At 46.4% G+C, this 55,873-nt stretch carries 56 protein-coding genes and 4 tRNA genes (2 of these 60 cut by a window edge); 37 read left to right on the forward strand and 23 right to left on the reverse strand.

Annotation, left to right across the window (positions count from 1 at the left end):
* On the forward strand, positions 1-563 hold the 3' portion of the coding sequence (gene pnuC, locus AC5SLM_RS09410) for a nicotinamide riboside transporter PnuC (RefSeq protein WP_495250700.1). 40 nt of this gene lie to the left of the window's left edge; 563 of the gene's 603 nt are visible here — the last part of the coding sequence; its start codon lies off the left edge, out of view; its stop codon occupies positions 561-563.
* Entirely contained in the window at positions 560-1,300 is a 741-nt protein-coding gene (locus tag AC5SLM_RS09415; protein WP_495250701.1) for a choline kinase family protein, read from the forward strand. Before pnuC ends, AC5SLM_RS09415 begins: the two co-directional genes overlap by 4 nt.
* 19 nt (positions 1,301-1,319) lie before the next feature.
* On the opposite strand, the gene AC5SLM_RS09420 is transcribed toward AC5SLM_RS09415, so the two are convergent.
* From AC5SLM_RS09420 to AC5SLM_RS09435, 4 genes are all read right to left on the reverse strand, one after another.
* Positions 1,320-1,826, reverse strand: coding sequence for a GlcG/HbpS family heme-binding protein (locus AC5SLM_RS09420; protein WP_495250702.1), 507 nt, complete (start codon positions 1,824-1,826; stop codon positions 1,320-1,322).
* 280 nt (positions 1,827-2,106) lie between these two features.
* Positions 2,107-4,458: a TonB-dependent receptor gene (locus AC5SLM_RS09425; RefSeq protein WP_495250703.1), complete on the reverse strand. Its 2,352-nt coding sequence runs from the start codon at positions 4,456-4,458 to the stop codon at positions 2,107-2,109.
* A 98-nt stretch (positions 4,459-4,556) separates the two neighbouring features.
* Entirely contained in the window at positions 4,557-5,531 is a 975-nt protein-coding gene (locus tag AC5SLM_RS09430) for a FecR family protein (protein WP_495250704.1), read from the reverse strand.
* The gene (locus tag AC5SLM_RS09435; protein WP_495250705.1) at positions 5,528-6,001 is read right to left on the reverse strand and encodes an RNA polymerase sigma factor; all 474 of its coding nucleotides are present in this window, start codon (positions 5,999-6,001) and stop codon (positions 5,528-5,530) included. Before AC5SLM_RS09435 ends, AC5SLM_RS09430 begins: the two co-directional genes overlap by 4 nt.
* Positions 6,002-6,020: 19 nt before the next feature.
* Between AC5SLM_RS09435 and AC5SLM_RS09440 the strand changes: the two genes are divergently transcribed.
* The gene (locus tag AC5SLM_RS09440) at positions 6,021-6,155 is read left to right on the forward strand and encodes a hypothetical protein (RefSeq protein ID WP_495250706.1); all 135 of its coding nucleotides are present in this window, start codon (positions 6,021-6,023) and stop codon (positions 6,153-6,155) included.
* On the opposite strand, the gene AC5SLM_RS09445 is transcribed toward AC5SLM_RS09440, so the two are convergent.
* Positions 6,133-6,708, reverse strand: coding sequence for an SCO family protein (locus tag AC5SLM_RS09445; RefSeq protein ID WP_495250707.1), 576 nt, complete (start codon positions 6,706-6,708; stop codon positions 6,133-6,135). The genes AC5SLM_RS09440 and AC5SLM_RS09445 overlap by 23 nt on opposite strands.
* A 28-nt stretch (positions 6,709-6,736) precedes the next feature.
* On the reverse strand, positions 6,737-7,183 hold the full coding sequence (locus AC5SLM_RS09450) for a copper chaperone PCu(A)C (protein ID WP_495250708.1): 447 nt from the start codon (positions 7,181-7,183) through the stop codon (positions 6,737-6,739).
* A gap of 121 nt (positions 7,184-7,304) precedes the next feature.
* Here AC5SLM_RS09450 and AC5SLM_RS09455 point away from each other — a divergent pair, with 121 nt between their 5' ends.
* The 7 genes from AC5SLM_RS09455 to AC5SLM_RS09485 all read left to right on the forward strand — a co-directional run bounded on the left by AC5SLM_RS09455 (position 7,305) and on the right by AC5SLM_RS09485 (position 14,146).
* Positions 7,305-8,093, forward strand: coding sequence for an SCO family protein (locus AC5SLM_RS09455; RefSeq protein ID WP_495250709.1), 789 nt, complete (start codon positions 7,305-7,307; stop codon positions 8,091-8,093).
* Positions 8,083-9,753 (forward strand): cytochrome c oxidase subunit I, encoded by a 1,671-nt coding sequence (locus tag AC5SLM_RS09460; protein WP_495250710.1) that lies wholly within the window; start codon positions 8,083-8,085, stop codon positions 9,751-9,753. Before AC5SLM_RS09455 ends, AC5SLM_RS09460 begins: the two co-directional genes overlap by 11 nt.
* Positions 9,746-10,396 carry a cytochrome c oxidase subunit 3 gene (locus AC5SLM_RS09465; protein ID WP_495250711.1) on the forward strand — a complete coding sequence of 217 codons (651 nt, stop codon included), beginning with the start codon at positions 9,746-9,748 and terminating at the stop codon, positions 10,394-10,396. The genes AC5SLM_RS09460 and AC5SLM_RS09465 overlap by 8 nt, the downstream gene beginning before the upstream one ends.
* A 9-nt stretch (positions 10,397-10,405) precedes the next feature.
* Positions 10,406-10,756, forward strand: coding sequence for a cytochrome C oxidase subunit IV family protein (locus AC5SLM_RS09470; RefSeq protein WP_495250712.1), 351 nt, complete (start codon positions 10,406-10,408; stop codon positions 10,754-10,756).
* Positions 10,750-12,021, forward strand: a complete 1,272-nt coding sequence (gene coxB / locus AC5SLM_RS09475) for a cytochrome c oxidase subunit II (protein ID WP_495250713.1) — start codon at positions 10,750-10,752, stop codon at positions 12,019-12,021. Before AC5SLM_RS09470 ends, coxB begins: the two co-directional genes overlap by 7 nt.
* A gap of 1 nt (position 12,022) precedes the next feature.
* A complete protein-coding gene (locus AC5SLM_RS09480) occupies positions 12,023-12,919 on the forward strand; it encodes a protoheme IX farnesyltransferase (protein ID WP_495250714.1) in 897 nt (298 codons plus the stop codon).
* Positions 12,920-13,018: 99 nt separating this feature from the next.
* The gene (locus AC5SLM_RS09485) at positions 13,019-14,146 is read left to right on the forward strand and encodes a N(5)-(carboxyethyl)ornithine synthase (RefSeq protein ID WP_495250862.1); all 1,128 of its coding nucleotides are present in this window, start codon (positions 13,019-13,021) and stop codon (positions 14,144-14,146) included.
* Positions 14,147-14,395: 249 nt separating this feature from the next.
* Here the strand turns inward: AC5SLM_RS09485 and AC5SLM_RS09490 are convergent, their stop codons facing one another.
* Complete coding sequence (locus AC5SLM_RS09490) at positions 14,396-15,346, reverse strand: ketopantoate reductase family protein (protein WP_495250715.1); 951 nt, start codon at positions 15,344-15,346, stop codon at positions 14,396-14,398.
* Positions 15,347-15,463: 117 nt separating this feature from the next.
* Here AC5SLM_RS09490 and AC5SLM_RS09495 point away from each other — a divergent pair, with 117 nt between their 5' ends.
* The 5 genes from AC5SLM_RS09495 (at position 15,464) to AC5SLM_RS09515 (ending at position 20,656) form a co-directional block, all read left to right on the forward strand.
* Complete coding sequence (locus tag AC5SLM_RS09495; protein WP_495250716.1) at positions 15,464-15,748, forward strand: putative quinol monooxygenase; 285 nt, start codon at positions 15,464-15,466, stop codon at positions 15,746-15,748.
* Positions 15,745-16,917 (forward strand): class II aldolase/adducin family protein, encoded by a 1,173-nt coding sequence (locus AC5SLM_RS09500; RefSeq protein ID WP_495250717.1) that lies wholly within the window; start codon positions 15,745-15,747, stop codon positions 16,915-16,917. Before AC5SLM_RS09495 ends, AC5SLM_RS09500 begins: the two co-directional genes overlap by 4 nt.
* Complete coding sequence (lsrK, locus tag AC5SLM_RS09505) at positions 16,914-18,464, forward strand: autoinducer-2 kinase (RefSeq protein WP_495250718.1); 1,551 nt, start codon at positions 16,914-16,916, stop codon at positions 18,462-18,464. Before AC5SLM_RS09500 ends, lsrK begins: the two co-directional genes overlap by 4 nt.
* A complete protein-coding gene (locus AC5SLM_RS09510) occupies positions 18,465-18,836 on the forward strand; it encodes a cupin domain-containing protein (RefSeq protein ID WP_495250719.1) in 372 nt (123 codons plus the stop codon).
* Positions 18,837-18,940: 104 nt separating this feature from the next.
* On the forward strand, positions 18,941-20,656 hold the full coding sequence (locus AC5SLM_RS09515; RefSeq protein WP_495250720.1) for a GGDEF domain-containing protein: 1,716 nt from the start codon (positions 18,941-18,943) through the stop codon (positions 20,654-20,656).
* 3 nt (positions 20,657-20,659) lie between these two features.
* Here AC5SLM_RS09515 and AC5SLM_RS09520 read toward each other — a convergent pair.
* The 4 genes from AC5SLM_RS09520 to AC5SLM_RS09535 all read right to left on the reverse strand — a co-directional run bounded on the left by AC5SLM_RS09520 (position 20,660) and on the right by AC5SLM_RS09535 (position 21,020).
* A tRNA-Met gene (locus tag AC5SLM_RS09520) sits at positions 20,660-20,736 on the reverse strand.
* A 13-nt stretch (positions 20,737-20,749) separates the two neighbouring features.
* A tRNA-Gln gene (locus tag AC5SLM_RS09525) sits at positions 20,750-20,824 on the reverse strand.
* Positions 20,825-20,848: 24 nt separating this feature from the next.
* A tRNA-Met gene (locus AC5SLM_RS09530) sits at positions 20,849-20,925 on the reverse strand.
* A 20-nt stretch (positions 20,926-20,945) separates the two neighbouring features.
* Positions 20,946-21,020 (reverse strand) — tRNA-Gln (locus tag AC5SLM_RS09535).
* A gap of 96 nt (positions 21,021-21,116) precedes the next feature.
* Here AC5SLM_RS09535 and AC5SLM_RS09540 point away from each other — a divergent pair.
* Positions 21,117-22,154 (forward strand): bifunctional 3,4-dihydroxy-2-butanone 4-phosphate synthase/GTP cyclohydrolase II, encoded by a 1,038-nt coding sequence (locus AC5SLM_RS09540; protein WP_495250721.1) that lies wholly within the window; start codon positions 21,117-21,119, stop codon positions 22,152-22,154.
* On the opposite strand, the gene AC5SLM_RS09545 is transcribed toward AC5SLM_RS09540, so the two are convergent.
* The gene (locus AC5SLM_RS09545) at positions 22,127-22,606 is read right to left on the reverse strand and encodes a methylated-DNA--[protein]-cysteine S-methyltransferase (protein WP_495250722.1); all 480 of its coding nucleotides are present in this window, start codon (positions 22,604-22,606) and stop codon (positions 22,127-22,129) included. The genes AC5SLM_RS09540 and AC5SLM_RS09545 overlap by 28 nt on opposite strands.
* A gap of 52 nt (positions 22,607-22,658) precedes the next feature.
* Between AC5SLM_RS09545 and AC5SLM_RS09550 the strand changes: the two genes are divergently transcribed.
* From AC5SLM_RS09550 to AC5SLM_RS09610, 13 genes are all read left to right on the forward strand, one after another.
* A complete protein-coding gene (locus tag AC5SLM_RS09550) occupies positions 22,659-23,543 on the forward strand; it encodes a hypothetical protein (RefSeq protein WP_495250723.1) in 885 nt (294 codons plus the stop codon).
* A 9-nt stretch (positions 23,544-23,552) separates the two neighbouring features.
* On the forward strand, positions 23,553-24,026 hold the full coding sequence (gene ybaK, locus AC5SLM_RS09555) for a Cys-tRNA(Pro) deacylase (protein WP_495250724.1): 474 nt from the start codon (positions 23,553-23,555) through the stop codon (positions 24,024-24,026).
* A gap of 220 nt (positions 24,027-24,246) precedes the next feature.
* Entirely contained in the window at positions 24,247-25,065 is an 819-nt protein-coding gene (locus tag AC5SLM_RS09560) for a GGDEF domain-containing protein (RefSeq protein ID WP_495250863.1), read from the forward strand.
* On the forward strand, positions 25,065-26,183 hold the full coding sequence (locus AC5SLM_RS09565) for a metallophosphoesterase family protein (RefSeq protein WP_495250725.1): 1,119 nt from the start codon (positions 25,065-25,067) through the stop codon (positions 26,181-26,183). The genes AC5SLM_RS09560 and AC5SLM_RS09565 overlap by 1 nt, the downstream gene beginning before the upstream one ends.
* The gene (locus AC5SLM_RS09570; protein WP_495250726.1) at positions 26,170-28,539 is read left to right on the forward strand and encodes an AAA family ATPase; all 2,370 of its coding nucleotides are present in this window, start codon (positions 26,170-26,172) and stop codon (positions 28,537-28,539) included. Before AC5SLM_RS09565 ends, AC5SLM_RS09570 begins: the two co-directional genes overlap by 14 nt.
* A 26-nt stretch (positions 28,540-28,565) precedes the next feature.
* A complete protein-coding gene (locus AC5SLM_RS09575) occupies positions 28,566-30,482 on the forward strand; it encodes a TIR domain-containing protein (RefSeq protein WP_495250727.1) in 1,917 nt (638 codons plus the stop codon).
* Positions 30,475-31,032, forward strand: coding sequence for a toll/interleukin-1 receptor domain-containing protein (locus tag AC5SLM_RS09580; protein WP_495250728.1), 558 nt, complete (start codon positions 30,475-30,477; stop codon positions 31,030-31,032). Before AC5SLM_RS09575 ends, AC5SLM_RS09580 begins: the two co-directional genes overlap by 8 nt.
* 9 nt (positions 31,033-31,041) lie before the next feature.
* Complete coding sequence (locus AC5SLM_RS09585) at positions 31,042-31,590, forward strand: TIR domain-containing protein (RefSeq protein WP_495250729.1); 549 nt, start codon at positions 31,042-31,044, stop codon at positions 31,588-31,590.
* Between the two features lie 105 nt (positions 31,591-31,695).
* On the forward strand, positions 31,696-32,283 hold the full coding sequence (locus AC5SLM_RS09590) for a toll/interleukin-1 receptor domain-containing protein (protein ID WP_495250730.1): 588 nt from the start codon (positions 31,696-31,698) through the stop codon (positions 32,281-32,283).
* Complete coding sequence (locus tag AC5SLM_RS09595; protein WP_495250731.1) at positions 32,280-33,071, forward strand: toll/interleukin-1 receptor domain-containing protein; 792 nt, start codon at positions 32,280-32,282, stop codon at positions 33,069-33,071. The genes AC5SLM_RS09590 and AC5SLM_RS09595 overlap by 4 nt, the downstream gene beginning before the upstream one ends.
* A 214-nt stretch (positions 33,072-33,285) precedes the next feature.
* Positions 33,286-34,284 (forward strand): virulence RhuM family protein, encoded by a 999-nt coding sequence (locus tag AC5SLM_RS09600; protein WP_495250732.1) that lies wholly within the window; start codon positions 33,286-33,288, stop codon positions 34,282-34,284.
* 194 nt (positions 34,285-34,478) lie between these two features.
* A complete protein-coding gene (locus AC5SLM_RS09605) occupies positions 34,479-35,279 on the forward strand; it encodes a KilA-N domain-containing protein (protein WP_495250733.1) in 801 nt (266 codons plus the stop codon).
* A 56-nt stretch (positions 35,280-35,335) separates the two neighbouring features.
* A complete protein-coding gene (locus tag AC5SLM_RS09610) occupies positions 35,336-35,461 on the forward strand; it encodes a hypothetical protein (RefSeq protein ID WP_495250734.1) in 126 nt (41 codons plus the stop codon).
* 102 nt (positions 35,462-35,563) lie between these two features.
* Here AC5SLM_RS09610 and AC5SLM_RS09615 read toward each other — a convergent pair whose 3' ends face one another.
* Complete coding sequence (locus AC5SLM_RS09615) at positions 35,564-35,836, reverse strand: hypothetical protein (protein ID WP_495250735.1); 273 nt, start codon at positions 35,834-35,836, stop codon at positions 35,564-35,566.
* A gap of 264 nt (positions 35,837-36,100) precedes the next feature.
* Between AC5SLM_RS09615 and ppdK the strand changes: the two genes are divergently transcribed.
* Entirely contained in the window at positions 36,101-38,701 is a 2,601-nt protein-coding gene (gene ppdK / locus AC5SLM_RS09620; RefSeq protein ID WP_495250736.1) for a pyruvate, phosphate dikinase, read from the forward strand.
* A gap of 29 nt (positions 38,702-38,730) precedes the next feature.
* Here ppdK and AC5SLM_RS09625 read toward each other — a convergent pair whose 3' ends face one another.
* Both AC5SLM_RS09625 and AC5SLM_RS09630 read right to left on the reverse strand, forming a co-directional pair.
* Positions 38,731-40,980, reverse strand: coding sequence for a glutamine--tRNA ligase/YqeY domain fusion protein (locus tag AC5SLM_RS09625; protein WP_495250737.1), 2,250 nt, complete (start codon positions 40,978-40,980; stop codon positions 38,731-38,733).
* Between the two features lie 94 nt (positions 40,981-41,074).
* The gene (locus AC5SLM_RS09630; RefSeq protein WP_495250738.1) at positions 41,075-41,368 is read right to left on the reverse strand and encodes a hypothetical protein; all 294 of its coding nucleotides are present in this window, start codon (positions 41,366-41,368) and stop codon (positions 41,075-41,077) included.
* A gap of 200 nt (positions 41,369-41,568) precedes the next feature.
* Here AC5SLM_RS09630 and AC5SLM_RS09635 point away from each other — a divergent pair, with 200 nt between their 5' ends.
* Together AC5SLM_RS09635 and AC5SLM_RS09640 are read left to right on the forward strand one after the other, a co-directional pair.
* Positions 41,569-42,519: a transglycosylase SLT domain-containing protein gene (locus AC5SLM_RS09635; RefSeq protein ID WP_495250739.1), complete on the forward strand. Its 951-nt coding sequence runs from the start codon at positions 41,569-41,571 to the stop codon at positions 42,517-42,519.
* A gap of 3 nt (positions 42,520-42,522) precedes the next feature.
* Positions 42,523-44,004, forward strand: a complete 1,482-nt coding sequence (locus tag AC5SLM_RS09640; protein ID WP_495250740.1) for a diguanylate cyclase — start codon at positions 42,523-42,525, stop codon at positions 44,002-44,004.
* Here the strand turns inward: AC5SLM_RS09640 and AC5SLM_RS09645 are convergent.
* Positions 44,001-45,335 carry an L-serine ammonia-lyase gene (locus AC5SLM_RS09645; RefSeq protein WP_495250741.1) on the reverse strand — a complete coding sequence of 445 codons (1,335 nt, stop codon included), beginning with the start codon at positions 45,333-45,335 and terminating at the stop codon, positions 44,001-44,003. The genes AC5SLM_RS09640 and AC5SLM_RS09645 overlap by 4 nt on opposite strands.
* Before the next feature lie 83 nt (positions 45,336-45,418).
* Between AC5SLM_RS09645 and AC5SLM_RS09650 the strand changes: the two genes are divergently transcribed.
* The gene (locus AC5SLM_RS09650) at positions 45,419-46,429 is read left to right on the forward strand and encodes an HD-GYP domain-containing protein (RefSeq protein ID WP_495250742.1); all 1,011 of its coding nucleotides are present in this window, start codon (positions 45,419-45,421) and stop codon (positions 46,427-46,429) included.
* On the opposite strand, the gene AC5SLM_RS09655 is transcribed toward AC5SLM_RS09650, so the two are convergent.
* The 4 genes from AC5SLM_RS09655 to AC5SLM_RS09670 all read right to left on the reverse strand — a co-directional run bounded on the left by AC5SLM_RS09655 (position 46,410) and on the right by AC5SLM_RS09670 (position 49,555).
* Positions 46,410-48,311: a M48 family metallopeptidase gene (locus tag AC5SLM_RS09655; protein ID WP_495250743.1), complete on the reverse strand. Its 1,902-nt coding sequence runs from the start codon at positions 48,309-48,311 to the stop codon at positions 46,410-46,412. The two genes, AC5SLM_RS09650 and AC5SLM_RS09655, sit on opposite strands and share 20 nt — an antisense overlap.
* 3 nt (positions 48,312-48,314) lie before the next feature.
* Positions 48,315-48,905, reverse strand: a complete 591-nt coding sequence (locus AC5SLM_RS09660) for a LemA family protein (RefSeq protein WP_495250744.1) — start codon at positions 48,903-48,905, stop codon at positions 48,315-48,317.
* Between the two features lie 80 nt (positions 48,906-48,985).
* The gene (locus AC5SLM_RS09665; RefSeq protein WP_495250745.1) at positions 48,986-49,285 is read right to left on the reverse strand and encodes a PAAR domain-containing protein; all 300 of its coding nucleotides are present in this window, start codon (positions 49,283-49,285) and stop codon (positions 48,986-48,988) included.
* Positions 49,286-49,294: 9 nt separating this feature from the next.
* Complete coding sequence (locus AC5SLM_RS09670) at positions 49,295-49,555, reverse strand: hypothetical protein (protein ID WP_495250746.1); 261 nt, start codon at positions 49,553-49,555, stop codon at positions 49,295-49,297.
* Between the two features lie 136 nt (positions 49,556-49,691).
* Here AC5SLM_RS09670 and AC5SLM_RS09675 point away from each other — a divergent pair, with 136 nt between their 5' ends.
* On the forward strand, positions 49,692-50,072 hold the full coding sequence (locus AC5SLM_RS09675; protein ID WP_495250747.1) for a YbgC/FadM family acyl-CoA thioesterase: 381 nt from the start codon (positions 49,692-49,694) through the stop codon (positions 50,070-50,072).
* Here AC5SLM_RS09675 and AC5SLM_RS09680 read toward each other — a convergent pair.
* The 3 genes from AC5SLM_RS09680 to AC5SLM_RS09690 all read right to left on the reverse strand — a co-directional run bounded on the left by AC5SLM_RS09680 (position 50,061) and on the right by AC5SLM_RS09690 (position 53,144).
* The gene (locus AC5SLM_RS09680; protein WP_495250748.1) at positions 50,061-51,257 is read right to left on the reverse strand and encodes a hypothetical protein; all 1,197 of its coding nucleotides are present in this window, start codon (positions 51,255-51,257) and stop codon (positions 50,061-50,063) included. The genes AC5SLM_RS09675 and AC5SLM_RS09680 overlap by 12 nt on opposite strands.
* A complete protein-coding gene (locus AC5SLM_RS09685; protein WP_495250749.1) occupies positions 51,254-51,913 on the reverse strand; it encodes a uracil-DNA glycosylase in 660 nt (219 codons plus the stop codon). Before AC5SLM_RS09685 ends, AC5SLM_RS09680 begins: the two co-directional genes overlap by 4 nt.
* A gap of 64 nt (positions 51,914-51,977) precedes the next feature.
* Positions 51,978-53,144, reverse strand: a complete 1,167-nt coding sequence (locus tag AC5SLM_RS09690) for a DUF5644 domain-containing protein (protein ID WP_495250750.1) — start codon at positions 53,142-53,144, stop codon at positions 51,978-51,980.
* Positions 53,145-53,294: 150 nt separating this feature from the next.
* Between AC5SLM_RS09690 and AC5SLM_RS09695 the strand changes: the two genes are divergently transcribed.
* The 3 genes from AC5SLM_RS09695 to AC5SLM_RS09705 all read left to right on the forward strand — a co-directional run.
* Positions 53,295-54,113: a thiamine-phosphate kinase gene (locus AC5SLM_RS09695; RefSeq protein WP_495250751.1), complete on the forward strand. Its 819-nt coding sequence runs from the start codon at positions 53,295-53,297 to the stop codon at positions 54,111-54,113.
* A 9-nt stretch (positions 54,114-54,122) separates the two neighbouring features.
* Entirely contained in the window at positions 54,123-55,211 is a 1,089-nt protein-coding gene (gene truD / locus AC5SLM_RS09700; protein WP_495250752.1) for a tRNA pseudouridine(13) synthase TruD, read from the forward strand.
* A gap of 211 nt (positions 55,212-55,422) precedes the next feature.
* Positions 55,423-55,873: the 5' portion of a hypothetical protein gene (locus AC5SLM_RS09705; protein WP_495250753.1), read on the forward strand. 149 nt of this gene lie beyond the right edge of the window; only the first 451 of its 600 coding nucleotides appear in the window; the start codon lies at positions 55,423-55,425; its stop codon lies off the right edge, out of view.

The raw sequence follows: 55,873 nt of genomic DNA on the forward strand, positions 1-55,873 counted from the left end.
CCACATCCCCGTGGGAGGCGGTGGCGGTGGTGTTGTCTGTGACGTATTTACTTTTGGCGATGCGTCAGAGTTTGTGGTGCTGGCCTGCGGCGTTTGTGAGTACGCTTATTTTTGCCATCCTCTTCTTTGACGCGGCGTTGTTGATGGACTCGGTGCTCAATGGGTATTACCTCGTCATGGCGGTGTATGGTTGGTATGCATGGAAGCATGGAAAGATGGGTAACGAAGCCTTACATGTAAGCGCATGGGGCGTGGCAAAAAACCTCACTATTATCCTTGTGCTTGGCGGTGTGTCGCTGGGGTTTGGCTACGTGATGGACACCTACACGCACGCGGATTTTGCCTATTTAGACTCTGCCACGACGGTGTTTGCGGTGTTTACGACCTACATGCTGGCCCAAAAGATTTTGGAAAATTGGCTTTACTGGGTGGTCATCGACGCGGTTTCTATTTACATTTACATCGAAAAAGCCTTTTATTTGACGGCGGTGTTGTTTATGCTTTATACAGTGTTGGCGTTTTGGGGCTTTTTTCAGTGGAAAAATGATGCCAAGCGCCTATGAATATCTCGTTTTTGCGCACCTATGCGCTCTTTGCCAACGAGACGCTCATCAGCCTTACGCGCCTAGAAAACCAAGGCTACAACAACACAAATTACCTTCTTGTGAGCACAAAACACCGCTATCTCGTGCGGGTTTTTGGCAAAAGCTCCCTTAACCGAAAGCGCGAATTTGAGATAGGCAAAAAAGCTTTTATCAAAGGAATCGGTCAAAAACCGCTACTCTTAGAGCATGCCTTCATGGTTGTCAACTTTACCCAAGGCTACCACCGCGCCAACCCCACCTTGCGCCAGCTCCAAGGGCTTGCGCGAACACTGCGCACACTGCATGGCATCCCTTGCTACCAAAGACCCTACGACGCGGATAAAGAGCACACGGCTTCGTCTAGGGAGCCTTTTAAAACCAAAGCGTTTTTGCTTTTTAAATCACTCAAAACTTTTAGCCATGAGCCCGTGCTGTGTCACCACGACTTAAACCCCAAAAACATCCTTTTTCACGGGGATTTAGTGCGGCTTATCGACTGGGAATACGCGCGGGTCAATGACCGCTATTTTGACTTAGCTTCCCTCATCGTGGAGTTTGGCCTTGGCAAAAAAGAGGCCCATTTTTTCCTCCACACTTACTTTACATGTAAAGAAAAAATCGACTATAAAAAACTAGAATCCTACAAAAAAGTCTACAAAACCTTGTGTGACATGTGGTTGCGTGCGTATTTTGAAAAGAAGGGGAGGCAAGGTTAGGCGTTCCCCTTTGAAGCGGTTATTTTAACAACGCCGCGGCACCTGCTAGGGCGACTTCGTGGTCGTTTTCTACACTGCTGCCACTCACGCCAATGGCGCCGATGATAGTGCCTTTGGCATCTTTAAGCGGGATACCGCCGGGAAAGGTAATGAGTCCACCGTTGGAAAACTCGATGTTGTACAGCGATTTGCCTGGTTGCGCCAAAGCTCCAAGTTCTCCTGTGGTCATGTTGAAAAACCGTGCGGTTTTTGCTTTTTTAGTGGCAATATCGATGCTACCCAAAAACGCATCGTCCATGCGGATGAAGGCTTTGAGGTTAGCGCCCGCATCCACCACGGCGATGTTCATCAGCGTGCCTTGTTTTTCGGCTTTTGCCCGCGCGGCCGTGACAACGGCGAGGGCTTGGTCGAGGGTGATGTCAGCACTTCCTGCCGCGCTAGCGGAAGGGGCAAAGGCAAAAAGAGCCAAAAAGACCATAGCAGGGGCGAGAAGGGTGGTTTTGATGCGGGTTGTACAGTGTTTCATGGGAATATTCTCCTTGTGGTTATGTGGATAAGAACAGGGTTCAACTGGGTTTCTCTTGACCTTTTGCTTCATGCAAACAAGTTCTAGCGCGCCACCTGTGTTTTTGTTTTGCACCCCCTTGCTTTTCTTAACTTAATGTAAAAACTTTACATTAAGTGTATAGCGCGAAAATAGCGGGGATGCTAAAAAGGGTGTGTGGGCGATGTTGAGCAGGGAGATTTAAGCGGGTTTTTGACAAATCACCAAGGGGGCTTTGCCCCCCCCTCCCTTTTTTTGGTGATTAAAATTTCATGGACACAGACGCGTGAATGGTTCTGCCATCTCCTAGATAAGCGGAATTTATCCAATAAGCTTTATCGGTGACGTTGTTGACGTTGAGCCTAAAAGTAAGTGGGTAAGTGTTGAACTTGGTCGTGTACCTTACGCCAGTATTGAGCAAGGTGTAGCTGGGTATTTTGTCGGTATTCATACTGTCTCCGTAAAAACTGCCTGTGTAGTTAACCCCAGCATTTAGCACGATATTTGGGTTGGCAAATGGCGCATATTCCACATAAAGCTTGGCAAATTTATCGGCAACATCAGTAGGGCGCTTGCCTTCAAGTTCTGGGTTTTGTTTGTTTTCTTTCACTTTTGTATCAAGGTAGGTAAATCCACCCAAAAGAGTTAGTCTTTCGTTTAGTTTTCCCGCAAAGGTTGTTTCCACCCCTTTGTGTACTTGCCTGCCATCTTGCACATACTTGGGCAAAGTTGGATTGGATAAATCATAATACTCTAACCCTTTATCGATTTGAAACAACGCCGTAGTAAGAAGTACATTTCCTAGCGTCCATTTGGCACCGATTTCGATTTGCTCGCTTTTGAGGGGATCCATCACTTCATTGGCGTTAACAACTGTATATCCGCCGTATTCATCCCCCGCCATGCCCCCTTGCTCAAAACCCTCCATGTAACTTACATAGAGAGATAGATTGTCTAAGGGTTTATAGACTAAAGAAACCGATGGGGTAATCGCACTCTCTTTGTATCCGCTGTCTTTATTCTCAACCGTTACATGACTTGCTCCTACGAGCATGAACCACTGAGGACTAAGCTCTATGCTGTCGCCGATTGAATAATTCGTACTTCGGGTATGGTTAACATTTTTATCAGTGGCAAGGGAGGCTCCGCTAGCGGGCTTTGAAACATAGGTTGGAGAATCGAGTGTAAGACCACTAAGTGTCACAGCAGTAGAGCTATGATTGTAAATATCATAATAACTGTCACTTATTTGCATGCCTGTGGTTAATTCATGCTTTATATCAAAAGTCTTGAAATTAAAATCAAAAAAAGCATAACCACCGTAGCCATTTATCATACGATAGTCGGTGCCCCAATCGGTCGTCGTCTGAGTGTATGTACCGTCAGCTTGAACCGTGTTTATAGATTGCACTCGCTTTTGCTTGGTAGTCTCTTTAAGTGCAGCAGTTCTGAAGTTGACACTCTCTGAGATATCCCACTGTGCATTAGCGCTGTATTTTGTTGTTTCATGCTCAGTAGACGCCCATTTTTGTCCCCAAAGCTTTGTGTTATCTATCGACGATGCAGACAGTCTATTGGCCCCGCTAGCAAAATTCCAAAAAGGTTGTCTTCCCTCAAGTTTATTCTCGCTATGAGAGGCAAGAAGTTGAATTAGCAATGCATCACTCGCATGCCAATCCAAAGCAAGGCTTGCCAGACTTCGCTCATGATTTTGGTTATCTACAAAAGTGTCACCATCTTGTGTTAGCACATTTAGTCGATAGCCAAATTTTCCTTCTTCGTCTATTGGGCCACCAAAATCAGCATGAGCATAATAGCCGCTTCCTCCCGCATTTCCTACGGAAACCGTCCCTTCTTGTGTTGGGGTAGGTCTTTTGGCGATATAATTAATAACTCCACCGATATTACCTCCTCCGTACAAAAATCCCGAGAGTCCTGTTATTGTCTCCACGCGTTCATATTCTTCGGGATTTGAAGCAAGGTCAAATTGATACTCTTCCCTCTTGATGCCATTAAATACTGTTGCATAGCTAGTAAAACCTCTTAGTGTGGGAGTTGTGGCTCCCCATGTGGATTGAGGTTGCAATAGCTGTATCGTGGGATTCATCGCATAAATTTGGTCGATTGAGGTAGCTTGTAAGTTTTCAATCAACTCTTCAGACATCACATTCACAGCATAGGGCGTATCTTGTAAACTTTTACCTTTCCACGGCCCGATATTGGTTGTTTCTTTGACAAGATACCCCTCTTGCACCGTGCCTTCTCCTTGCCGTGCGCTGATGGAGATGGCCTCTAATTCGGTGGGTTTATCCTCTTTTTGCTCTTCAATCATAATCGTGCCATTTTTGATTGTTGCTTTAAGGCCGCTCTCTTTTAGGACGGCGTCAAGTGCGCGTTGCGTGCCTTCGACGTTGAGAATGGCAGGGGTGTCCCCCTTGTTTTCCAGTAACGCAGCATCGACCAGATAAGGCAGTCCTGACTGGTCGGAGATTTTTTCTATAGCCTCTTTGAGTGGCATAGAAGCAATCGAAAATAAGGTGCTACCACTCGCACATAACATAGCGCTCAGTGAAGTCGCCAAAACAAATGCCCGCAAGGATGTTTGGTATCCCATGATGATTCCTTTTTGTCTATTTTGAGAATGATTCTCTAAAGCATAAGACGGAGAAAAAAAGAAAAAGGGGACATTTTTAAAAAAGAAAATACAAAGTGCTATTTCAAAGCTTTATTTTTGGGCGAAATCACAATCTGATTTTCATGTTTTTCAACCTTGAGCGCGTAGATGGTTTGCAATGCAAATAAAAACTTATCTACATCTTTGGCGTGAAACGAACCCGTCACAAACAAAGAAGACGTATCAAAAGAGGAGAGGGTAAAAGAGAGGTCATTGTACCTTTCAAAGCTCTTCAACGCTTGTTTTATGGGCGTTTTATCAAAGGAGATAATCCTCTTCGTCCACAATGCAAACTTGCCCGTGTCAAAGGGTTTTACAAAAAGCACGCGAGTTTTCTTGCCATCAAACACAAGGCTTTCCCCTTTTTTTAGTGTCGCCAAAAGGGTGTTTTTAGTGTTTTCGTTGACACGCACGCTACCGTTTAAAACATAAACAGAAGTCAACTCTTCAAAAGAACTTACGGAAAAATAGGTTCCCAAAACCGTTACATCAAGGTGGGGGCTTTTGACGATAAAGGGGCGTTTTTCATCTTTGGTAACCTCAAACGTCGCTTGCCCTTGCGTTAAGGTAACCTCTCTTTTATCGCTATGGTAAGTGATGGAAAGCCTCGTGCTAGCATCCACGTGTATCTTGGAGGCATCAGGGAGCACAATCTCGCGGCCCTCATAGGCTGTTTTAACCTCTCTTGCGCGTTTGAAGTGCGTGTATGTGTATGCTTCAAACGCCCCAATACATGCAAAAATCACCGTTGCGGCCACGGCAAGAGGCTTCCAAAAGGAAAGCCGCTCTCTTTTTTTGGGCGCTACTTTTTCCACAAGTGCATTTTTTGTCTCGAGGGGAAGTGTTTTAAACAAAGATTCGATTTGCAACAGTGCTTCATACGCTTGCGCGTGCTTTTCGTTTTGTAGCCATTGTTTAAAGTCTTCGCGCGCCTCGTGGCTTGGCGAATCTTTCATGGCCATGTGCCAATACGCAGCTTGTTCGTCTAGGGTTTGTTCGGGATTTACGTTCATAATGGCTCAACTTTAAGTGCTTCTTTGAGTTTGACCAGCCCTCGTGCGATTAGCTTTTCGGTGGTCTCTTTGGTGGCGTTCATCATCGTGGCAATCTGGGTTTTGGAATGCCCTTCAACAAGGTACAACACTAGCGCGCGTTGCGTTTTTTTGGGAAGGGTGCCTAGGATGTTGAGAAGGTGCTGCTGTTGTGCTTCGTGAAAGAGGATGTTGTGCGGTTCTTGTTCTTTAGGGATGCAAAACGCTTCCTCTTCAAAGGAGGTGTTTTGAAAATCTTTTGCCTTGCGAAAATCATCGATAATGATGTTTCGCGCCGTTTTGTACAAGTAGGCTTTTTTGTTTTTAATGTCCACTGTTTTTTCGGCTTGAATCATGCGCAGATACGCTTCTTGCGTGACATCTAGCGCACACTCTTTGTTGCTGAGAAGTTTTTTTGAAAAGATGAGAATTTCTTTGTAATACTTTAGCATTTCCCGCCACTGGAAGATAATGAGAAATATTATCATATTTTTACAAGGAGCGCAATGGCACTGTGTAGGCCTTACATGTAAGAAGGCGTTGGTCTTAAAAAAGGCACGCATCCTTACATGTAAAGGGAAAATCAGTGTGCTAGCATCGCGTTGAGTACTTGGGCGATTTCATCGGGCGATTGGGCGTGTTTTAGTGTGTGGGCAAGCCTTCCTTTTGTGTCAAAAAAATAAAGAAAAGTCGTATGGGCCACGGTGTAGTCTAGGCTAGAGTTTTCGTTAAACTCTTTTGCGTAGTACGTGCCGTAATTTTGGGTGATTTTTTTAAGGGCAGATTCTTCGCCACTTAAGCCCAGTGCATCAGGGTAAAAATACTGCGCGTACTCTTTAAGGTCCTCCATCCCGTCCCTTTCGGGGTCGACACTGATGAAGAGGAGTTGAAACTTATCGGCCTCTTCTTTGGGGAGTTTTTGCAAGGCGTTAGCGGTTTGGGCAAGGGTAGTGGGGCAGATGTCAGGGCAGTACATGTAGCCAAAATAGACGATGGGCATTTTGCCTTTAAAATCACTCAAACGTACGGGCCCATCGGCACTTTGGAGCTCAAACGCGTAGGGTTTTATCTCTCTTTGGTCTTGCACGTACGTAGCACCCGCCCAAAACGCTCCAAAGAGCAACCCCACGCCCACGAGAAAAATGACCCCTTTTTTCATAATACCTCCAATGCGTTGTACAGATGTTTTACATCTTGTGTTTGTGCATCCCCATCATAACACTTTTGATGGGCACCGCGTCAAGTGTCTGTTTTTGGCCGTTTGAAAAGTGCAATTCAAGAACGATGGTTTCGCCCTCACGCAGGGGTGTGTTGAGTCCGATGAGCATTACATGTAAGCCGCTTGGCTCGAGGGTGGTGTGTGCGTGGGGAGCGATGGCGATTTTTTCAACGGGCCGCATCTTCATCATGCCCCCTTCCATCACGTGTTCGTGAAGTTCAACGCGCGCGGCAGCGGGTGAAGCGGCACTAAGGAGAAAGAGTTCTTCTGCGGTGGTGTTTGCAATCTTCATGAAAGCAGCAGAATTTTTAAGGTTTGGGGGAACCGCCCTTACATAGGCGTCTGAAACCTCGATGGGCGCGGCAAAGACAGAAGTGGCGCACGCAAGTAGTGCTATGAAAAACCTTTTAAGCATCAGTGTCTCCTTAAAATTATTTGATGCATTATAGTCAACATTGTTAAAATAATATTAAATTTATCTCCGCTGGGATACCATTTCTTGTGACGAAAAAAAAACACTTTAAGATTGGCCTCCTATGAAACTCTTTTTGATGGCATGTTTGGTCGCAGCGTGTGTTGCTTTTGGCGATAGCCCAAAAATAGGCACCTATGAACGGTTGGGCTCTTACCTTCCCCTTGAGCTTACTTTCGTGGATGAAAATGCCCAAGAAAAAACCCTAGGCGAATTTTTGCAAGGCAAACCTACGATTATCTCGCTCAATTATTTCTCCTGTCCTGGCATTTGCGGCCCGCAGATAGATGGCATTGTCAAATCACTAGATAAGATACAACTTCGCGAGGGCAAAGAGTACAGGGTGCTTACCATCAGTTTTGCTCCTGATGATTCCCCTGATGATGCCTTTGAGAGCAAGCGAAACCACCTCAATGCGTTGCGCAAAGATTACGACCAAAGTGCGTGGAATTTTTTAGTCGCGCAAGACAAAGCGACCATCGACGCGCTCACCGAAGCCCTTGGGTTTGAGTATGAAAAAATCATCAACAAGCAAGGCTTTGTGGATTACATTCACCCCGCGGGGCTTGCCATCGTTTCGCCCAAGGGGAAGATTACGCGCTACCTTAATGGCATCAAATACCTCCATTTTGATGTGAAGATGGCACTGCTTGAAGCCAGCGAGGGCAAAGTGCGCCCTACCATTGCAAAAGCCCTTTCGTTTTGTTTTTCCTTTGACCCAGAAAACAGCAAATATGTCCTTTCCATCAACAAGATTTTTGCCACGGTTATGCTTGTGCTAATCAGTGGATTTTTTATCTATCTCATCACCCCAAAGCGAAGAAAAAAAGGAGATCCCGACCATGAGTCCTAGTATCCCAGGAAGTTTTTATGAACACACCCACACGGTGTTTGGGCACCATAAAAGCAAGATTTTTCAATGGATTTTTAGCATAGACCACAAGCGCGTGAGTATCTTGTACCTCTTTTCAATGCTTGCGTTTTTCTTGGTGGCCGTGGGGCTTGCCCTTTCCATGCGCTTGGAGCTTTTTAGCCCTGGGCAAGACATCATGTCGCCCCAACGCTACAACCAAGTCTTTACCATGCACGGCGTGATTATGATTTTTCTCTTCATCGTGCCTGGCATCCCCGCGGCCCTTGGCAACTTCCTCTTGCCCTTGCAAATAGGCGCGCGGGATGTTTCGTTTCCAAAGCTCAATCTGCTTTCGTGGTGGTTGTATATGTTTGGCGCGATTTTAGCGGTGGCTTCGCTGTTCGTGGGCGATGGCTTTGCCGATACAGGCTGGACATTTTACGCCCCTTATAGCATCAAAACAGGCACCAATGTCATCTGGGCACTAACCGCCGCGTTTATCCTCGGTCTCGCTTCCATCCTCACGGGCATCAACTTTGTAACGACCATTCACCGCCTTCGCGCACCGGGGATGACCTTTTTTAAGATGCCACTGTTTGTGTGGGGGCTTTACTCAACCGCGTGGATACAAATCCTCGCGACACCCATTGTGGGGGTTTCGTTGGTGATGGTCATCTTTGAGCGGGTGTTTGGGGTAGGGTTTTTTGACCCGACCAAAGGGGGTGACCCAGTGCTCTTTGAACACATGTTTTGGATTTACTCGCACCCTGCGGTGTATTTGATGATTCTTCCTGCTTTTGGTATCGCTTCAGAAATCGTGCCGACCTTTTGCCGCAAGCCCATCTTTGGGTACCGCTCCATCGCTATTTCTTCGGCGATGATTGCGGGGATTGGCTACCTTGTGTGGGGGCACCACATGTTTACTTCGGGCATCTCCGACACGGTAAAGTTGATTTTTTCAGTGCTTACCTTTTTTGTAGCGGTGCCAACGGGGGTGAAATTTTTTGATTGGATTGCGACCATGTATAAGGCGTCCATCGACTTTAAAGCGCCCATGGTTTGGGCGGTTGGCACCTTTGTAACCTTTATCATCGGAGGGCTTACGGGGCTGATTTTGGGAACTATTGGCGTGAATGTCTACTTTCACGATACCTATTTTGTAGTCGCCCACTTTCACTACACGATGCTTGGTGGCGTTGCCTTTTTGATGTTCGCAGGGTTTCACTACTGGTTCCCCAAATTTACAGGCCGCATGTACAGCGAAAAGCACGCAATAAGAGCTTTTTATACGGTGTTTGTAGGGTTTAACCTCTTGTGGTTCCCTATGTTTTTAGCAGGCGCCTTTGGTATGCCACGGCGGTATTTTGATTATTTGCCTGAATTTGAGATTTACCACAAACTCTCAGGGGTTGGCTCTTGGATTTTTGCCATCGGCATACTCTACATGCTCACTACGCTCTACCGTGGATGGCGCTATGGCGAGCCTGCTGGCCCCAACCCGTGGAACGCCACAACCCTAGAGTGGCAAATCCCTTCGCCGCCACAGCTGGAAAATTTTGGGGAGATTCCTTATGTGGATTTTGGCCCATACGAGTACAAAAACGGCGAACCTGTGCACAGGATGGATCTTTCGGTAAAGGAGGGCCACGGTCATGGATAAGAAAGTAGAAGTTGCGTATGACAAAGAGGGAAACGCCCATGAAATCGTAGATTTTAACGATGATTACATCGGCGCAAAGATTGGGTTTTGGCTCTTTTTGTTTACCGAAGTGATGATTTTTGGCTCCATGTTTTTGATTTACGCCTTTTACCTGTTTCAATTTGACGAGGCCTTTGTCACCTCTTCGGGAGGCTTGAACCTCCTTTTGGGCGGGACAAATACGGTCATCCTTTTGGTTTCGGCTTTGTGTATGGGGCTTTCTTTGGTGAAATTGCGCAACGGCGATGTGCTTACATGTAAGCGTTACCTTTGGCTCACCATTGCCCTAGCGGTGGTGTTTTTGGGCATCAAGTACGTGGAGTGGAGTACAGAGATAAGCCACGGCATTTACCCCGGTTCTGCGCACCTTGCGAGCATGGGCGATGGTGCGGTGATGTTTTTTGGCCTTTACTTTAGCATCACAGGTTTGCACGGGTTGCACATCATCTTAGGCATTGGCGCCATGCTTTGGGTGCTTGGGTTGATACGCTCCCAAAAAATCACCCCCAAGAATTTTGTCATCTTGGAAAATACAGCACTGTATTGGGATCTGGTGCATCTTGTGTGGGTGTTTGTTTTTCCATTTTTTTATCTGATTTATTAGGAGGCAAAGATGCACATACACCATGAGGAAACATTGCGGCCTGTAAAAGCAAAGACGTATATCACCGTTTTTTTCTTACTGATAGCCTTAACCGCACTAACACTTTTGCAACCGATGATGATTAACCTTGCGTTGGCGCCAACGCTGATAATACAAATAGGCCTAGCCACACTCAAAGCCTTTTTGATTGTGGCCTACTACATGCACATCAAATCAGAATCAAAACTCCTTAAAACCCTCATCTACTCTTCCTTGGTTGTTTTGGTCATCATTTATGTGATTATGGCGATTGACACGTACTACCGCTACACGCCACATGATGTCTTTGCGCGGGTTGCACAGGGAGGTTTGCTATGTTAGAAGGCATGGAGGGCGTTTCAAGTTTTGCCAGTGAGGTGGATTTGGCCATATGGGTTGTGATGGGGTTGTCTATTGGCATCTTTGTTCTTGTGGTGGGGGTGATGTTTTATTTTCTCTACAAGTACAGTGCGAAACGCCACAGTAGAGACCAAGTCAAAAACATCGAGCACCATACGGTTTTAGAAATCCTGTGGACAGTTGTGCCCACACTCTTGCTTGGGGTGATGTTTTACTACGGTTACACGAGCCTTAAGGTGATGCGTGAAATTCCAGCAGACAGCTTGCAAGTAAAGGTGGTGGGGCAGATGTGGTTTTGGACCCATGAGTACCCCAATGGTAAAAAAACCAGAGACCTTTACGTGCCCATCGACACCAACATCAAGCTTGACATCACTGCCAAACTTAACGATGTGTTGCATTCGTACTACGTGCCCGCCTTTCGGATTAAGCAAGATGCGGTGCCAGGCAAGGTTTACAGCGCGTGGTTTAGGGCTGAGAAGGTAGGCAGTTACGATGTGTTGTGCGCAGAATACTGTGGCACGCGCCATTCCTACATGCTTTCAAAAATTCACGTCGTAGACAAAGAACGCTTTGATGCGTGGTATGAAAGCGACCGCGAAACCCCTTTTACAGAAGAAGGGGAAGTTGTTGCTGTACAACACCCTGGCCTAGCGCATCTTGAAGCCAACGGGTGCACGGGGTGCCACTCCCTTGATGGTTCTGTAGTTGTGGGGCCAAGCTTCCAAGGTATCTTTGGACGTACGCTCAAAGTGGAAGAGGGCGGCACACTCAAAGAGGTCTTGGCCGATGAAGCTTACCTCAAACGCGCCATCCTTGACCCTGATGGCCAACTGGTGGAGGGTTTTAGCGGCGGCATGATGCAGTCTTATGAGGGTGTGTTAAATGAGGCGCAGATTGATGAGATTATTGATTATTTCAAACATGGCGACGCGTCACCAAAAGAAGACCCAAGCCAAAAGGCGATGGGTATATTAGACACCAACGGGTGCACGGGATGCCACTCCCTTGATGGTTCTGTGGTTGTGGGGCCAAGTTTCCAAGGTATTTTTGGACGTACGCTCAAAGTCGAAGAGGGCGGCACACTCAAGGAGGTGCTAGCCGATGAAGCTTACCTTAAACGCGCTATCCTTGACCCCGATGGCCAACTGGTGGAGGGTTTTAGCGGTGGCATGATGCAGTCTTATGAGGGTGTGTTAAGCGACGAAGAAATCAATGTGTTGATTGAATATTTTAAAGGACTCTAGCATGAAAGCAACAACAGCGACAGCCTCAAGAGCGGGCTTGAGAGAGTATGGTGTTTTTACCAAAGCGGGGTTGTCTTCCGCGGTTGGCTTGCCGGGCTTGTTGGTCTATTTGCTCATCGCCCAAGAGATTACGGCCGCGCTTTGGTTCTCCCTTTTGGGTATTTTTCTCTTAGCTCTTGGTGTAAGTGCGCTAAACCAATACCAAGAAAAAGAGCTAGACGCCAAGATGCCACGGTGCCAAAACCGCCCCCTTGTAACAGGGAAAATCTCGCCCTTTGCGGCCATCACGACCATTTCCTTACTCATCGCCAGTGCCACGGTTTCCTTGTACGTGGCCTTGGGGGCCGTGGGCATTCTCTTTTCACTGGTGGTGGTGTTTTTGTACAACGGCGTTTACACGCCCATGAAACAAGCAAGCCCTTATGCGGTATTTCCAGGGGCCATCTTGGGGGTGATGCCTCCGATGATTTGTTGGTTAGCCGCAGGTGGCGGGCTTTTTGAAACACGCTTTTTACCCCTTGCGTGGCTCTATTTTATCTGGCAAGTTCCCCATTTTTGGCTCTTGGTGCTTGTGTACCACAAAGACTACGCCAGTGCCAATTTTCCGACGATGGTGGATGTGATGGGCGTAAATTCACTGGCACGCGTGACGTACGTGTGGATACTTCTTACCATCTTGTCGGCCTTGATGGTGGTGGGCTTTTTTATGCCTCAAAGTGACATCACTTTGGGACTCATCGTAGCGCACGCCCTCTTTTTGGTCTACGCCTCCTTGCCGCTTTTGCGCTTAGAACCGAGCACGCAACGGCTTACATGTAAGAAAATTTTCATGCACCTCAACCTCTACATGCTTTTGGTGGTCGCGTTTTTAGTGATAGATCGGTGGTATTTTGCTTAAGGGGTGATTAGGCACATTGGAATTAAACGGTTATACTGAAGGGCCAAGCGCATTTTCGCTTGCAAAGGAGACACCATCAGCTTATTAACCTTAGGAGTCATCTGGACTTCACGAAAAGAAGATGAAAGGCGCATTCCCATCCATCCTGATCACTTATTGCGCATACCAGAGCATATCCGCCACAGAATGCTCTTTGAAGAGGGGTATGGGAAGGCTTTTGGTCTTGATGATGCGGTCGTAGCCAACCTCACAGGAGGCATCACTTCGCGCAGTGAAATACTGGCAAATGCTAGCATTACTATTATCGCAAAGCCTGTTCCGCAAGACCTTCAAGAGCTTCGAGAAGGGGGTATTTTGTGGGGATATCCCCATTGCGTGCAACAACGCGCCATGACGCAGATGGCGATTGACAAAAAGCAGACGCTCATCGCCTTTGAAGACATGTTTGTGTGGGGTCCAAAAGGAGAAGTAGGGCGACACACCTTTTACAAAAACAATGAAATAGCAGGCTATTGCGCGGTACTGCATGCACTGCAACTCAAAGGGATAGACGGCCACTACGGCAATCAGCGCAAAGTCATCATTTTTAGTTTCGGTGCGGTGAGCCGCGGGGCAATCTACGCGCTCAAAGCCCATGGTTTTAGAGATATTACGATTTGCATCCAGCGCCCTGACCATGAGGTGCGAGAGGAGATTCTTGATTGTGATTATGTGCGTATTGTGCCAGGCGGCGAAGGGGAAGCGCGTATGCTTGTGGTGGAGCATGATGGGACAAAGCGTCCGCTGTATGATCTCATTAAGGAATCAGACATTATCATCAACGGCACTTTCCAAGAACCCGACAATCCAATCGACTATGTGATTGAGGAAGAAAAATTGTGTTTGAAATCTGGCTGCCTTATCATCGATGTGAGTTGTGATGAGGGCATGGGATTTTATTTTGCAAAACCTACCTCCTTTAAAGAACCAATGCTCAAGGTTGAAAATGCGGATTATTATGCGGTAGACCACACCCCTAATTATCTTTGGGAGAGTGCTTCTCGGTCAATCTCGGCCGCGCTCATTGTCTACCTCGAAGCAGTGATGGCAGGGCGTGAGAGTTGGCAAAACAACGAAACCATAAGGCAGGCTATCAATATTGATGAGGGCGTGATTCAAAAGCCCAATATCTTGCTTTTTCAGCATCGTCAAGCGGCCTATCCCCATCTTGAGAAGATGCCAGCATAGTCTTTTTGCCTTTTAGAGAAGTGTTATGTTCGGCAAAAAAACAGTTTCAAAACAACGCGTTTTTACATTCCTTGCATCTGTTGCGCCCCTAAGGGCGCACGCAACGGTTTACACATTGGGATTAGTGGTGCTTAAGGATTGAGTGCTAAAGGGCGGTGTACGTAGCACTCAATGCCCTCGTAAACCCCTCCTGCTTTGTCCACTTCCCCTTTGACGATGGCGTGCCATTGTAGTATTTTGGAATTTAAATTACAAAAATGTGACGCCCTGTTCCAGCTTATAGGCCAACAAATGGGCGATGCTTTTGGTATAAGGCGCGTCCTTTCCTGCTGCTTCAAGGGTGCGGATGACCACACCACAAATCTCTTCTAGCTCCACACTGCGTCCTTGTTCCACATCTACAAGCATGGAAGGTTTGATGGATTCAAAGGTTTTGATGAGGTGAAACATGGCCTCTAGGTCTTCGCCCGTAAGGTTTACATGTAAACTCCGCGCCGCTTGGGCGGTTTCTTGCATGAGACCAAGGACGAGTTGGCTGAGTTTGGGGTGGTGGGTAATGGTGCCCGTTTTGACTTCCAAAAGGGCGCACAAGGCGTTGACACCGTTGTTGATGATGAGTTTTTTCCACAGCTCTTTTTGGATCTCTTCTGTTTTCTCCACGCGCACACCCGCTTGCGTAAAAGCGGCCCCTAGGGCTTGTGTGAAAGCGTCTGCCTTGGCTGTTTTTTCCATAGGGCCGATGACAATCTGTGCATCCCCTAGCGCCTCCACGTGGCCTGGGGAGACGATGTGCGCGCTTAGTTTCACCGTGAGTCCGCCGATGACGTTTTGGCTTCCTAGGGCTTGGCACAGCAGGGTTTCATTTTCGACACCATTTTGCAACGAAACCACAAAGGGCGTGCGCGAAGCGGTGCTAAACCACGCGCTAAGGGCGTGGGCGATGCTTTGGGTTTCCATGGATTTGGCCAAAAGAATGAGCGCCTCGTAAGTACTAACGTCCTCTTTGCACAAGCCTTCCAAAGAGGTCGCGTGGACGGCTTGGGTAAAAGTGAGGCTGGGATGGCTTACATGTAAGCCGTGTTGTTGCATGGCTTCAAGGTGCGTACCTCTAGCAACAAAGGTTACTACATGCCCCGCGTTTGCCAATGCCGCACCAAAATACCCGCCAATACCTCCCGCGCCGATGATGGCTACTTTCATCCTCTCTCCTTACATGTAAACAGTATGGTATTTTACGCAAAAACCCTTGAAAAAGCCCAAATCCCCTAGGTTCTTTATGTTACAATACACCTCAAAAACACCTCCAAAGGAGTAAAAATGTCCATCACAAAAACCGTAACTTTCATTGCAAAAGAAGGCCATGAAGCCCAGCTTCGCGTCCTTTTGACCATGATGGTTGCGCCTTCAAAAGCCGAAAAAGGGTGTACGCTTTATGATATTTTTGAATACAAAAGCGCGCCGGGAAAATTCCTCGTCATTGAGTCGTGGGAAGACGAAGCGGCATTGGATGGGCACAAAGCCTCGGCCCATTACGCGGAGTATAAAGCCAATTTTGAACCCCATTGCGCGTTTAAATCCTCGGATGATTTGGAATTTCTATGAAAAGCCTTTGGGATGAGTGCGTAGCACCAAGCGGCCAAGACGCTCTTGCTTTGCGCGTGTACACCTCCAATCTTTTAGGACAAAGCGACGCTTTGGTGTTGCACGGCGGAGGCAATACCTCGGTCAAAATCACGCACAATGGCATCCCGACGCTCTATGTCAAAGGAAGCGGATGGGACTTGGTAAGCATCCAAAAAGAGGGTTTTGCTCCTGTCAAGCTCGCTCCCTTAGTTGCCCTGGCCCAGCGTGAAACCCTTAGCGACACGGAGATGGTCGCCGCCCAGCGCGCCGCCATGCGCGACCCAAGTGCGCCCAATCCTTCCGTAGAAGCCATCTTGCACGCACTCATCCCCTTTGCCTATGTGGACCACACCCACGCCGATGCGGTCGTGACTATTTCCAACTCCAAAAAAGGCAAGACACACATCAAAACGCTCTATCCTGATTTTTTGATTTTGCCTTATGTGATGCCCGGTTTTGAACTGGCGCGCGAGATTTACCTGCGCACGCGAACCCTTGATTGGTCTACATGTAAAGGAATTATCCTGCACCACCACGGGATTTTCACCTTTGCTGATGATGCTAAGGAAGCGTACGAAAAGATGATTGATGCGGTGAGTATTGCGGAGGATTTTTTGGCTACGCAAGCCCCCCTTGCCACGCCTACGCAAACGCCCGCGCGCACTTTTGATGTTGCTTTGTTGCGCCAAGAAGTTCAAACACGCAAGGGTCACCCCGTGGAAATGGTGCTAAACCAGTCGCCTCTTGCTCTTACGTATGCCAGCAATCCTGCTCTTACATGTAAGGGTGTTTTAACGCCCGAACACATCATTCGCACCAAGCGTACGCCTTTGGTATTGCGCCAAGGCGAAGAGGTGAAACCTGCTTTAAAAGAGTACGAGGAAGCCTATCTGGCTTATTTTGCGCGCTATGCAAAAGGGGAAATCTGCCTTAACCCTGCGCCAAATTACGCGGTAATCGAAGGCTTTGGGGTGGTGAGTTTTGGCAAAAACGCCAAGGAAGCGCACATCATCGACGACATCATCACGCACACCATGGAAGCGGTGTTGCGTGGGGAAGCCCTAGGCGGCTACGTGAGCATCGACGAAGCCCAAAGCTTTGCCATGGAGTATTGGGAACTCGAACAAGCCAAGGTGAAAAAAGCATGAACCATCTTTTAGCTATCGACGCGGGGACGGGCAGTGTGCGCGCGGTACTCTTTGACACGGGCGGAAACCAATGCGCCTTTGCCAGTCGCGAATGGACCCACGCCCAAGAAGCAAACGTACCTTTTAGCATGGGCTTTGACTGCGCGGCCAACTGGGAGCTTGTCAAAGTGTGTATCCAAGAAGTCCTTGCTATCACTAAGGTCGCGCCCGAATCCATCCTTGGCGTGAGTGCTACGAGTATGCGGGAGGGAATCGTCCTTTATGATGCCAACGGCAAAGAGCTGTGGGCGGTGGCCAACGTGGACGCGCGCGCGGGCGAAGAGGTGCGCCTCTTGCATGCACAAGGGCTTGAGGAGGGGTTTTACGCCCAGTCGGGCCAAACCTTTGCCCTAGGTGCTATGCCGCGCCTCTTGTGGCTTAAAACCCATCAGCCTGACACCTACGCCAAGGTCGCACGCGTGTCGATGTTGAGCGATTGGGTGTTGTACAAGCTGTGTGGTGTGCTAGCCAGTGAGCCAAGCAACGCGGGCACAAGTGGGATTTTTTCCCTTAAAGAGCGCACATGGGAACCCGCCATGATGGCTAAGGTGGGGCTAAAAGAGGACATCTTCCCCCCTTGCTATGAAACAGGTACGGTTTTGGGAAATGTCAGCCCTGAAGCCCAAACAGGCTTACATGTAAAGACCAAGGTTGTCTTAGGTGGTGGGGATGTGCAGCTAGGATGCGCGGGGCTTGGGGTAGTAAACAAAGGCGACGCGGCCGTGCTTGGGGGCTCTTTTTGGCAACAAGTGGTGAACATCGACAGTGCCACGCCACCGCCAAAAAGCATGGAAATTCGCGTCAACCCCCACGTCATCAGCGGCCAGTCCCAAGCGGAGGGCATTACCTTTTTTAGCGGCCTTGTGATGCGCTGGTTTCGAGACGTGTTTTGCCAAGAAGAAGTGGCCAAAGCTGCCCAAACAGGCGAAGACGTGTATGCCCTGCTAGAACGCCAAGCCATGGAGGTGCCGGTGGGGTCTCATGGGATTTTGCCTATCTTTTCGGATACTATGAAATACGGGCGGTGGTACCACGCGAGTCCCAGTTTCCTAAACCTCTCCCTAGACCCTTTGGTGTGCAACAAACCTGCCATGTTTCGCGCCCTTCAAGAAAACGCGTGCATCGTTTCCAAGCTCAACCTTGCCAAAATCGAAGCTTTTACAGGCCTTACATGTAAGGCTATTGTCTTTGCGGGCGGGGCGAGTAAAGGCATCCTTTGGCCTCAGATGCTCGCCGATGTCACGGGCTTAACCGTGCGCATCCCCAAAGTCACCGAAGCCACAGCCCTAGGAGCTGCGATGGCAGCGGCGGTAGGGTGTGGACTTTTCCCAACTCTTCAAGACGTGGCAGCTGCGTGGGTGGCGTGGGCGCGCGAATACACACCCAACAGGGAAAACCACCGCGCCTACCAAACCGTCCAAAAACGGTGGGAAAGTGCCTACGCTAAACAAGTAGAGCTTGTGGATGAACATATTACCACCTCTATGTGGAAAGCCCCAGGAGTATAAATGTATTTGACCAACGAAAACAACCACGATTACCGTTACTTTACCTACGGCCCCAAATACCTCACCCAAGGCCCCGCTGTGGACATGGGCGTGGTCATCATCGGGGTGGGGGAGTCCCATCCGTGCCACAAACATACCCGCCAAGAAGAGTCTTTTTTGGTGTTAGAGGGCGAGTGTAGCGTGTATGTGGATGGTGAAAAAGTGTGCATCAAAGAGGGGGATTACCTTCAGTGTGCTCCTGGAGAAGCCCACATGTTTGTGAACGAGAGCACCGCGCCTTTTAAAGCGGTGTTTGTCAAAGCGCCCCATTTGGCGGAAAAAGATTCGGTCTACATCGACTGGAAGCCGGGCGAAGTGTTTGTAAAAGGGTAAACTTTAAGTTTGCTGTTGTCTGTTTTTTCATCATCTCTTTTCAGTAAAACGTTGGACGCAAAAGCGCATAATACGCCCCAAAGAACCAAAAAAAGGCTCACCCCATGCGCACGTTGGTTTTACACACCCTTATCGCTCTCTCTTTGTTGGCCCTGTGCGCGCAAGAAGGGTTCGCAAAAGCTTTGCCTGAACGCATTGACCTTGGGTATGGCGGGTGGGAATACCGCTGGGGCGATTCTCCTTTTAAAGAGGGTGTGCCCGTGTGGGCGGTTGAAGAAAACTCCTCCTCTTGGCAGGCTATCACCTTTCCAAGCAATCCGCCTGTGCGCAACGGACAGACCAATGTATGGTACCGCGTCCCTTTGCCTCACTCCTTGACCTATGACCCCACGCTTTATATCTTTAGCATCGATTTAATCGCAGAATTTTACCTCGAAGGGCAAAAAATCTACCAATATGGCACCTTCGATGCCACAGGCAAGGGCAAGTTTGCGGGCTGGCCGTGGCATATGGTTGGTTTGCCAAGTGATGCGGGCGGGAAGTGGCTGTATGTGCGGGTCTATTCGGATTATCCAGACATCGGGCTTTGGGGCGAGGTGGTGATTGCGAGTAAAGAAACCCACATTTTAAAGATGTTTAAGAGTGATTTTTTTCGCATCAGCATCGGTTCTGTAGCGCTGTTTGTGGGTGTGTTGTTTTTGATAAGTTTCTTGTTGCGTTTTAAAAACCTTGAGATTTTCTTGCTCAGCGCTTTGTTTTTAACCCAAGGGCTAGACTTGATGCTCTCGGCTAAAAGCATTCAGTTTTTTTTCCAGTTCCCTTTGCTGGAACGGTATCTGATGAGCTTTAATTATTTTTTCTTCCCCGTGGGGATGGCGGCATTTTTGGAGCGCATCGCAGGGGCGGGAGCTTTTCGCCTCATTCGCCGTGCGTGGCAAGTCCATTTACTCTACCTTATACTCGCCCTTGGCGGAGCGCTTGGAGGGCTTTTTAACCTCTCTTCGGCTTACCCGATTTTTGATTACATGTACTACTTTCTCACCTTGCCCGTGTTGACGCTTTGGGCGATGAAGGCGGCGATAAAACAGCAACATGAAATGCGGATTGTCGCGGCGGGTTTGCTTGTCGTGTCGGGGTATTGGGCGTACAGTTCGCTTGTTTCGTGGGGAATGATTGCGTGGACAGAGCCTGAACACCATCTTGTGGTGTTTGTGTGTTTGTGCTTGTTTGGGTATGTGGTGATTAAGCGCTTGTTACATGTAGAGGATTTAAAAGAGGCAAACAGGCAGTTGCGCCTTGCCAATGAAACGTTAAACCGCATGCAACAAGAACTCAAACGCGTTGCCACCACCGACCACCTCACAGGGGTGTTTAACCGAAAAAAACTAGACGAAACCCTGCGCGGAGAACTCTTGCGCGCGAAGCGGCATTCTCAGGTTTTTGGGGTGATTTTGCTCGATATTGACAACTTTAAAGCCGTCAACGATACCTATGGCCATCACGTGGGCGATGAGGTGCTCATCGGGTTTGGCGCATTGCTTCAAGCCTCAGTGCGCGCGATTGATACGGTTGGACGCTGGGGCGGGGAAGAGTTTTTGATTGTTTGCCCTGGCACGGATAAAGAGGGGTTAAAACGTTTAGCAGAAGCCTTGCGCCTTTATGTAGAACAGGCATCCTTTGGCGCAGGAGGAGCGCGAACGGCCAGTTTTGGTTTGGCTGTTTTTCAAGAAGACGACTCGGTAGATAGCCTTATCATGCGCGCAGATAAGGCGCTGTATGTGGCAAAATCAGAAGGAAAAAACAAGGTAGTGTGTTTGTAAAATTGGTTGCGGGAGACGGATTTGAACCGCCGACCTTTGGGTTATGAGCCCAACGAGCTACCGGACTGCTCTATCCCGCGACACGGTGAAGGGTGGATGGGGTAGAGGGATTCGAACCCCCGAATGACTGGACCAAAACCAGTTGCCTTACCGCTTGGCTATACCCCAGCAAACGGCAATATTCGGAATGATTGGTTGCGGGAGACGGATTTGAACCGCCGACCTTCGGGTTATGAGCCCGACGAGCTACCGGACTGCTCTATCCCGCGACCTGTCAGCTTAGAAGAAGTGGATGGGGTAGAGGGATTCGAACCCCCGAATAACTGGACCAAAACCAGTTGCCTTACCGCTTGGCGATACCCCAACCTTCCAAAGTTGAGGGTGAAATTATAATGATTTTCGATTGGTTTGTCAAGGTGTTTTTGCTATAATGCGCCTAAAATAAGGATAAAGGAACAATATGACACCATTGGAACGGGTTAAGCGGGCCATAGAAGACATGAAACAGGGCAAGATGGTGATGATGGTGGACGATGAAGACCGAGAGAATGAGGGCGATTTGGTCTATGCTTCGGTGTTTTCTACGCCCCAAAAGGTTAATTTCATGGCTTCCCATGCCAAAGGGCTTATCTGTGTTGCCCTTTCAAAAGCCATCGCGGCGCGCCTTAATCTTGCACCGATGGTCAAAGAAAACGACTCGTCTTATGAGACGGCCTTTACCGTGTCTGTGGATGCACGCGAGGCAAGCACGGGCATCTCCGCAGGGGAGCGGGACATGACCATTAAACTTTTGGCGGATTACAGCACCAAGCCCTCAGATTTGGTGCGCCCAGGCCACATTTTCCCGCTCATCGCCAAAGAGGGTGGGGCGCTGGTGCGCACAGGCCATACGGAAGGCTCGGTGGATTTGTGCCGTTTGTCTGGCCTTGTGGAATCTGCGGTGATTTGTGAAGTCATGAAAGAAGATGGCACCATGGCACGGCGGCCTGATTTGGATATTTTTTGCGAAACCCATGATATCAACATCGTGTACATTTCTGACATCGTCGAATACCGCATGATGCACGAGTCGTTGGTGCGGGTGATTATGGAGTCAAATACAGAATTTTTAGGGGCAAAAGCACGCCGCTACGACTTTGTAGACCACCGCGACAACCACCATGTGGCCTACGCGTTTGGAAAACCGCAAAAAACCTCGGCGGTGAAATTTCACAATGTCATGCCCGACATTGAGTTGCTCGCCACTCCTCGAAAGTTTGACGGGCTCATGAATGCCATCGACCACCTTAAAGAATACGGTGGCGTGTTGGTGTTTTTAGGAAGCCAAGAAAACCCCAACATTCAGATGCGCGAATACGGCATCGGGGCGCAGATTGTGAAGCATTTGGGCGTAGAAGAGATTGAACTGTTGACGACAACCAAAGGCAAAGAATTTGTGGGCATCAGCGGGTTTGGGTTACATATAACCCGTCAGATTGATTTTGAAGGCGGCGAATAACCCTCAAGCGCGAGTAAAAACGCTTTTTTATCTACCCCGCTCGCGTAGCCCACTAAGGCACCATTAGCACCGATGACGCGGTGGCAAGGGATGAGGATAGCAATGGGATTTTTGTTGTTTGCCCCGCCCACCGCGCGCATGGCTTTAGGATTGGCGATGCGCGCGGCGATGGTTTTGTAACTCACACACTCCCCATAGGGAATCTCCTGCAACGCACGCCACACGGCTTGTTGAAAGGAGGTGCCTTTTTGGGGTTCGCACGGGACACTAAAGGTGCGCCGCTTTCCTTCAAAATACTCCTGCAGTTCTTGGTAAGCTTGGGCTAACACAGGGTCATGAAGGGCGCTAAGGTCGGTGGGTTGAGGGGAAAGAAAAGAGAGTGCTGTGATGGCGCGTGTGTTGGAAGAAAGACCAAGGGTTCCTAAAGGACTTTGAAAGACAATCTGGGGCATGATACGTCCTTTTTTGGGGAAGTATAACACGTTCACTGTAAGGAAAACAATAATGAAAAAACGATGGATTTTAAGCGGGGCAGCGGCCCTTGCGATAGTGGCTGTTTTTGGCGCCAATGAAGCGGCGGCTTCGCGCGTGCAAAGTGAGATTGGTACAGAGCTTACGGACAGCGAGATTGGCTACGAGAGCGTTACATGTAAGGGGATTTACCCAGATTTTACGTGCGCTGTTTCACAGGTGCGTTACGAGGGTGTTGGAATCAAAAAAGTGACCCTTTTGGGAACCCAAGGGCTTAAAGACATGCACCATCAGGTGGATGGCAAGCATGGGTTTGGGTTGGAGATTGAAGGGATAAAAATCGAAGATTTTAACCAACCGTGGGTGTTTATGCTCAACCTTTTAAGCGGCGGCGCCTTTGCTCAAAGCTGGCCGTTGATGGAGGCTTTTGTGTTTAATGACGCGGGAAAGATTTCTCTTTCGGGTAAAGCCGTGTTAAAAGAGGGAAACCTCAATGCGGTGGAAGATTTTAGCATGACACTGCGCAATAACTTTGGTGCAACACAGATGGGATTTAGCGCGCTTTACACGCAAAACATCCCGCATTTTACACGCCTTGATGCGTCTTTGAATCTTGTGGATTTGCGTGAAGTAGTAGATACGTTTTACCGTTTGATGGAAAATCCTGAGGCGACTAAAGAAGAGTTAGATGAAGCCTTTGTGGCGTTCAAAGCAGACGCTTTAGCGGAGATTCGCCAAGAGATTCTCCAAAGTGAAGACCCCGTGACCAAAGACGCCCTTGTGGCGTTTGAGCAAGTCTTGAGCGAAAAAAGCAAGCACATTTCCGTGCGCGTGGTAGCCAAAGACGCCCAAGGCCTTGACCTAAACGCCCTTTCTTTGGCGGGTCAAGAACAGCTTGACGTGGTGATTCGCAACTAGGAGGTACCCATGACGCCTGCGGTTGATGTGGCCAAAAAAGCCAAGGTAGCCTACACCCTTCACGAGTACACCCACGACCCCAAAGCCCCTTCGTATGGGCTGGAAGCGGCACAGTTATTGGGTGTGGCGGGCGCGCGGGTGTTTAAAACGTTGATGGTAGCTTTGGAAGGCAAAGGGTTTGCCATCGGCATCGTTCCTGTGGAAAAACAGCTAAGCTTAAAGCAAATCGCCAAAGCTGCAGGAGCCAAAAAAGCCGTGATGGCAGACAAGGACGATGTGGCGCGCGTCTCGGGCTACGTGCTTGGGGGCGTGAGTCCCCTGGGGCAGAAAAAACAGCTCAAAACCTTCATCGACACTTCCGCACTCGACCAAGAGAGCATCTTCGTCAGCGCAGGACGGCGCGGCCTGGAGATTGAGCTGGCTCCTGAAGTGCTTAAAACCCTCACCCGTGCCGTGTTTGCTCCTATCGCGCAAGGTGATTAAGAAGAAAGTGTAGTTATTTTTACCTTCGTTATTTTTTGGCTACAATAATCCGATACATTCAAGCCCTGCATAGCTTATTTTTTTGGCATACTCGGCGCAAATGAGCTGTTTCCCATCGCGTGGTGTCCAATAAAAATTAGATTTTTTTTAAGTAAGTATTTTAGTTAAAATCTATAAAATAAAAAAAACTTTACCAAAAGGGAGAGGCGCGGTGTTTGAAATGTGGCTAGCTTTTGCATTGGTGTTGTTCGGGGCACTTTTTTTATTTCTCGCACTTAGCCCTATCTACCGTGTTGTGGGTGAACTTTCTGATGAAAATCTTAAGCTTCAGTGGAGGCTTTTGGGACTTTTGGTTGGAGTGTTTATCGTAAGTTATGGCATCTATGCCTTTGATATTTTCATGCACCCGCCTAGGCTTTTGGTGCCTCTGATTTTTTTCTTTGGGGGATTGTTTGTGGTGATGGTGGCTTTTTTGGCGGAAAAAACGGCCAAGGATTTGAAAAAAATCTCAACTCTTGAACAAGAAAACATCACCGATTCGCTCATGAAAATCCACAACCGTCGTTATTTTGAGTACTCCTTAAAAGAAGCAGTCAAGCGGTGCTATTTGCAACCTGCCTGCGCGCTTTCGTTGTTGATGATAGACGTAGACCACTTTAAACTTCTCAATGACACCCATGGACATCAAAAAGGGGACGAGGTACTTGTGGCGCTTGCGGGGCTTTTGCAAGGGCTTGCGCGAAAGTCTGATGTGGTGGCGCGTTATGGGGGCGAGGAGGTGTGTATCATCGCCTCAGGAGCGAACGAAGACGAAGCGGTGTTGTTGGCTGAGCGTATCCGTGAAAAAGTCGCTCAAAGTACGGCGGGGCTTTGTTTTGGGACTAAAGAAACCGCATGTGTCACCGTAAGTATTGGGGTGGCCACATGGCGTGAAGGGGAGAGCGCGGGGCAATTGCTCAAACGCTCGGACAAAGCGCTTTATCAGGCCAAAGCCAACGGTCGCAACTGCGTGGTTCACGCCGATGCGTGTGTGGGTTGATGCGGTTACTGCATTTTTCCGACACACACTTGGGGTTTAATGACCTTGAGGTGCTCAATGCCCAGAACATCAACCAGCGGGAAGCGGATTTTTACGATGCGTTTGAACAGGTGGTGGCACAGATTGAGGCGCTTAGGCCTGATTTTATCCTCCACACGGGCGACCTTTTTCACCGCTCCTCTCCAAGCAACCGCGCCATCACTTTTGCACTTGAACAGTTTAAAATCATCGATAGTTTGGGGATTCCTTGCATCATGATAGCAGGGAATCACTCCACGCCGCGCACCAACCTAAGCTCCCCGATTTTAAAAATCTTTGAAAATTTTAAAAACATCCACGTGGCGTACAGCCAAGCGTATGAGAAATTTGCCTTTGATGAGGTAGTCTTCCATGGGCTGCCTCACATGAATGACGAGACAAAAGCCCTCTCTCAGATAGAACGTTGCGAGCAAAACATCGACCCGACCAAGCGCAACATCATGTTGCTCCACTGTTCCGTGGGCGCGCACTACCTCATGGCGGAGTTTGGCGAGTGGGTGTACCCGCGTGAAAAAGAGGCTCTCTTTGCACAGATGGACTACGTCGCCCTTGGGCATTGGCATGGATTTGGCAAGGTGGGCAAGCATGAGAATGTGTACTACGCAGGTTCGAGCGAGCGCACGAGCCTAAACGACAAACGCAACTCAAAAGGCTTTGCGCTTGTCACACTGGATGAGGCTTTACATGTAAACTACCAAGAGATACAAATTCGCCCCATTAAAACCTACGAGATTGATTGCGAGGACTTTGAAAGCGCTGTTGCGGCTTTACATGTAAAGGATGTAAAAGACGCGCTTGTGGAGGTCAAACTGACCAATCTCACGCCTTTGCAGTCCATCGACATCCAAACCCGTGACATCAAAAACCTCTTTGAGGGAGCCTTACATGTAAGCATCAAGCGCGAGTTCAAAGGCACCTCAAACGACGCGGGACTTGGCGACATCGAAGCCCTCTCTTTGGAAGCGTATTTTTTAGAGCACATCAAAGAAGAGAGCAAGCCTGAGGAGTTTGAACGGCTTAGGGGGAAGATTCAAGCCCTTTTTGGCGCGTACGAGGAGGCGAGCGATGATACTCTCTAGCCTTCGCCTTGAAAACTTTAAGCGTTACCGCTCCTTTGACATCGCGTTTGGCGAGGGGTTAACGGGCATCATCGGGAAAAACGGGAGCGGCAAGTCGACCCTTTTTGAAGCCATCCTTTTTGCGCTGTATGGCGAGGCGAAAAAGCGAGGCAACAAGGAGCTAATGCGCAACGCCAACGTGAGCGACAAAGAGGCGGTGGTGGTGGAGCTTGCCTTTGAGGTTGAGGGCGTGGCGTACAGGGTTGTGCGGGAGTTTCGCGGTAAAGCACTCAGTGCCAATGCCAAGCTGTACAAAAACGGCGAACTCACCACAAGCGGCGCCAAGGAAGTCACGATCGCTATCATCAAGCTCACCCGCATGGGAAAAGAGGCATTTTTGCACACGCTTTTTGCCTCTCAAAAAGAGCTTACCAGCCTCAGCACGCTTAACAAAGAAGATCGAAAAAAGATGATACGCAAACTTCTTGGGCTTGAAAAGATAGACTTTGTGGAAAATGAACTCATCGAAAAAAGCAGGGAACTCAAACGCGACATCGCGGCAAGTGCAGAATTTCTTTTAGGCGAAGAAGAACTCAAAAGTAAAACAGCGTTGATCAAAGAGACAACCGCCATAAAACAAGGGTTTGAGCAAGAAGTAAAAACCAAATCCCTAGAGCTAGAAAACACAAAGAAAAAAGAGTTACATGTAAAGAGCGAACTGGAACTTTTTGTCAAAACAAAAGAGCAAAAACAAAAGCTTATAAGCGAACTTTCTCTCATCAAAAACGACATCAACGCAAATCTAGCCAATCAAACCAAGCTCACCACAGAGCTCAAAAACCTAGAAATAAAAGCCAAAGAACTTAAAGGTTTAAGCACCGTCAAAAAAGAGTACGAAGCCTTACATGTAAAACTCAAAGAGCAAGAAAATCTCAAAAATATACAGATCAAAAAAGAGGGTTTGGAAAAAGAGCAAACCCAGTTACGTGCCCAGTACACCAAAGCCAAAACAGACATCGCAACTTTGGAAGAGCAAACCAAACCGTATGAGACACTTTTAGGGCAAAAAAAAGAAAATGAAGCCTTGTCAACAAAGCTAAAAACCGAGCTTTTGGGCAAGCAAACAGAGCAAAAAAATCTTCAAAATGAACTCTCAGCCGAACAGCGAGTCGTCTTAGACACACAACAAAAGATAGCCAAGATACAAAGTCTAGGTAGAGAATCAAACTGCCCTACATGTACAAGACAACTGCTTGATGAATACGACAATGTCATCGCATCCCTAAACGACATCGTGCAAAAGACACAAACTCAAAAGATAGACAAAACCAAAGAAAAACTTGACATCCTCACCAAACAGATAGGAGAGCTTGAACTTCAAAAAGAGCAAACCCAAAAAGCTTTACATGTAAACGAGACGGCTCTTAGTTTGATACTCAGCAAGCAAAAAGATTTGGCAAGTGCCAAAGAGCATTTTACAAAAGTAAGCGAACAAGGCAAACGCAACAAAGAGGAGCTAGACACACTCGCCAAACACGCTTACGATGAAGCTTTACATGTAAGCCTACAAAAAAACTTTTTGGAGCTAAAACCAAAGTACGAAGCCGTCCTAAGTCTTGAAACTGAACTCAAACGAGAGCAGGGCGTGAGGGAGGATCTCGCACTTACAGTAAAAAGTGCAGAAGCTTTACATGTAAAGGCTAAAGAGAAAGAATTGGAAGTGCAAAAAACCCTTTATGATGAGCTAAAACACACCGCAAAACAAAGCGAATACGACGAACTTCAAAAACAAAAAGAGAAACAATACAGCGTAATTTCAGAGCTAAAAGAAAAAATAGCAAAAAATGAAGGCGAGATAAAAACCTTGCAAAACGCTCTGGAAAATAACGACATACAACTTAAAAAAGTACAGAGTAAAAAAGACGATTTGCAAGACTATGAGAAAATAAAACTGAGCCTCAGCGAGTTTAAAACCAAACTCAACTCAAAAATAGCCCCACGCATCTCACAAATCGCCTCGGGGATGTACGCTACCATCACCAAAGGAAAATACCAATACATCGAAGTAAACAACGACTTTGACTTTTTCATCTACGACGAGGGCAAATGCTACCCCATAGAACGCTTCAGCGGTGGCGAGATAGACCTTGCCAACTTAGTGCTTCGCATCGCCATCTCTAAAACACTAAGTGAACTCAGCGGTGCAAGTAGCGTGGGATTTTTAGCCTTCGATGAAGTCTTCGGAAGCCAAGACGAAAACCGAAGAATGGAAATCTTAGAAGCGTTTCATACTATAAAAGAACAGTACAGGCAGATATTTTTGATAAGCCATGAGATGGAGATAAAAGAGATGTTTGAGAGAGTTGTGGAGTTGTAAAAAAATTAATTTAAGGAGTAACTATAATGAATAAGAAAGCACATTTAGCAATATCTGTAATTTCTCATAAAGATTTTGAAAAAAGAGAAGAATTTAATGAGACGATTTATTCAACATTTTGTAAAGATTTGGAAGACTGTCTTAATAGAGGTATAAATATTCCTGTCTTTTTTTATGATAGCAATAGCATTAATATTAATAAAGATTCATATGAAAAAAATATTATTGTGGTTTTGATTGATGATAAGCTTATTCTTGATAATAAAACTAATGATTTGAGTTGTATTACTTCTGATGAAGAGCTTTCTATTGTATCTTTTGCCATATCAAAAAATGCATATAAATTAAGTACATATTTTAATGATAAAAATCTTGTTCAACTTCATGATTCAAAAAATGTGGTAGACACAATGATTTTAAATTTGGCTCATTTCATTTGTAAGTGTTTGACGGATAAGCAACAAAAAGTGTTTATAAGCCATGCTAAATTAGATGGAAATAACATTGCTAAAGATTTGCAACATTATATTTCGACAGAAACCAAGCTTGATAGCTTTTTCGATGCTCATAATATTCAAGAGTCCACAGAATGGAAAAATGAATTAGAAGAGAATCTTAAAGATTCGATAGTTTTAGTTTATTATACTGATTTGTACTCTACAAGATTGTGGTGTCGAAAAGAGATACTATTTGCCAAGAAATATGATAGACCAATTCTTCTAGTGAATCTATTAAAAAAAAGAGAAGAGAGAAGCTTTCCATATATGGCAAATGTACCCATTATAAAAATAGAAGACTTTTCAAATGAAAACTATTTATTAATACTAAAAAGCCTTTTAGTTGAGACGGTGCGATACTACTATCATCACAAAATCTTGGAAGATTTTTTGTCTACGAATCAGCCAAAAGAGAACTTCACTTCGATTGCTTTTGCCCCTGAACTTTTAACACTTATAAATAAAAATGCTTGTGAAAATTTCATTTACCCTGATCCACCAATTGGTTTAGAAGAGATAGCGATTTTAAATAGTTATAAACCTGAAATATATTACACACCATTGACATATCTAAATAAAAATTCGCAAAAGAGAGATTTTAAAGTTGCACTTTCAATATCTGAATCACAAGATATTGAGGAATATGGACTTAGGTTATATCATCTTAGAAGCCTTATAGTTGAACTAGCTAGATATTTTCTAGCTTTTGATATGCAATTAATGTATGGTGGAGATATAAGATACGATAAGCAGTTTAATTTTGCAGAAATAATTGCACAGTTGGTTCAAAGTTATAATGAAGATTATTTGAAAGATGCCGTAGTTACTAATTATAGTTCATATCCATACTATAAAAAAATTGATGATGCATTAAAAACTGATCTATTGGATATAGTTGATTTTATTGAAGTACAACCAGATGAAAAATACGACACAACTAATTTAGATGACTTAGAACAAAGTTATATCACAGCACAAACTCTCACTAAAATGAGGGTAGAGATGACAGGCATAATGGATATAAAAGTAATAGCAGGCGGTAAAACTGAGAATTTTGCAGGGAAATATCCAGGAGTTTTGGAAGAAGCATATTTAGCTTTAGAAAATGAAATACCAATATATTTAATAGGTGGTTTTGGTGGTGTTGCAAAAAAAATAGTAGATTTGCTGAGCGGCGATATACCTAAAGAGTTTTGTGTTGAGCATCAGTCCAAAAATAACAGTTTTAAAACTTTGTATGAATATTATAAAACAAAGGGTGAAGAGGCTGAAATAAACTATGAAAAAATAAATAGTCTATTTATTAGAAAAGGAGTTGATGGGTTAAATAATGGCTTGAGTGTAGATGAGAATAGAAAACTTTTTGAGAGTAAAAATATATATGAGATTGTATATCTAATTTTCAAAGGGATAGAAAATATGATGATAAAGGATAAAAATGCCTAGAATAATTACATTGAGTGAAATGAAAAGTTATGTAAGTAATAATATTACAGCATCAAGACAATTAATTGAAAATTCATCTTTGTCTTTGGAAAATTATAATTATCAGCCGTATACATTTGTCTCTTACTCTTCTAAAGACAGTGAATATTTACCTTGTGTTTTAAATATATTGACAAATCACGGGGCAAAGCCATATGTAGATAAAGGTGATGATAGACTACCAAATCCTCCATCTGTAAAAACAGCAGAAGTATTAAAAGATACTATTAAAAAATCTAAGCGAATGGTTGTTTTTGTAACCACCAATAGTAAAGATAGCAAATGGGTGCCTTGGGAGTTAGGGCTAGGAGATGGTAGCAAAAACAATAGTGATATTGCGATATTCCCATCGGCAGAAAATTCATATGAAACAACATGGTTAGAACAAGAATATTTAGGATTATACAATAGGATAGTTTTTGGTGCTTTGAAAGGTTACGATAAAGATGTTTGGATGGTTTATAACTATCAAGAAAATTCAGCAACTGAATTATCAAAATGGCTAGGTTGAGGAGAGGAAATGAGACATAATGTATTTGTAAGCTACCATCATGCCAATGACCAATATTATAGGAATCAATTTGAAAATCTTTTTTCTAATACATATGACATTATGGTTTCTAAGTCTGTTCAAATTGGGGATATAAATGAAAATTTACCAACTGAAACAATAAGACAAAAAATTAGAGATGAATATTTAAGAGATTCAACAGTTACGGTTGTACTAATTGGTTCTGAAACTTGGAAAAGAAAACATGTTGATTGGGAAATAGGCTCAAGTATTAGGCAAACTCAATATAGTTCAAGGTCTGGGCTGATTGGAATATTATTGCCAAGCTATCATGAACATTATAATCGAGAATATGGGAAATATCATCACAATGAAATACCTCCAAGATTATCTGACAATGTGAAAAATGGATTTGCAAAACTATATGAGTGGAGTGATAATCCTCATGATGTTCAAAAATGGATACATGAAGCATTTGAAAGACGAAACAAAATAATCCCTGATAACTCTTTTCCTACTTTTGTTAATAATAGAAGTGGTGACAGATGGCAAAAGTGATTAAATGAAACATTGAAGTATGGAAAACTTTTTGAGAGTTAAAAGATATATAAGATTGTATATTTTGTAATGAGTGGAATCAAATAAATATCAATAAGGGGAGGTATGTCACCAATGAAAAAACTTTTCGATATTGTAAAAGAAATGGAGAACGAAGCAATGCAATTAAATGGAAATTTAGTTACAAATGAATTTTTTAAAAGTAAATTGAAAGTTTCATCAGAATCTTTCGGGAATGAAAGTGCTACTTTTCATGCACTTTCATGTGATACATTTTTAGCACATTCATCTAGTGATATTGATTTAGTGAAAGACATAATTGTATATTTTCAAAAATTAGGAGCAAAACCATATATTGATAAAGATGATATGGAGTTACCATTAAATACTTCATCAAAGACGGCTTCAACATTAATTTATAATATAGAAGCTTGTAATAAATTTGTAGTAGTAGTTACGGATAATTCAATAAATAGTAAGTGGGTTCCTTGGGAGCTTGGAGTTGCAAATAGTAAAAAAGACTATAAAGATGTAGCGATACTACCAATTAAGAGTTCAATAGTCAATGGCGATTGGAAAAATAATGAGTATTTGGGGATATATCAACAAATTCGAGAAAAAAATGGACAGTTGATTATCTATAATCCTGAAAATAAAGAAGGTTCATCTATAAATGAATGGTTTAATTCATGAACTTACAACAAATATGTTATCAATGTGATTATGGGGATAGAGAAAAACTAAGAGAGCCAATTAGAGAGCTAGTAACAAAATATTCTCCGCAAGTTTTAGGGATAATGCCTTTTGTAAATAATAACCCATACCAGCTAGAGTTTTATTTGGTATTAGAGTTTGAACATGAATCGATAGAGAAGTATATAAGAGATCATATAGAGCCATTATGTATAAAAGAATTATCTTCCATATCTGTGAATTATTTATTGCAGTCTATGTGTGAAAGAAGATTTAATAGTACAAATCATATATTTCCTGAGCAAGTCAATATGTTTTTTGATACTTTTTTCTTTTTTGATGAGAGAATAATTCTTGAAAAAAAAGGTTATAAGCCAGCTTCAAAATTATTTCCGCCCAATACAGTTTTCTTTAGCTATAGCAGTGATGAAAAAGAGAAGATACGAACACTTCATACGTATTTGATGCCTTATAATTTACCAATATTCTTTGATATGGATAATATACAGGTAGGTAATGATATTGCTGCTGAAATACAAGCTGCAATACAAGATTCTAAAGGAATAATATTTTTTATAAATCAAAAATTTATTGCTAGTCCATGGTGTAAAAACGAAGCGGTAATTGCTCAACAGTTGAGTAAAAAACCAATATATATTATAGATTCAAATTTATCTAAAGATATTATAAATGATCAATATAAATCTATTTTATATATTGAACAAGATTTCAATAATATTGATTACAAGCACCTTGCTAAAAAGATTCTGGAAGTGTTTAATGGTTAGTCGTAGAAATAAATTAAATATAGTTAAAGTTACGGGCGATTTTATGAAGCCCATGGTTCATAAACACCCTTACATGTAAACCCATTTTAAGTGAAGGTGACACAAAGAAATTTGGCGTGGGGTTGTTGCGTTGTAAGGCATTTCAGATTGAATTTTTTTTAAAGCAATGGAGCAATTAAGAGTAAAGTAGTTGTTAAAAAAAGGAACGCGACCAATGAGCGAACATAACATCGTCATCTATAACACCGCAGACGGTAAAGCTTCCGTTTCGCTTCTTGCCAAAGATGGTACGGCGTGGCTTAGCCAAGGGCAGTTGGCGGAGCTTTTTGCGACCTCAAAACAAAATATAAGTTTACATATTCAAAATATTTTCGAAGAGGGAGAGCTGGCGCAAAATTCAGTTGTCAAGGAATACTTGACAACTGCCAGTGATGGGAAAAATTACTCTGTTTCTCACTACTCTTTGGCGATGATTTTAGCCATTGGTTTTAGGGTGCGAAGCAAAAGAGGGACACAGTTTCGTCAGTGGGCAAACAAAAACCTGAGCGAGTACATGGTTAAAGGTTTTGTGATGGATGATGAAAGGCTTAAAAATCCTGATGGTAAACCTGATTATTTTGATGAATTACTTGCACGCATCAGGGATATACGAGCATCTGAAAAACGATTTTATCAAAAAGTTCGAGAGCTTTTTGCACTAAGCAGCGACTATGATGCCAGCGATAAAGCCACACAGTTATTTTATGCTGAGGCTCAAAATAAACTACTCTTTGCTATTACAGGACAAACAGCCGCTGAGATTATCGTAAGCCGTGCGGATGCTGCACGTTCAAATATGGCACTTACAAGTTTTCAAAGTTCTAAAGTTCGTAAAGTTGATATATACACCGCCAAAAATTACCTAAGCGTTGATGAGCTAGATAGTCTCAACCGTTTCGTTATCGTATTTTTAGAAACAGCAGAACTAAGAGCTAAAAACCGTCAAGATATAACGATGGAGTTTTGGAGAGAAAATATCGACCGTATTATAGCGTTCAATGACAAAGAGGTGCTCAAAGGACATGGAAGCATTAGCAATGAACAGATGAAAAAAATGGTTGAATCTGTTTACGAAACGTTTGATGAAAAACGAAAAAGATACGAAGCAATCGAAGCGGACAATCAAGACCTTGAAGAGTTACAACAAATTGAAGCCAATGTAAAAAAACGATGAATAATTTTTGATTGAAGAATCAATGAAGTGCTGGGGGCAAGTCTAAAGAAGGAAACAGGCTATTTTTTTGTTCTTACATGTAAAAACGATGAGCTTTGGCGTGGAAGATGTTGCGTTGCGAAGCATTTCATATTGAAATTTTTTCAAAGCAATTGAACAATCAATAGTAAAGTAGTTGTTAAAAAAGGTAAAACATGGCAAATATAACAGTGCTTGACAATGAAATTACAATTTTAAAAATAGAAGATGAAGATTATATATCACTTACTGATATGCTCAAGGCTAAGGACGGTGATTTTTTTATATCGGATTGGCTGAGAAATAGAAATACTATAGAGTATTTAGGAATTTGGGAGAAGCTTTACAATCCAAATTTTAATTATGGCGAATTCGCCGTAATTACATCTCAAGCAGGACTCAATAGTTACAAGTTAAGTGTTAAAGAGTGGAACGCAAAGACAAACGCTATAGGAGTCGTAGCCAAAGCGGGGCGATATGGTGGAACATATGCCCATAAAGACATCGCTTTTGAGTTTGGGATGTGGATAAGTGCGGAGTTCAAAATCTACCTTATCAAAGAGTTCCAAAGACTTAAAGATGAGGAGCTAAAACAACTCGGTTGGGATATTCGCCGAAATCTCACCAAGATTAATTACCGCATTCACACCGATGCCATTGAGCTAAATCTCATACCAAAAACTCTTACGCCTCAGCAGATTAGCCATGTTTATGCCAGTGAAGCTGACATCTTAAACGTAGCACTTTTTGGTATGAGTGCAAAAATGTGGCGAGATGCAAATCCTGAGAGAAAAGGCAATATCCGTGATGATGCCGATGTCAGCCAATTGGTTTGTTTGGCAAATTTAGAAACACTGAATGCGCTCTTTATCCAAGAAGGATTGGGACAAAAAGAGAGGCTTCAAAGGCTCAATGCAATTGCTATCCAGCAGATGCAAATTTTGACCGACAATGTGGTTGGCAAGCTGATAAAATGAGTAAAGTGTGTTTACATGTAAGGATAGTTGCAGAGTTATGAAAAAAGGAAATTATAATGAATGAAGTTGAAGAAAAAGGTGACAAGGCTACTTTTTTATCCTTACATGTAAAAAATGATGGGCTTTGGCGCGTGGGTTGGTTGTGTTGCAAAGCATTTCACATTGAAATTTTTTCAAAGTAATGAGTTGGATAAAAAATCAGTATGTCGGGAATTCCGACGTACTGCCAGGGGCATAAAAAAGTGACAGGCAACTTGAAGGGCTTATGCCCCCCCTATTTCACCTTACGCCATAGGCTCTAAATCTTTTAGTGTTACAAGCATGTTCGCATCCCACAAAATATACGCTCTTGCGCCCGTTGATTTTGTGCTTCCGCCTGCTTTTTTCCCTTCTTGGGTCAGGTGAAAGTCTTTGTTTTTCTTTTCTAGATACCCAAGCAAGACTAATTTTTTGTTGAGCTCATTGGTTTTCATTTCAAGTTGTGCTGCTAGCTTTGAAGTCGTTAGCTTTGTTGCATCCTTCTCTTTTTTCGGATTTATCGGTTTTGCATTTTCCATTTGGCACCTTGTGTTTTTGGGGCATTATACCTCATTTAAGACCTATTAGATTTGGTAGATTTTTTGCCCGTGGTTGCTGTCTTCCAAAAAAACGGAAGTGAAACCTCAGTATTGCCATCTTTAAAGATACCAACGTCGATTAACCGACCAAGCACCCCCCCTAAATATTCTTTTACTATTAATTTAAAAAATTAAATTTATGGCGAAAGTAAAAACTCTTTATGGTACTCTTTTATGGAATTTACCAAGCGCGAGGAGGGCAAAATGGGCAACAAGTTTGTGTACGGTTTTGAAGAGGGTAGCGCTGATTTAAAAGAGTTGCTAGGTGGAAAAGGGGCCAATCTAGCGGTCATGACGAGGCTAGGAATCCCCGTTCCCCCTGGTTTTATCATCACCACAGAGGCTTGCCAGGCGTACTACAAGGGCGACACAAAGGCCATCTCCGCTTCCATTGCAGAAGAATACATCCAGCATCTGGGCAAACTCGAAGCAAGAATGGGCAAGAAGTTGGGAGACGACAAAGACCCCTTGCTTGTTTCTGTTCGCTCAGGCGGTGCTATCTCTATGCCGGGCATGATGGACACTATTTTAAATCTGGGCCTAAACAGCACATCCGTCCTTGGGCTCATCGCGCAAACCTCCAACCCAAGATTTGCCTACGATTCGTACCGTAGGTTTGTGATGATGTTTGGCGACGTGGTCATGGGTGTGCCTTCCCATCTTTTTGAAGCGGCCCTAGAGGCCATCAAAAATGAAAAAAATGTCACCCTAGACACAGAACTTACTGCGGAGGATTTCAAAAAACTCGTAGGCCAGTTTGAAGAGATTATCCAAAAACACACTGGCCAATCTTTCCCCCAGTCGCCCCAAGTGCAGCTAGCGATGTCCATCGAGGCCATTTTCAAGTCTTGGAACAACAGCCGTGCTATTTTGTACCGCGAGCTAAACAACCTCAAAAGCCTTTCAGGCACAGCCGCAACGGTGCAAGCCATGGTTTTTGGCAACAAGGGAGAGACATCGGGGACGGGCGTATGTTTTAGCAGAAACCCTTCCACTGGCGAAAACCTCTTTTACGGCGAATACCTCATGAACGCCCAAGGCGAAGACGTGGTTGCGGGCACAAGAACGCCACTGAGCATTGAGGGGTTGAGGCACCAAAACGAGGCCCTTTACGAAGAGCTAGTTGGCTACAAAGACAAGCTAGAGCAACACACTACCGACATGCAAGACATGGAGTTTACCATCGAAGAGGGCAAGTTGTGGATGCTACAAACCAGAAGCGGCAAAAGAACCGCGGCTGCGGCCGTGAGAATCGCAGTAGAGATGGCAAAAGAGGGCTTGATCGATGAAAAACAAGCGGTTTTGAGGGTGGAGCCCGCACAGCTTGACCAGTTGTTACACAAGCAGCTTGACCCTGAGGCCACCAAAGCCGCCACGGTCTTGGGCAAAGGGTTACCCGCCTCTCCAGGCGCTGCGGTGGGTAAAATCGTATTTGACGCAGAAGAAGCCCACAGAAGAAACGAAGCGGGCGAAAAGGTTATCTTGGTGAGGGTGGAAACGTCTCCTGAGGATTTGATGGGGATGAACGCCGCACAGGGCATTTTGACCACCAGAGGCGGCATGACATCTCACGCCGCGGTAGTGGCTAGGGGCATGGGCAAGTGCTGTGTCGCAGGCTGTAGCGACGCGCTCATTAACGAAGAGAAAAAAACACTCACCATGAGGGGCAAAACTCTCAACGATGGAGAGTACATCACCCTTGATGGCTCTATGGGTGCCGTTTACGAGGGGCGAGTTGCGACCATTGAGCCAGAACTTTCGGGTTATTTTGGTGAGCTAATGACCATGGCCGATAAGTTTAGAACGCTACTGGTTAAAACCAATGCCGACAACCCAAAAGACGCGCTAACTGCCATCAAATTTGGCGCGCAGGGTATCGGCTTGTGCCGTACAGAACACATGTTTTTTGACGCTTCAAGAATCCAAGCGGTGCGAGAGATGATTGTGGCCAAAGATACCCAAAGCAGGGTCAAAGCACTCGATAAACTCTTGCCCTACCAAGAAAAAGACTTCCAAGAAATCTTTGAAGCCCTTGAGGGAAAACCCGCCATCATTCGGCTTTTAGACCCGCCGTTGCATGAGTTTTTACCAAGGGACGAGGCCGGCATCAGCGAAGTTGCTAGGGAGGTTGGCGTTACCAAAGAGGAGCTTAAGCAGACCATTGATGGCCTCCATGAGTTTAACCCCATGCTTGGATTTAGAGGGTGTCGCCTTGGCGTGGTTTACCCTGAAATCTCCCAAATGCAAGCCAGGGCTATTTTTCAAGCGGCCCTAAAAGTTCCCCACTGCGAGCCTTGGATCGAGATTCCTTTGGTGGGACATGTGAAAGAGTATCTTTTTCTAAAGGAGGTCATCGAAAAGGTGGCCCTTGAAGTTGGGGCTGTTGCGTATAAAATTGGCACGATGATTGAGGTGCCTAGAGCCGCTTTGACTGCTGGCGAGCTAGCGCCCCACTGTGATTTTTTTAGCTTTGGAACCAACGATTTGACCCAAATGTGCTGTGGATTTTCCAGAGACGATGCGGACTCTTTTTTAAAGCACTATGTGAGCAAGGGCATTTACGAAAAAGACCCGTTCCAAAGCCTAGACCAAAGCGGTGTGGGCAAGCTGATGGAGATTTGTGTCACCCAAGCAAGAGCGGTAAATCCCGCCCTTCACATAGGCATTTGCGGTGAGCACGGTGGCGACCCTGAGTCGGTGGAGTTTTGCCACAGGCTTGGACTGGACGAAGTTTCTTGCTCACCTTACCGCGTACCCATCGCAAGATTGGCCGCGGCGCACGGGGCGATTAAAGCTTTAAAGTAGGGGTTATGGGCTTACATGTAAGCCCATAATTACGCATTTTCTAGGGCTTTTTCCACTAGCGCATTGACCACGCTTGGGTTGGCTTTGCCGCCTGTGGCTTTGAGGGTTTGGCCGACAAAAAAGCGCAAAAGTTTTGTGTTACCCGCTTTGTATTTGGAGACGTTTTCGGGGTTTTTGGCGATGATGTCATCGATGATGGGCGCAATTTGCGCGGGGTCGCTGATTTGCGTGAGGCCCTTGGCTTCGACGATGGCTTTTGGGTTTTCCCCTGTTTGGCACATCTGTTCAAACACTTGCTTGGAGGTACTGCTTGAAATCACTCCCTCGTCTACAAGCTTAGCCAGTTCCGCCACGTCTTTGGCGCCAAATTTGAGCACTCCTGCTTGTTTAAGCTCCCTTGCCACGTCGTTTGCCACGATGTTGGCGATGCCTACAGGACTTTTGAACACCAAGAGCGCCTCTTCGTAAAATCCACTAAGCACTTCGTCACGCGCGAGGGTGTTGGCTATCTCGGCGTTGAGTCCAAGGGCGTTGGTGTAGCGCTCAAACCGCTCTTGTTCCTGCGTGCTCATGGGGGCTACCTCACCCTCTACATGGACTTTTTTTGCCTCAGTTTTGGGCGTGCTAGCTTCGGGTTCGTTCTTTTTATTCCACGAATCTTTAAGCCCAACGATTTTATTAAACACAGGCTTCGCATCGGTGTAGTCGATAGGATCGGCGTAAAAATACCCTTGCCGTTCAAACTGAAACCGCTCATCAGGTTTTTCACAAACAACAGCGGGCTCCACAAAAGCACGGGGGATGACATGTAAAGAGTCCGGATTTAAATCCTCTAAACCCTCAGGCGCATCTACCTTGTAAAGCCGCTCATACAGCCGTACTTCTACCTCTTTGGCGTGGCGTGCGCTCACCCAGTGGATGGCACTTTTGACCTTGATGCCGCTGGTGTCCGCGCCACTTTTGGACTCGGGGTGGTAGGTTACTTTGATTTCTACGATGTTTCCGTTTTCATCTTTGACGACCTCTTTACATGTAAGGATGTAGGCGTGTTTGAGGCGCACGGGCTGGTTGGGCGTGAGGCGAAAATACCCGCTGGGTGGGTTTTCACTAAAGTCATCCCGCTCGATGTAGATTTCTTTAGAAAAAGGCAGTTTGCGTGAACCAACTTTAGGCACATCATGGGGGTAATAAGAGGCGTCAATCTCCTCCTCTCCCTCGTAGTTTTCGATGGTGACTTTGAGCGGGTCAAGCACACACATCACGCGGGGGACTTTGGTGTTTAAATCATCCCTGATGCAAAATTCAAGCTGTGCCACGTCAACCATGGAGTTTGCCTTGGCGATGCCAATTTGCTCACAAAAGGTGAGGATAGACTCCGCCGTGTAGCCCCTGCGCTTGTAGCCCGCGATGGTAGGTAGGCGCGGGTCGTCCCACCCGTGCACATAGCCGCCATGGACCAGTTCTAAAAGCTTTCGTTTGCTCATGACCGTGTAGTTCATGCCAAGGCGTGCAAATTCGTGTTGGTAAGGGCGAGGCGGAGTGAGTTCAAGGGCGTCTAGCACCCAATCATACAGCTCGCGGTTGTTTTCAAACTCTAAGGTGCAGATGGAGTGGGTTACCCCTTCGATGTAATCTGACAAGCCGTGGGCGAAATCGTACATGGGGTAGATGCACCACGAGTCGCCCGTCCTAAAGTGGTGGGCGTGGCGAATGCGGTAGAGTAGGGGGTCGCGCATTTTCATGTTGGAAGCATTCATGTCGATTTTGGCTCTTAGGACGTGTGCGCCGTTTTGAAATTCACCTTGTTTCATGCGGGCAAAAAGGTCGAGGTTTTCTTCGACACTACGCTGTGCGTAAACGCTGCGTCGTCCCGCTTCGGTGACGGTTCCACGGTGCGCTTTTATCTCCTCTTCGTTTGAGCTATCCACATAGGCTTTGCCCATTTTGATAAGCGCAACCGCGTAGTCGTAGAGTTTTGGAAAGTAATCCGACGCATAGCGCACCTCGCCGTTCCACGTAAACCCTAGCCATTCTACGGCATCTTTAAGGGCTTCGACGTAACGCATGTCTTCAGTGGTGGGGTTGGTGTCGTCCATGCGCAGGTTGCAGTGACCGTTGTAGTCTTGGGCGATGCCGAAGTTGATGCAGATGGATTTGGCGTGTCCGATGTGGGGAAATCCGTTTGGCTCAGGGGGGAAGCGCGTGATAATCTTGTTGTATTTTCCAGACGCTAAGTCTTCTTCCACGATGGTGCGTAAAAAATCTTTGCTTTCACTCATTGCATAAAACCTTTTTGATTTGTAAAAGGCGTATTTTAGCATGCGCTGGATTAATTACAAACCAAATTCCGCGAAAAGCCCCCCGAAACGTTTCTCAAGCACTGTCTTTGGCGCTCACGGGCTCTATGTCAGCATAAGGTATCCAAAAAGCGTTTTTTTCTTCGTTGTGGCAAGATAAAAAGTACTGATTGATTTCATCCCCAAACTGGACAAGCAGTTGGAGTTCGCTTTTTGAAAAAGCCAGGTGCGCAATCTCCCTTTTTCTGATTACCCTACCAACATGGTTAATCAGCTTCCAATAATTTCGCCTCAACCCCACCTCAACGGAGGGTGTTTTGGTTCCTTGAAATGTCGTTACCTTGACACAATGATTAAGCAAGCAATGCATGGCCATCCCTTTTGTGAGTATTTTTAAACAGCATGATGTTGAGGGGGAGTATAATCTAGAAGTGTGAGTTAAGTGTAAGTTTTATGAGGGTCAAAAAGGTGTACACAGTAAGTTATCTAACACAACCCCTTAAGTAAATATTCTACATGTAACGAATATAATAAAAACCATTTTCATATTTGACAAAAAAAGGGGAACTTGTGAGGCTGTTGTTCCGCTGTGCGCTAGGGGTTTTTGGGATGGCGTTGCTTGCCCTTTCTGGGGTGGCTAGAGACTGGGATGAGATCACCGCTTCGGGTGTGCTCCACGTGGGCATGCGCGACCTCTCGCCTCTTGCGCGCGACTCAAACAGCAAGGAATACCCTGGCTTTTTGTACGAGATGGCCCAAGCATTTGCCAAAGAAAACAACCTGCGTTTGGAAGTGCACATCATGGATTCTTTTGTGGGTTATTGGACGAAAGAGGGTGAGATTTTGACCCAAACAAGCCGCATTGCCACCCCAGATATCTACCGCACTATCGACTTTGCCGCCGAAGCGTTCACGGTAACTCCCTTGCGCCAAAAACTTGTACACCTAAGCCCCTACATCGACAACATGGAGTTGTTTTTTGGCACCAACGATAGCCCGTTGCGCGAGTACAAAGACCTCATCGGCAAGCGCGTGTTGTTGTATGAGAGTATGAGTTTTTTCCCTGTGCTGAAAGCGGAGCTGGAGGCGCGAGAGATACCTTACGAGACGACCTATATTCGTCAGGAGGAAGATGCTGTTGTGCTTTTGAAGCCCCGCATAGACAGGAAGGACAAGGTCAATCTTTATCTTTTTCCTGCTGGTGCCACCGCTGATGGCAAGCTGGTGTATCACTACATCGCTAAAAAATTTGCCGATGCAAGCATCAACGACAGCCTTGGTATCATCTTTCGCCTCTTTTCCAACAGCTACTACACCCAAAACCTCAGGCCTTATTTTCCCGTCAATGCCACGCGCACGCAGCTAGCATGGGGGTCAAGCCATGAGAGTCCAGTTCTTAATGCCAAGATAGACGCGTTTATCAAGCAGTACAAAGACTTAGGCGCTTTTTCAGAACAACTCGAACGCTACACGGGCATGAACTTAAACGATTACCACGCTTTGATTGAAATGATTGAGTAGCACATGAACATTGAGCGGAAGATTTTCACGGGGTTTTTGTTCATCTTTACCCTTGTGTTTGTCCTTTCTGCTTGGGCTTATTTTGCCCATTTTGAAACAACCCTTTCCGCACATCAGCGCATCCAAGCGGGCGTGGTCAATGCCAATGTTTACAACGACTTAAAAAACACCCTAGCCAACAATACCTCCGCACTCAAAAACCTTGAAAGTGACGGTGACATCGCTTTGGCGTATGATGCTGTGCCGTGGCTTTCGGTGGTGGGAGTAGGGAAATTAAAGCGCAATTTTCAACGTACTTTTGAAAACTACCCTTACATCAGCACGGTTTCTTTTTACAAAAACAATGTGCTTTTGGTTAAGGTGGTCAAAGAGGGGCCTTCTTTGGAGGCGGCTATTTTTGAGGCTTCTGTGGATTTTGGGATACAAGGCTCAAAGGTCTTGGTGGAGACTGACATGACGCTGTTTTTACAACGCCAACTTGCCCAAAACCGCATCAGAGGATTGCGCTACCTCACCTTAGAAAAAGAAGGGATGATGTGGCTCATCACACCCAAGGGCTATGCCCGTTACGGGGGCGATGAAATCAAAATGGACAAAGCGTTTTCACTGGGCGAACAAAAGCTAGTTTCTTCGGCGTGCATGCATGTGGAAAACACAGGTTATTGCCTCAAAAGCCTCATTTCCCACGAATACTACTACGACGCGCTCAGGTCATTGATTGTTCGTACGGTGGCTTTGTATATTGGGGTAGCCTTGGTGATGTATTTTGTGGCAAAGTACCTCTCCATACTCATCATACAACCCATTAAAACCCTAGAACACGCCACCAAGCGCTACACCGAGGGGGATTTTTCACCCATTGCGCTAAAGGGTGAAGGGGAGATAGCCAGTGCCATTACCGCCTTTAATACCATGGGCCACCGTATCAAAAACTTCACCGGAGAGCTTCAAGAAGAGGTGAGGCTGCGCACCCAAGAGCTTACCGACGCCAACCAAAAACTCACCCGTCTTGCCTCCACAGATGCCCTCACGGGTTTGTACAATCGTGGCAAGATAGACGAACTGGTGCAAGTCGAACTTGAACGGTTTAGGCGATTTGCCCACCCCTTTTGCATTGTCTTGATTGATTTGGATGATTTTAAGGGCATCAACGACACTTGCGGGCATCAAGCAGGAGATATGGTGCTTAGGGAGTTTGCTAAAATCCTCCAAACCGCGACCCGTAAGACCGACAGTGCAGGGCGTTGGGGCGGGGAAGAGTTTTTGGTACTTTCTCCTGGCACCACCCTTGCGGGTGCCAAAACCCTTGCGCAAACCATCATTAACACCTTAAGACAAAGGACCTTTGCGGGTGTGGGTAAAGTAAGTGTGAGCATCGGCGTTGCCCAATACCGCCAAGGCGAAACCTACAAAGACTTTTTTGCCCGCGTAGACCGCAACCTGTACACCGCTAAAACCACGGGCAAAGACCGCGTAGTCGGTTAAAGCACCACCGCGAGTCCACCACAGGATGTTTCGCGGTATTTGGGGTTCATGTCTTTGCCCGTTTGGCGCATGGCTTCTACCACTTGGTCAAGGGTCACGCGCGCGGGTACGTCGTTGCGCGCGAGTGCCATGCTTGCCGCGTTGATGGCGGTCACCGCCGCAAGGCCATTGCGTTCGATGCAAGGAATCTGCACTTGGCCATTCACGGGGTCGCAGGTGAGTCCCAAGTGGTGCTCCATGGCAATTTCCGCTGCCATCATGACACTTTGAGGGGATGCGTCTAGGAAGTCTGCTAAACCCGCTGCGGCCATGGAGCTAGCCACTCCCACTTCTCCCTGACAACCCACTTCCGCGCCAGAAATGGAAGCATTGCGTTTAAACAATCCTCCGATAGCCGAACTTACCAGAAAGAACCGAAGCAAAGTGTTTGCATTTAGCGGTTCGATGAACTTGTGAATGTACATGAGTACCGCAGGGACAATCCCACACGCCCCGTTCGTAGGCGCTGTGACCACGCGCCCGCCGTTGGCATTTTCCTCAGAAACCGCCATGGCGAAGAGGTTAACCCAATCCATTTGCACCATGAGTGCAGACGTTTTTGGCTTGGGGTTTTGAAGGGCAAGGTAAAGCGTGTGGGCACGTCTAGCGAGTGCCGTGGGAGCAGGAAGCGCGCCTTCTTGTCCCATGCCCCGTTCCATGCCTTCTTGCATGGTGCGCCACAACGCATCCACGTATGCATCAATCTCCTCTTGGGTGTGAAAGGCGCGTTCGTTAGCCAATAAACACGCGCTCAAAGAACGCCCTTTGCAGTGGGAAAGCAAGGCCGAAGCGCTCTCAAAAGGGTAGGGTACGGAAGGCTCGTGGTGGGGTTTTTGGGTGCTGTTTTCTTCTTGGATAAATCCGCCACCCGTGGAGTAATACACATTTTCATGCACACTTTCCTCTCCTGTTTTTGCCACAAAACGCATCCCGTTTTCATGGTGAGGCAAGGGGGTGTTTTCAAAATGGATAGTGAGGGTCAAAGAATGGTTGCCGTGGGTGATGGTTCCTTGTGTTTTCCACGTATGGGTGAGGGTTTCGATGGCTTCAATGGGGATATTTTGCGGTGAAAATCCACAAAAACCAAGCATCAGCGCTACATCGCTTAAGTGGCCTTTGCCTGTGGCTCCCAAGGAACCATGCAGCCAAGCAACCAGTGCCGTGGTGCGTTCCAAAAGCCCCTTTGTTTTAAGGGTATCCATAAAACGCGCCGCGGCTACCATAGGCCCGAAAGTATGGGAACTTGAAGGCCCAATACCGATTTTATACAGGTCAAACAAGGAGATGTACATGTAAGCTCTTTTTTGAAAGAATCATACCACAGGAACTTAAAGAGTTTAGGTTATAATTGTTGCTTTATGTAAAAGGGTGATAAGTGATTAAGGTTAAAAAGATTTTTCTCAACCACGGTTTTACGCCCATAGACCCCAGTGTATTTAAAGAAAATACACCTATTGATTTTGACTGCTATATTCAGCGTTTTCACGGCTTTGTTATTTTGGTTGAGCAAGGCACGCACATTAACAGCGAGATATATAAAAAACTTACGCGCCCCCAGGCAAAAATTTACGTGGAAAATAAACAATTTAAACGCTACAGACACTACTGTCAAACCCATGGTGTGAGTGCGGTGGTGCCAAGTTACGAGGAAGCCCTTGCCCGTGCGCAAGCTTTTGTTCACTCCTTTAGCGATGTGGTGGAAACGAAAGAAAAACTCAACGCCATTTACCTCAATGCCAATCACCTTTTGGGTGCGTGGCTTCGGGAAAATAAAGAAAAAAAACTTCCTGTTCAGATGCTTTTAGATTTGGCAGAATCTCTTGTAGAGATAAACAACGAGGAAAAAATAACCCTTTCTATGTTCAATGATTTTCTTGATGACACGCACGCACTCTCGGCACATTTGACCAAAGTGGCCTTTTTTGTTTCCATTGTTGCTGGTCGCATAGGCGTTGATTTGACCGATCAGCGCGACCTTGTTTTTGCTGCTTTGGTGCATGATATCGGACAAACAACACTGGATGAGGAGTTGTTGCAAAAGACTGGGCCACTTAGTGAAGAGGAATTTCGACGTATTCAGACGCACCCCAAAGAGAGTGTTTCGCTCTTGCGAAAGCACAAGGTGTATACCCGCTCCGTGCTTCAAGCAGTGCAAGAACACCACGAACGCTTGGATGGCAGTGGCTACCCCTACCGCTTAAAGCAAGAAACCTTAAGTCAGTTTGGTAGGGTTTTGGCGGTGTGCGATGTGTTTGATGCGCTCATCACCACCAAGCCTTACCGTTTGGCCTACAGCACCTTTAACGCGCTACGGCTCATTCAAAAGGAATACAAAAACAAGCTTGACATGCGCTATGTCAAGCTTCTTATTGGGCACTTGCAGTAATGGGCGGTAGCGCCACTCCAAGGCTCAGTGCCATAGCTTTGAGGAGTTGAATTTCACTGGGGTTTACTATCCCGTCAAATCCCACGCACCCAATCATCGCTTCTAGGAGGCGTTGTTTGTGTTTGGGTTGCAAGGTGGAGAGTTCATCTAGCGCGTGTTCAAGTTGCCTAAACCCTAGTGCGGTTTTGTCCAAAAGTTCCATCATCCCAACATCCAGTTTTTCAAAAGCGTGGGCGAAGGCTAGCGTGGTGTCATGGTCGCTTGCATGGGCAAGCACAGAGAGAACCACTTGGGCGTGAGCCTTACATGTAAGGAGTGTTTTATGCCCATTTTTAGGTTCCTTTCCTTCAAGTGATTGGGAGAGGATGGTGTAAAGAGACCACTCTAAGCCACTTACTTTTCCATCGGCCTTGATGAGTGTTTTAAGGGTTTCTTTAAAGGTGGTTAGCTGGGAAGGACTCAGGGCTTTAAGGGTAGGCAAGGCAAGTTCCACCAAAGGCAGGATGAGTTGCGTTTCAAGGCCAGCAAGACGAGTTAAGAGGTCTTTTATTTCGGCGCGTTCGCCAAGTTTTTCCTCTAAAAGGGTGTGCTGGGCAAGCCTAATGACAGGGTCGCTGCTTTGCAAGAGGCCGTAGATGAGCACTTTGGCCAGCAAGGGCTCGTGTGCCGCTTCGTGCAATAGGGGGTCAAGGCGACCCAGAAGAGTTTGGGCATCGTGGATGTTGTGTTCGTGGATTTCCCCTGCTTGGGCGAGAGCACCCAAAACAGCGGCGGTGGCAACGCCTTTGCCGCCAAACCCAAAACGTTCTTTAAGCTTGGCTTCTCGTTTGGGATTTTGAGGTTTGCGCGCAGGGGAGGTGAAGCTGCCATCCCACCTTGGGTCGATGCGTTTGATGCGTTCAGGCAAAGGCGGATGGGTTGCCATGAGTCCTAGAAAACTGCTTGGCTGGGCTTCTCCGAAAAAAAGATGGCTAAACTCCGACGCACCAGAAGTTTTTAGTGCGGTGCCGTGGCTAGACGCACCTATTTTTTTAAGGGCTCCTGCGATACCTGCGGGGTTTCTGGTGTATTGCACTGCGGAAGCATCGGCGAGGTATTCCCGTTGGCGACTGAGGGCTGCGCGAATGAGCCCGCCAAAAAAAGACCCCGCGTACCCTGCGACCATGAGGGCAACCCCTGCGATAAGAAGCGGGGCTTTGTTGTCGTTTTTCCCGCGACTGCGTCCGCTTGAAGCAGCTAGACGAAAGACGATGCGCCCAATAAGTCCGATGAGGATGATGCCATACAGCCACGCCACAAGGCGCATGTTAAGGCGCATATCGCCGTGAAAAATGTGGCTAAACTCGTGAGCCACAACCCCTTGGAGTTCGTCGCGGCTAAGGTGGGTGATGCACCCGCGTGTGAGGCCTACAACGGCGTCGTGTTGGCTGTAACCCGCGGCAAAGGCGTTGATGCCTTCTTCTTCAAGCACGTACACAGGCGGCACGCCTATGCCTGAGGCGATGGCCATCTCTTCGACGACATTGAGGGCGCGGCGCTCATGGGGGTCTTTTGTGCTAGGGTTTAGGAGTTTGCCTCCAAGGCTCTCAGCCACGTTTTTACCCCCGCCTTTGAGTTGCATGTTTTTAAAAAACATGCCCAATAAAACCACCGCGATGACTCCTGTACCTACGTATTCAAGGAGGACAAGCACTTCAGGGGCAAGCAAAGCCCGCGCGCCGTAAACTTGAAAAAGGTGGGCGGTGTTTGCGTCCATGGAGGCAAAGGCAAACACCACAATGGCACTCACTGAAACAATGAGCGCTAATACGCCAAGGCCAAAGAGGAGCACCAAGTGGGTGGTTTTTTGCTTGGCGCGGTCTTGATGTTCAAAAAAATTCATGGCTTAAAAAGAGACTTTAGGCGCTTCTTGGATAGCGGTCTCAAACTCCAACATGCGTGCGTTTTCGGCGTGTCCGAACATGCCAGCAAGAAGAACTGGCGGGAAGGTTTGTTTGTAGGTGTTGTAAGCCGTAACCGCGTCATTAAAGGCTTGTCTAGCGAAAGAGATTTTATTTTCCGTGCTAGTAAGTTCCTCGGAAAAGTGCTGCATGTTGGCCGAAGCTTTAAGGTCTGGGTACGCTTCCACGGCGATGTTAAGGTTTCCCATGGCCCCTTGAAAAGCTTTTTCAGAGCGCATGAAGGTGTCCATGGAGCTAGGACTTGCGGGGTTTTTGGCGACTGCTTCAAGGGCCGAAAGTGCGGTGTTTCTCGCCTTAACCACGTTTTCGAGGGTTTGGCTTTCGTGTTGGAGGTAGGCTTTGACGGTTTCAAGCAAGTTGGGGATGAGGTCATAACGGCGCTTGAGTTGCACTTCGATTTGGGCAAAGGCATTTTCAAGGCGATTTTTCAGCTCCACCAAGCGGTTGTAAACATTCACTGCCAAAAAAAGCACGAGGGCAAGAACGCCAACTAGAACGATAAGAGAAGTACTCATGAAATTCCTTTGTCATAATGGGATGTGAAAGTGTAATCAAATTGCCCTTTGGGCCTCATGAAGGCTTACATGTAAACCCTTTAGCCAATGATTACGGTGAAGCATCCTGTATGAATTTGTCCACCATGCGCCGTGGTGTCGCCCACGCGCGCCGCAGGTTTTCCACCGATAAAAACCCGTAAAGAACCTTGGACGATGGTGTCTTGGGGCCCAGCACATACGCAGATATCTCCCATAACAGCAGCGGGAAGTTTTCCGATAAGTACTGTTGGAACGCCTGGCCCAATGATGGGGCCGCCCACATGGGGAATGGGTGAAGGAAAGGCAGGCGTGGTAAGCGGGCAGGCGTGAAGGTCGGTAACGCGAGCAGCTGGAGGCATGAAAACTCCTTAGTTAATCATGACCATAGCACCGTTGATGGTGACTTGGCTTGAGGATTTGAGGGAAAGTTCTGTGCCAGCATGGATGGAAATCTTAAGCGGGCTGTGCAAGGCAATGCCTTCGTGATTCATGGTGAGTGTGTTGTGGTGTAAGTCGTTGAGGCAAATGGACTGGTCTTTGTCGCTTAAAACAATGCGCAATCCCTTGGGTGTGGTGACCACAAGGGCTTCATTTTCGGTGTCATAATGCATGTGAAGGGTTTCGCTCATGGGAATCCTTTGGAAGATTTTTTCACATTGTACTACAAAAGGGAAATGCAAAAAAGGCACTCCAAAGTAGGCGGAGGTTATAATAGTCCTCTTTCGCAACCCATTGAAAAATTTATGATTTACAAGAAGGAAAAGGATGAAAGAGACCTTGCATCGGGTTCGTGTGTATTATGAAGATACCGACATGGGCGGCATTGTGTACCATGCTAACTACATCAAATTTTGCGAGCGGGCGCGAAGTGAGAAGTTTTTTAGTGCCAACTTTACCCTTGGAGATGGGGATTGTCACTTTGTGGTGAAGGACTTAAGTGCGCACTTTTTGAAGCCTGCGCGCTTGGGCGATTTGTTACATGTAAGCGCTCAGGTGCTTACATGTAAGAACGCTTCGTTGGTGGTGCGGCACGAAATCTTCAAAGAAGAAGAAAAACTGTTTTGGATGGACGTGACCCTTGCGTATGTGTGCAAGGGTAAACTCTCCCGTATCGACGAGGCGACAAAAGCCTTTTTACTCTGCTAAGAAAAACTTGTACCGACCCGCTTTGAACAGGCGGGTTTTGTACTGCACTTGCCCGTCACTGATGGACTCTTTAAACAAAGCGATGGCATCTTTGTTGAAATACTGCGTGTAAAAATAATCCATCCCAACGCTAGTGGCGTAATTGACCCAATCGTATTCGATGCTGTGGCCAAAAAGCGTGTTGATGATGCGAATCTCACTTGGCACAAAATCAATAGCGTTAGCGATGAGCAATTTTTCGCGGTCTTCAAACTGGGAAAGGGTGAGCAGCATAGGGTGGTAACTGATTTGCGTGGAGAGCAGGGCGTGAGGTTCGATGCCATACACGCGAAGTTGGGAGGCTAGCAAACTGCTACGCACCAAAGGCATGTTTAAAAATATAGAACTCTCTTGCAAGCGGGTGTTGCCATCAAGAAAAGATTTAAAATCGATTCGTGGAGAGCTCAGTTCTCGCTTGTAAAGTGCCGCACCATTTTCTTGTTCCACAAGGGCGTCGAGGGTATTGCCAAGGAGGGTTCCATCTGAAAAAGTGGCGATTTTTCCATTGGCATGTTGGCTGAGCACGCGGACTTGGTCTTGGTAGTCGATGCCACCAAAAAGCACCGAACGCGGTGCAAAATGCACAAGGCTTTGGTGTACTGTGGGAACAAAAAGCTGTAACCCTTCGGCGTGTTTTAAAAGGTGTGGTACGCCATCAATAGTTAAAGGCGCGATGACGTAGCGGTAACCTTTGGCGCGAATCTGGGCGATGCCGCGGGCTACGTCTTCTTCGGTTTCGTCGTTGATGTTAAAAACCTCCACGCTAAAGTGGTGGTTGCGGTGAAGCAAGTAAGCGATGATGGTATTGACCGTGGAGATAGCGTACCCGCGAATGCGTTTTTGGGGTACAAGCACCGCCAGTTGGATGGCAGGTTTGTCCCCTTGGGCGTCTAGTCCAAAGAGGATGCTAAGTTCCCTGTAAAGCTCTTGAAGCGCATCAAGACTCACGGGCGCGTAGGGATATTTGCTCAAAAAGGAAAAGTAAAATTCCCGTTGTACAAAGTCTTCCAAACACTGTTCGTTACACACTAGGCCGTCTGTGTCAAGAAAAAAGCTTTGAGGCGCAGAAATAGGGGAGAGCAATGAGCGTGTTTGACCAAAAAGCGAGGTGGCAAGAAGGATGAGCGCAAGAATGAAGGATTTCATAGGAGTGATTTAACCTTTAGCATGTCAAGATAAACCTCTTTTTTGGCAGAGGGGTTTCGCAAAAGAAAACTGGGATGGTACGTGGGGACGAGCTTGGCGTCGCCAAATGCCATGACTTGGCCGCGCACTTGGGTGATTTTGCTGTCAAATTCGCCCGTGAGGTGGTGGTAACTGGTGGAGCCAAGGGCAACGATGATGCGCGGATTTATTTGGGCGATTTGTTGCAGTAAAAAAGGCTTGCACGCGTCGACTTCTTCGGGCAAAGGGACGCGGTTTTTAGGCGGACGACACTTGACAATGTTGGCGATGTAGACGTCGTTTCGGCTTACATGTAAAACATTTTCGATGATTTTGGTGAGCAGTTGTCCCGCGCGCCCCACAAAAGGACGGCCCGCTTCGTCTTCACTGGCTCCTGGCCCTTCGCCGATAAACATAAGCGTGGCGTTGGGGTTTCCTTCTCCAAAGACCACTTTTTTGCGGCATTTGGCTAGCCCGCACAACTGGCACGAAGCCAAGGTTTTTTCTAGGGCGTGAAGGGAATCATCGCTTACAACCTTAGGCGGGGCAAGTTTGCGCTCGTACTTGATGTAGTCAAACCCAAGCGCGCGGTACTGGTAAAGTTGATGAAGGAGGTGAAGTTTTTCCGTTTGTGTCATGGGTGGTATGGTAGCTTAAAGGCCGTTAAAACAAACTAAAGACCCCTCGTAAGGGGCGGGGTCTTTAGTCCACAAACGTAGGTTTGACCGTGTGGGAAGAAAGGGCGGCTTTGTCAAACTCTCCAAGGGCAAGCAAAACAAGCTGCGCAGGGGTGAGTACAGGGATGTTGACTTCTCTGTTGAGTGCTTTGCTTATGGCCCGTTGGTTGGTTTCTAAAAAGGCAAAGTCTAGGGTGTCGTCCACTAGCACAAAATCGCACCCTGCGTCAAAGGCTTCAAGCAAGATGTCGCCCGCCATAGTAAGGGCAATGTCTTTGGCGTGTGGGTAGAGACTCGTGCCGCAGTGGTGGCGTGCACGCGAGAGCGGGGCGGTTTTGGCACCTGAAAAGGCAACAAGGCGTTTAAGGAGGTCCATGTTGCTAGCTTGCCCCGCATAAATCCCTGTTTTGAAGGCGGTAAAAGGGTGCTTTGGTGTGCGGGTTTGGAGTGCTTGATTGATGGCTTCAAGGGGCGTTTGGGTTTCACCAATGCCCAAAATCTCCAATAGTGCCGCCGTGGTTTTGGCGGGTTGTTGGCTAGTGGTTGTGAAGGTTTGGGGCGCTTGGACACCTTTTTGCGCGAGTGCTTTTTTGAGCGCGTCTACACACTCTTCGACGTTTGCAGGGGCGGGAAAAACAGTAAAGGTGAGTGGCGTGTGCAACCAGATGCCGTTTTCTGGGTCAGCAACGATGGCGAGAATCTGGTCTTTAAACTCGTAGTATTTTTCCATCATCTCTTTGGCAAAAACAAAAAACGCCGCGCCGTAAAAGCGAGGGTTGTAAGCAAGTACCTCGGAGCCATAATGCAAGCAAATGAGCGACTCAAAATACTCGCGGTCGACTTTTTGCACGTAAGGGGCAAGCAAATCAAAACGCTCGTAAAAATCCTGCGTGTCGATGATGAGGTCTTTAGTGGCGCGTTTGCTTGAGAGGGCGTCGATGGTAAGTTCCGTACCAAAGGTTGCTTTGATGTCTTGCAAGGAAGTGGCTGTGGAAAGGGCGACACCGTTGATTTTCACCGCGGCGTGTTCGCCTTTGGGGTAGTCAAACAGCGGGTCTTGGGTTTTGGCCTGCGCAAGCGCCTGCGCGAGGGAGTCTTGGGGCGAAAGGGTTAAGGTGTGTTTTTTGTAGTAAGGGAGGTAATCGGTTTTGGCGTTGAAGCGAAAAATGCTCACTGAAAACGAAAACGTCATCGGCGGTCTCCTTGATTTTTGCGTAAGTGACAAGTGTACTGAATGTAAACTTATACTTTCGGTAAGTGTACACATTTCGCATGAAAAGGGCATGTAATCAAGTAAAATTAACACGTATATGAGTACAATGTTGCCCAATAAAGGGAGCCCATGAACAAAGAAGCATTTGTCATTTCACAGTTCACGTCACCGCGCATTGGGGATGATGGAGCGGTGGTGGGCGAGTGGGTGTACTCCAAAGACATTTTTGCCCAAAACGTCCATTTTAAGCGCGAATGGATGAGCCTCGCGCAGATTGCCCAAAAGAGCATGTTGGTGAACCTTTCCGATGCCATCGCCATGAACGCTGTGCCCAAATACGCGCTCATTGGCGTGACTATTCCAAGCGCGTACACCCACAGTGAACTCAAAGAGCTCACGGGGGCATTTTTGGCTACATGTAACGCGTGGGGGGTGGAGCTCATCGGGGGTGACACGACTTCGGGCGAGCGACTAACCATCTCTATCACCATCATTTCCCACACCAAAAACCCCGTCTTTCGCAAGGGGATGAAAGAGGGGCATGTGCTCGCGTACACAGGGCGCATCGGCGAGTCGTTAAAGGGGCTAAAAACCCTGATGCGTGGCGGAAGCCTTGGTTCTGGCGCGCGGTTTATGAAACCTGCTTTAAAAGCGGCATTTTTTTACAAAGCCGCACCGTACGTGAGCGCGGCGATGGACCTCTCTGATGGGCTTGGCAAAGACCTTTCCCGTTTGTGCGCGGCCAATAACCTTGGCGTGCGCTTTACATGTAAGCACACAAAAGCACAGTTATGTAGTGGTGAAGAGTACGAAATGCTCTTTAGCTTCGACCCGCGGTATGCGCGCATCCTAGAACGCATCGCCCAGCAGACCAAAACTCCTTTGACCTTTTTTGGCAAAGCCGTACGGGGGCGTTTTCGTTGCCCGTGCAAAGAACATCATTTTTAAGGAATCCTTGTGGAAAGACGCTTTTTTTTGAACCATAGCCCCATCGAAGGGGTGCATTTTACGAAAAATGCCAACGATTTTACCGTGACGGAGATTCCTCTGTACCCTTTTAGTGGCGAGGGTGAGCATTTGGTCTTACATGTAAGGAAAAAAGACCTCACCACGTGGCAGATGCTTCAAGCCCTAAGCGAAGTAAGCGGGGCGAAAGTGCGAGACTTTGGCTACGCGGGGCTGAAAGACAAAGAAGGCATGACCATCCAGTACGTGAGCATCCACAAGTCCCATGAAAAGGCCTTTGAGAACTTTTCGCACCCTAACATCAAACTACTCTCCACCACGTATCACAACAACAAAATCAAAATGGGACACCTTAAAGGTAACCGCTTTTTTATTCGCCTGAAAAAGGTGCTACCTACCGACGCGCTCAAACTCGAACAAGCCTTGCGCACCATCAAAGCGCAGGGGTACCCGAACTTTTTTGGGTATCAGCGGTTCGGGAAAGAGGGGGACAACTTTGAACAAGGCCTAGCCATCTTGCAAGGCAAACGGCGTGAGCGCAACAAAAAGATTCACGACTTGCTCATCAGTGCGTACCAAAGTAGCCTCTTTAACGCGTGGCTTTCACGGCGCATCGAGATGAGCAAACTGGTGGAAGGTTTTAGTGAAAAAGAGCTTGCCGACATCTTCCCGTGGGGCAAAGCGACCCTTAAAGCTCTCAAAGCGCAAAAGCAGTTTTTGAAACTTTTGCCTGGCGACGTGTGCCACCACTACCCCCACGGCAAAGCTTTTGTCATCGAAGATGTAGAAACAGAAGCGGCTAGATTCGAGGCAAAAGATGCGGTGCTTACAGGCTGGCTAGCGGGCAACCGCGCCATGCGCACGGAGGGCATCGCCAAAGAAGTCGAAGACGCGTACTGCGCCCAAGCCGAACCCTACCTAAGCCAAATGAACGGCGCAAGACGCTTTGCGTGGAGTTTCGCCGAAGATGTAGAATGGAACTACCGCGAAGAAGAAGCGTGGTTTGAAATGCACTTTAGCCTCCAAAAAGGCTCCTACGCAACGGTGGTGTTAGAGGAGATTTTACGGCGGGAGTTGTAGGGGGGGGCTAGTCGAGAAGGAGGGCCTTAGCTTCCATTTAGAAAATGTTGGCCCATCTTTTAAAAGCTTGAATGCTTTTTCGAGATAAAATACCTATATTCTTTAATGTCCAAGTTATTATGTTATAGTCTTTACTTGCTATATCCCAAAAGTATGATATTAATTAAAACTTAAAAAAATAACCCTGTATATATTTTTTAATGGAGAGTTTATGGTTCTGGAAGCTTTTGTTCTACAATTAAAGTCTTTGGCTAATGAAGATGAATTTTATGATTTTTGTAGAAAAGTTGTTTTGCATGGAATCCCTTATGTTTTTAATGGTAGAGAAGATGAATTTTATGAATTTAGAAAAAAAATTGCTTTAAAATTTGATATTTCTTTTCATGAAGTTTATATCATAGGTTCTGCAAAATTGGGTTTTAGCCCTTTTAAAAACAAAGATTTTGACTATGATTCAGATATAGATATTGCAATTATTTCACCCCAATTATTTAAAAAACTAATGAAAAGAATATCACAATATCAAATAAATTTTCGTAATTCTAGAACCACAGTTACTGAAAATGAATTAAAGATGTATCATAAATTTTTAGAATATGTGGCTCTTGGATGGATAAGACCAGATAAATTACCCATTTCATTTCAAATGAAATCAATCAAAG

The sequence above is a fragment of the Sulfurospirillum sp. HTRB-L1 genome (assembly GCF_059415125.1).

Bases quoted from the DNA above. Each gene is read 5' to 3' on its own strand.
- AC5SLM_RS09415 (WP_495250701.1), top strand. From the start codon at position 560: ATGAATATCTCGTTTTTGCGCACCTATGCGCTCTTTGCCAACGAGACG.
- AC5SLM_RS09420 (WP_495250702.1), bottom strand. From the start codon at position 1,826: ATGAAACACTGTACAACCCGCATCAAAACCACCCTTCTCGCCCCTGCT.
- AC5SLM_RS09425 (WP_495250703.1), bottom strand. From the start codon at position 4,458: ATGGGATACCAAACATCCTTGCGGGCATTTGTTTTGGCGACTTCACTG.
- AC5SLM_RS09430 (WP_495250704.1), bottom strand. From the start codon at position 5,531: ATGAACGTAAATCCCGAACAAACCCTAGACGAACAAGCTGCGTATTGG.
- AC5SLM_RS09435 (WP_495250705.1), bottom strand. From the start codon at position 6,001: ATGCTAAAGTATTACAAAGAAATTCTCATCTTTTCAAAAAAACTTCTC.
- AC5SLM_RS09440 (WP_495250706.1), top strand. From the start codon at position 6,021: ATGAGAAATATTATCATATTTTTACAAGGAGCGCAATGGCACTGTGTA.
- AC5SLM_RS09445 (WP_495250707.1), bottom strand. From the start codon at position 6,708: ATGAAAAAAGGGGTCATTTTTCTCGTGGGCGTGGGGTTGCTCTTTGGA.
- AC5SLM_RS09450 (WP_495250708.1), bottom strand. From the start codon at position 7,183: ATGCTTAAAAGGTTTTTCATAGCACTACTTGCGTGCGCCACTTCTGTC.
- AC5SLM_RS09455 (WP_495250709.1), top strand. From the start codon at position 7,305: ATGAAACTCTTTTTGATGGCATGTTTGGTCGCAGCGTGTGTTGCTTTT.
- AC5SLM_RS09460 (WP_495250710.1), top strand. From the start codon at position 8,083: ATGAGTCCTAGTATCCCAGGAAGTTTTTATGAACACACCCACACGGTG.
- AC5SLM_RS09465 (WP_495250711.1), top strand. From the start codon at position 9,746: ATGGATAAGAAAGTAGAAGTTGCGTATGACAAAGAGGGAAACGCCCAT.
- AC5SLM_RS09470 (WP_495250712.1), top strand. From the start codon at position 10,406: ATGCACATACACCATGAGGAAACATTGCGGCCTGTAAAAGCAAAGACG.
- coxB (WP_495250713.1), top strand. From the start codon at position 10,750: ATGTTAGAAGGCATGGAGGGCGTTTCAAGTTTTGCCAGTGAGGTGGAT.
- AC5SLM_RS09480 (WP_495250714.1), top strand. From the start codon at position 12,023: ATGAAAGCAACAACAGCGACAGCCTCAAGAGCGGGCTTGAGAGAGTAT.
- AC5SLM_RS09490 (WP_495250715.1), bottom strand. From the start codon at position 15,346: ATGAAAGTAGCCATCATCGGCGCGGGAGGTATTGGCGGGTATTTTGGT.
- AC5SLM_RS09495 (WP_495250716.1), top strand. From the start codon at position 15,464: ATGTCCATCACAAAAACCGTAACTTTCATTGCAAAAGAAGGCCATGAA.
- AC5SLM_RS09500 (WP_495250717.1), top strand. From the start codon at position 15,745: ATGAAAAGCCTTTGGGATGAGTGCGTAGCACCAAGCGGCCAAGACGCT.
- lsrK (WP_495250718.1), top strand. From the start codon at position 16,914: ATGAACCATCTTTTAGCTATCGACGCGGGGACGGGCAGTGTGCGCGCG.
- AC5SLM_RS09510 (WP_495250719.1), top strand. From the start codon at position 18,465: ATGTATTTGACCAACGAAAACAACCACGATTACCGTTACTTTACCTAC.
- AC5SLM_RS09515 (WP_495250720.1), top strand. From the start codon at position 18,941: ATGCGCACGTTGGTTTTACACACCCTTATCGCTCTCTCTTTGTTGGCC.
- AC5SLM_RS09540 (WP_495250721.1), top strand. From the start codon at position 21,117: ATGACACCATTGGAACGGGTTAAGCGGGCCATAGAAGACATGAAACAG.
- AC5SLM_RS09545 (WP_495250722.1), bottom strand. From the start codon at position 22,606: ATGCCCCAGATTGTCTTTCAAAGTCCTTTAGGAACCCTTGGTCTTTCT.
- AC5SLM_RS09550 (WP_495250723.1), top strand. From the start codon at position 22,659: ATGAAAAAACGATGGATTTTAAGCGGGGCAGCGGCCCTTGCGATAGTG.
- ybaK (WP_495250724.1), top strand. From the start codon at position 23,553: ATGACGCCTGCGGTTGATGTGGCCAAAAAAGCCAAGGTAGCCTACACC.
- AC5SLM_RS09560 (WP_495250863.1), top strand. From the start codon at position 24,247: ATGTGGCTAGCTTTTGCATTGGTGTTGTTCGGGGCACTTTTTTTATTT.
- AC5SLM_RS09565 (WP_495250725.1), top strand. From the start codon at position 25,065: ATGCGGTTACTGCATTTTTCCGACACACACTTGGGGTTTAATGACCTT.
- AC5SLM_RS09570 (WP_495250726.1), top strand. From the start codon at position 26,170: ATGATACTCTCTAGCCTTCGCCTTGAAAACTTTAAGCGTTACCGCTCC.
- AC5SLM_RS09575 (WP_495250727.1), top strand. From the start codon at position 28,566: ATGAATAAGAAAGCACATTTAGCAATATCTGTAATTTCTCATAAAGAT.
- AC5SLM_RS09580 (WP_495250728.1), top strand. From the start codon at position 30,475: ATGCCTAGAATAATTACATTGAGTGAAATGAAAAGTTATGTAAGTAAT.
- AC5SLM_RS09585 (WP_495250729.1), top strand. From the start codon at position 31,042: ATGAGACATAATGTATTTGTAAGCTACCATCATGCCAATGACCAATAT.
- AC5SLM_RS09590 (WP_495250730.1), top strand. From the start codon at position 31,696: ATGTCACCAATGAAAAAACTTTTCGATATTGTAAAAGAAATGGAGAAC.
- AC5SLM_RS09595 (WP_495250731.1), top strand. From the start codon at position 32,280: ATGAACTTACAACAAATATGTTATCAATGTGATTATGGGGATAGAGAA.
- AC5SLM_RS09600 (WP_495250732.1), top strand. From the start codon at position 33,286: ATGAGCGAACATAACATCGTCATCTATAACACCGCAGACGGTAAAGCT.
- AC5SLM_RS09605 (WP_495250733.1), top strand. From the start codon at position 34,479: ATGGCAAATATAACAGTGCTTGACAATGAAATTACAATTTTAAAAATA.
- AC5SLM_RS09610 (WP_495250734.1), top strand. From the start codon at position 35,336: ATGAATGAAGTTGAAGAAAAAGGTGACAAGGCTACTTTTTTATCCTTA.
- AC5SLM_RS09615 (WP_495250735.1), bottom strand. From the start codon at position 35,836: ATGGAAAATGCAAAACCGATAAATCCGAAAAAAGAGAAGGATGCAACA.
- ppdK (WP_495250736.1), top strand. From the start codon at position 36,101: ATGGGCAACAAGTTTGTGTACGGTTTTGAAGAGGGTAGCGCTGATTTA.
- AC5SLM_RS09625 (WP_495250737.1), bottom strand. From the start codon at position 40,980: ATGAGTGAAAGCAAAGATTTTTTACGCACCATCGTGGAAGAAGACTTA.
- AC5SLM_RS09630 (WP_495250738.1), bottom strand. From the start codon at position 41,368: ATGCATTGCTTGCTTAATCATTGTGTCAAGGTAACGACATTTCAAGGA.
- AC5SLM_RS09640 (WP_495250740.1), top strand. From the start codon at position 42,523: ATGAACATTGAGCGGAAGATTTTCACGGGGTTTTTGTTCATCTTTACC.
- AC5SLM_RS09645 (WP_495250741.1), bottom strand. From the start codon at position 45,335: ATGTACATCTCCTTGTTTGACCTGTATAAAATCGGTATTGGGCCTTCA.
- AC5SLM_RS09655 (WP_495250743.1), bottom strand. From the start codon at position 48,311: ATGAATTTTTTTGAACATCAAGACCGCGCCAAGCAAAAAACCACCCAC.
- AC5SLM_RS09660 (WP_495250744.1), bottom strand. From the start codon at position 48,905: ATGAGTACTTCTCTTATCGTTCTAGTTGGCGTTCTTGCCCTCGTGCTT.
- AC5SLM_RS09665 (WP_495250745.1), bottom strand. From the start codon at position 49,285: ATGCCTCCAGCTGCTCGCGTTACCGACCTTCACGCCTGCCCGCTTACC.
- AC5SLM_RS09670 (WP_495250746.1), bottom strand. From the start codon at position 49,555: ATGAGCGAAACCCTTCACATGCATTATGACACCGAAAATGAAGCCCTT.
- AC5SLM_RS09675 (WP_495250747.1), top strand. From the start codon at position 49,692: ATGAAAGAGACCTTGCATCGGGTTCGTGTGTATTATGAAGATACCGAC.
- AC5SLM_RS09680 (WP_495250748.1), bottom strand. From the start codon at position 51,257: ATGAAATCCTTCATTCTTGCGCTCATCCTTCTTGCCACCTCGCTTTTT.
- AC5SLM_RS09685 (WP_495250749.1), bottom strand. From the start codon at position 51,913: ATGACACAAACGGAAAAACTTCACCTCCTTCATCAACTTTACCAGTAC.
- AC5SLM_RS09690 (WP_495250750.1), bottom strand. From the start codon at position 53,144: ATGACGTTTTCGTTTTCAGTGAGCATTTTTCGCTTCAACGCCAAAACC.
- AC5SLM_RS09695 (WP_495250751.1), top strand. From the start codon at position 53,295: ATGAACAAAGAAGCATTTGTCATTTCACAGTTCACGTCACCGCGCATT.